This window comes from Faunimonas sp. B44, from assembly GCF_052655945.1.
Genome location: NZ_JBQYEX010000001.1, coordinates 1 through 53117, shown reverse-complemented (window position 1 = coordinate 53117; position 53117 = coordinate 1). Strand labels below are relative to the sequence as shown.

At 69.7% G+C, this 53117-nt stretch carries 56 protein-coding genes, 1 tRNA gene and 1 riboswitch (1 of these 58 running past the window's edge); of the genes, 33 read left to right on the top strand and 24 right to left on the bottom strand.

Going from position 1 to position 53117, the window contains the following annotated elements; all coding sequences use genetic code 11:
• Nucleotides 1-625, top strand: the 3' portion of a protein-coding gene (locus ACUN0C_RS00285) for a glucose 1-dehydrogenase (protein WP_445464314.1). Its footprint begins 152 nt before the window's first position; 625 of the gene's 777 nt are visible here — the last part of the coding sequence; its start codon lies beyond the left edge, outside the window; its stop codon occupies nucleotides 623-625.
• A gap of 61 nt (nucleotides 626-686) precedes the next feature.
• Here ACUN0C_RS00285 and ACUN0C_RS00280 read toward each other — a convergent pair whose 3' ends face one another.
• The gene (locus tag ACUN0C_RS00280; RefSeq protein WP_445464313.1) at nucleotides 687-896 is read right to left on the bottom strand and encodes a hypothetical protein; all 210 of its coding nucleotides are present in this window, start codon (nucleotides 894-896) and stop codon (nucleotides 687-689) included.
• Between the two features lie 195 nt (nucleotides 897-1091).
• Between ACUN0C_RS00280 and ACUN0C_RS00275 the strand changes: the two genes are divergently transcribed.
• The gene (locus tag ACUN0C_RS00275; RefSeq protein ID WP_445464312.1) at nucleotides 1092-2318 is read left to right on the top strand and encodes an acyl-CoA dehydrogenase family protein; all 1227 of its coding nucleotides are present in this window, start codon (nucleotides 1092-1094) and stop codon (nucleotides 2316-2318) included.
• A gap of 51 nt (nucleotides 2319-2369) precedes the next feature.
• Here ACUN0C_RS00275 and ACUN0C_RS00270 read toward each other — a convergent pair whose 3' ends face one another.
• Complete coding sequence (locus tag ACUN0C_RS00270; RefSeq protein WP_445464311.1) at nucleotides 2370-2774, bottom strand: VOC family protein; 405 nt, start codon at nucleotides 2772-2774, stop codon at nucleotides 2370-2372.
• Between the two features lie 191 nt (nucleotides 2775-2965).
• On the opposite strand from ACUN0C_RS00270, the gene ACUN0C_RS00265 reads away from it, so the two are divergent.
• From ACUN0C_RS00265 to ACUN0C_RS00245, 5 genes are all read left to right on the top strand, one after another.
• On the top strand, nucleotides 2966-4795 hold the full coding sequence (locus ACUN0C_RS00265) for an SLC13 family permease (RefSeq protein ID WP_445464310.1): 1830 nt from the start codon (nucleotides 2966-2968) through the stop codon (nucleotides 4793-4795).
• A 146-nt stretch (nucleotides 4796-4941) separates the two neighbouring features.
• Nucleotides 4942-5505 (top strand): ATP-dependent protease subunit HslV, encoded by a 564-nt coding sequence (gene hslV / locus ACUN0C_RS00260; protein WP_445464309.1) that lies wholly within the window; start codon nucleotides 4942-4944, stop codon nucleotides 5503-5505.
• Nucleotides 5506-5527: 22 nt separating this feature from the next.
• The gene (locus ACUN0C_RS00255) at nucleotides 5528-6037 is read left to right on the top strand and encodes a GNAT family N-acetyltransferase (protein WP_445464308.1); all 510 of its coding nucleotides are present in this window, start codon (nucleotides 5528-5530) and stop codon (nucleotides 6035-6037) included.
• Between the two features lie 11 nt (nucleotides 6038-6048).
• The gene (gene hslU, locus ACUN0C_RS00250; protein ID WP_445464307.1) at nucleotides 6049-7410 is read left to right on the top strand and encodes an ATP-dependent protease ATPase subunit HslU; all 1362 of its coding nucleotides are present in this window, start codon (nucleotides 6049-6051) and stop codon (nucleotides 7408-7410) included.
• A gap of 122 nt (nucleotides 7411-7532) precedes the next feature.
• On the top strand, nucleotides 7533-8576 hold the full coding sequence (locus ACUN0C_RS00245) for a phytanoyl-CoA dioxygenase family protein (RefSeq protein WP_445464306.1): 1044 nt from the start codon (nucleotides 7533-7535) through the stop codon (nucleotides 8574-8576).
• Here ACUN0C_RS00245 and ACUN0C_RS00240 read toward each other — a convergent pair.
• Nucleotides 8539-9540, bottom strand: a complete 1002-nt coding sequence (locus ACUN0C_RS00240) for an adenosine kinase (protein WP_445464305.1) — start codon at nucleotides 9538-9540, stop codon at nucleotides 8539-8541. The two genes, ACUN0C_RS00245 and ACUN0C_RS00240, sit on opposite strands and share 38 nt — an antisense overlap.
• Nucleotides 9541-9654: 114 nt before the next feature.
• Here ACUN0C_RS00240 and ACUN0C_RS00235 point away from each other — a divergent pair, with 114 nt between their 5' ends.
• From ACUN0C_RS00235 to ACUN0C_RS00210, 6 genes are all read left to right on the top strand, one after another.
• Entirely contained in the window at nucleotides 9655-10347 is a 693-nt protein-coding gene (locus ACUN0C_RS00235) for a sulfate transporter family protein (RefSeq protein ID WP_445464304.1), read from the top strand.
• A gap of 114 nt (nucleotides 10348-10461) precedes the next feature.
• Nucleotides 10462-11487 (top strand): alcohol dehydrogenase AdhP, encoded by a 1026-nt coding sequence (gene adhP / locus ACUN0C_RS00230; protein WP_445464303.1) that lies wholly within the window; start codon nucleotides 10462-10464, stop codon nucleotides 11485-11487.
• A gap of 14 nt (nucleotides 11488-11501) precedes the next feature.
• Nucleotides 11502-11897 carry a hypothetical protein gene (locus tag ACUN0C_RS00225; protein WP_445464302.1) on the top strand — a complete coding sequence of 132 codons (396 nt, stop codon included), beginning with the start codon at nucleotides 11502-11504 and terminating at the stop codon, nucleotides 11895-11897.
• A 152-nt stretch (nucleotides 11898-12049) separates the two neighbouring features.
• A complete protein-coding gene (locus ACUN0C_RS00220; protein WP_445464301.1) occupies nucleotides 12050-12733 on the top strand; it encodes a L,D-transpeptidase in 684 nt (227 codons plus the stop codon).
• Between the two features lie 204 nt (nucleotides 12734-12937).
• Complete coding sequence (locus ACUN0C_RS00215; RefSeq protein WP_445464300.1) at nucleotides 12938-13996, top strand: alpha/beta fold hydrolase; 1059 nt, start codon at nucleotides 12938-12940, stop codon at nucleotides 13994-13996.
• A 151-nt stretch (nucleotides 13997-14147) separates the two neighbouring features.
• The gene (locus tag ACUN0C_RS00210) at nucleotides 14148-14501 is read left to right on the top strand and encodes a hypothetical protein (protein WP_445464299.1); all 354 of its coding nucleotides are present in this window, start codon (nucleotides 14148-14150) and stop codon (nucleotides 14499-14501) included.
• Nucleotides 14502-14534: 33 nt separating this feature from the next.
• Here the strand turns inward: ACUN0C_RS00210 and polA are convergent, their stop codons facing one another.
• Together polA and ACUN0C_RS00200 are read right to left on the bottom strand one after the other, a co-directional pair.
• On the bottom strand, nucleotides 14535-17609 hold the full coding sequence (polA, locus tag ACUN0C_RS00205; protein ID WP_445464849.1) for a DNA polymerase I: 3075 nt from the start codon (nucleotides 17607-17609) through the stop codon (nucleotides 14535-14537).
• Between the two features lie 114 nt (nucleotides 17610-17723).
• Nucleotides 17724-19379, bottom strand: coding sequence for a lysine--tRNA ligase (locus tag ACUN0C_RS00200; protein ID WP_445464298.1), 1656 nt, complete (start codon nucleotides 19377-19379; stop codon nucleotides 17724-17726).
• A 174-nt stretch (nucleotides 19380-19553) separates the two neighbouring features.
• On the opposite strand from ACUN0C_RS00200, the gene ACUN0C_RS00195 reads away from it, so the two are divergent.
• Together ACUN0C_RS00195 and ACUN0C_RS00190 are read left to right on the top strand one after the other, a co-directional pair.
• On the top strand, nucleotides 19554-20849 hold the full coding sequence (locus tag ACUN0C_RS00195; RefSeq protein WP_445464848.1) for an SDR family oxidoreductase: 1296 nt from the start codon (nucleotides 19554-19556) through the stop codon (nucleotides 20847-20849).
• Complete coding sequence (locus ACUN0C_RS00190) at nucleotides 20846-21334, top strand: DUF2269 family protein (protein ID WP_445464297.1); 489 nt, start codon at nucleotides 20846-20848, stop codon at nucleotides 21332-21334. Before ACUN0C_RS00195 ends, ACUN0C_RS00190 begins: the two co-directional genes overlap by 4 nt.
• Before the next feature lie 70 nt (nucleotides 21335-21404).
• Here the strand turns inward: ACUN0C_RS00190 and ACUN0C_RS00185 are convergent.
• Together ACUN0C_RS00185 and ACUN0C_RS00180 are read right to left on the bottom strand one after the other, a co-directional pair.
• A tRNA-Gly gene (locus tag ACUN0C_RS00185) sits at nucleotides 21405-21479 on the bottom strand.
• Between the two features lie 86 nt (nucleotides 21480-21565).
• Entirely contained in the window at nucleotides 21566-22651 is a 1086-nt protein-coding gene (locus ACUN0C_RS00180; protein WP_445464296.1) for a 2'-deoxycytidine 5'-triphosphate deaminase, read from the bottom strand.
• A 68-nt stretch (nucleotides 22652-22719) separates the two neighbouring features.
• Nucleotides 22720-22800: riboswitch (SAM riboswitch) on the top strand.
• 51 nt (nucleotides 22801-22851) lie between these two features.
• Between ACUN0C_RS00180 and ACUN0C_RS00175 the strand changes: the two genes are divergently transcribed.
• Entirely contained in the window at nucleotides 22852-24066 is a 1215-nt protein-coding gene (locus tag ACUN0C_RS00175) for an O-succinylhomoserine sulfhydrylase (RefSeq protein ID WP_445464295.1), read from the top strand.
• Nucleotides 24067-24069: 3 nt separating this feature from the next.
• On the opposite strand, the gene ACUN0C_RS00170 is transcribed toward ACUN0C_RS00175, so the two are convergent.
• Complete coding sequence (locus ACUN0C_RS00170) at nucleotides 24070-24675, bottom strand: CDP-alcohol phosphatidyltransferase family protein (protein ID WP_445464294.1); 606 nt, start codon at nucleotides 24673-24675, stop codon at nucleotides 24070-24072.
• Nucleotides 24676-24764: 89 nt separating this feature from the next.
• On the opposite strand from ACUN0C_RS00170, the gene ACUN0C_RS00165 reads away from it, so the two are divergent.
• Nucleotides 24765-25634 carry a transporter substrate-binding domain-containing protein gene (locus ACUN0C_RS00165; protein WP_445464293.1) on the top strand — a complete coding sequence of 290 codons (870 nt, stop codon included), beginning with the start codon at nucleotides 24765-24767 and terminating at the stop codon, nucleotides 25632-25634.
• 14 nt (nucleotides 25635-25648) lie between these two features.
• Here ACUN0C_RS00165 and pyrE read toward each other — a convergent pair whose 3' ends face one another.
• The 4 genes from pyrE to hrcA all read right to left on the bottom strand — a co-directional run bounded on the left by pyrE (nucleotide 25649) and on the right by hrcA (nucleotide 28497).
• Nucleotides 25649-26209: an orotate phosphoribosyltransferase gene (gene pyrE, locus ACUN0C_RS00160; RefSeq protein WP_445464292.1), complete on the bottom strand. Its 561-nt coding sequence runs from the start codon at nucleotides 26207-26209 to the stop codon at nucleotides 25649-25651.
• A 59-nt stretch (nucleotides 26210-26268) separates the two neighbouring features.
• Nucleotides 26269-26658: a VOC family protein gene (locus tag ACUN0C_RS00155; RefSeq protein WP_445464291.1), complete on the bottom strand. Its 390-nt coding sequence runs from the start codon at nucleotides 26656-26658 to the stop codon at nucleotides 26269-26271.
• An 83-nt stretch (nucleotides 26659-26741) separates the two neighbouring features.
• Complete coding sequence (gene grpE, locus ACUN0C_RS00150) at nucleotides 26742-27365, bottom strand: nucleotide exchange factor GrpE (RefSeq protein WP_445464290.1); 624 nt, start codon at nucleotides 27363-27365, stop codon at nucleotides 26742-26744.
• Between the two features lie 70 nt (nucleotides 27366-27435).
• Complete coding sequence (hrcA, locus tag ACUN0C_RS00145; RefSeq protein ID WP_445464289.1) at nucleotides 27436-28497, bottom strand: heat-inducible transcriptional repressor HrcA; 1062 nt, start codon at nucleotides 28495-28497, stop codon at nucleotides 27436-27438.
• A gap of 139 nt (nucleotides 28498-28636) precedes the next feature.
• On the opposite strand from hrcA, the gene rph reads away from it, so the two are divergent.
• Genes rph through hemW form a run of 3 tightly spaced genes read left to right on the top strand, consistent with a single transcriptional unit; the run spans nucleotide 28637 to nucleotide 31238 of the window.
• Nucleotides 28637-29350 carry a ribonuclease PH gene (rph, locus tag ACUN0C_RS00140; protein ID WP_445464288.1) on the top strand — a complete coding sequence of 238 codons (714 nt, stop codon included), beginning with the start codon at nucleotides 28637-28639 and terminating at the stop codon, nucleotides 29348-29350.
• A 5-nt stretch (nucleotides 29351-29355) separates the two neighbouring features.
• Entirely contained in the window at nucleotides 29356-29991 is a 636-nt protein-coding gene (gene rdgB / locus ACUN0C_RS00135; protein ID WP_445464287.1) for an RdgB/HAM1 family non-canonical purine NTP pyrophosphatase, read from the top strand.
• Nucleotides 29988-31238 (top strand): radical SAM family heme chaperone HemW, encoded by a 1251-nt coding sequence (gene hemW, locus ACUN0C_RS00130; RefSeq protein ID WP_445464286.1) that lies wholly within the window; start codon nucleotides 29988-29990, stop codon nucleotides 31236-31238. Before rdgB ends, hemW begins: the two co-directional genes overlap by 4 nt.
• Here hemW and ACUN0C_RS00125 read toward each other — a convergent pair.
• Nucleotides 31169-32374, bottom strand: coding sequence for a penicillin-binding protein activator (locus ACUN0C_RS00125; protein ID WP_445464285.1), 1206 nt, complete (start codon nucleotides 32372-32374; stop codon nucleotides 31169-31171). The genes hemW and ACUN0C_RS00125 overlap by 70 nt on opposite strands.
• Nucleotides 32375-32460: 86 nt before the next feature.
• Here ACUN0C_RS00125 and rsmI point away from each other — a divergent pair, with 86 nt between their 5' ends.
• The 4 genes from rsmI (at nucleotide 32461) to ACUN0C_RS00105 (ending at nucleotide 35865) form a co-directional block, all read left to right on the top strand.
• Nucleotides 32461-33387, top strand: a complete 927-nt coding sequence (gene rsmI / locus ACUN0C_RS00120) for a 16S rRNA (cytidine(1402)-2'-O)-methyltransferase (RefSeq protein ID WP_445464284.1) — start codon at nucleotides 32461-32463, stop codon at nucleotides 33385-33387.
• A complete protein-coding gene (locus ACUN0C_RS00115; protein WP_445464283.1) occupies nucleotides 33384-33749 on the top strand; it encodes a YraN family protein in 366 nt (121 codons plus the stop codon). The genes rsmI and ACUN0C_RS00115 overlap by 4 nt, the downstream gene beginning before the upstream one ends.
• A gap of 62 nt (nucleotides 33750-33811) precedes the next feature.
• The gene (gene gshB, locus ACUN0C_RS00110; protein ID WP_445464282.1) at nucleotides 33812-34756 is read left to right on the top strand and encodes a glutathione synthase; all 945 of its coding nucleotides are present in this window, start codon (nucleotides 33812-33814) and stop codon (nucleotides 34754-34756) included.
• A gap of 176 nt (nucleotides 34757-34932) precedes the next feature.
• Complete coding sequence (locus ACUN0C_RS00105) at nucleotides 34933-35865, top strand: IS1595 family transposase (protein WP_445464281.1); 933 nt, start codon at nucleotides 34933-34935, stop codon at nucleotides 35863-35865.
• A 32-nt stretch (nucleotides 35866-35897) separates the two neighbouring features.
• Here the strand turns inward: ACUN0C_RS00105 and ACUN0C_RS00100 are convergent, their stop codons facing one another.
• On the bottom strand, nucleotides 35898-36443 hold the full coding sequence (locus tag ACUN0C_RS00100) for an HTH domain-containing protein (protein ID WP_445464280.1): 546 nt from the start codon (nucleotides 36441-36443) through the stop codon (nucleotides 35898-35900).
• 289 nt (nucleotides 36444-36732) lie between these two features.
• On the opposite strand from ACUN0C_RS00100, the gene ACUN0C_RS00095 reads away from it, so the two are divergent.
• Nucleotides 36733-36903: a hypothetical protein gene (locus ACUN0C_RS00095; protein WP_445464279.1), complete on the top strand. Its 171-nt coding sequence runs from the start codon at nucleotides 36733-36735 to the stop codon at nucleotides 36901-36903.
• On the opposite strand, the gene ACUN0C_RS00090 is transcribed toward ACUN0C_RS00095, so the two are convergent.
• Entirely contained in the window at nucleotides 36895-38493 is a 1599-nt protein-coding gene (locus tag ACUN0C_RS00090) for a site-specific DNA-methyltransferase (RefSeq protein ID WP_445464278.1), read from the bottom strand. The genes ACUN0C_RS00095 and ACUN0C_RS00090 overlap by 9 nt on opposite strands.
• A 115-nt stretch (nucleotides 38494-38608) precedes the next feature.
• Here ACUN0C_RS00090 and ACUN0C_RS00085 point away from each other — a divergent pair, with 115 nt between their 5' ends.
• Nucleotides 38609-38884: a hypothetical protein gene (locus ACUN0C_RS00085; protein ID WP_445464277.1), complete on the top strand. Its 276-nt coding sequence runs from the start codon at nucleotides 38609-38611 to the stop codon at nucleotides 38882-38884.
• A 120-nt stretch (nucleotides 38885-39004) separates the two neighbouring features.
• On the opposite strand, the gene ACUN0C_RS00080 is transcribed toward ACUN0C_RS00085, so the two are convergent.
• The gene (locus ACUN0C_RS00080) at nucleotides 39005-39946 is read right to left on the bottom strand and encodes an IS1595 family transposase (RefSeq protein WP_445464276.1); all 942 of its coding nucleotides are present in this window, start codon (nucleotides 39944-39946) and stop codon (nucleotides 39005-39007) included.
• A gap of 121 nt (nucleotides 39947-40067) precedes the next feature.
• Here ACUN0C_RS00080 and ACUN0C_RS00075 point away from each other — a divergent pair, with 121 nt between their 5' ends.
• Both ACUN0C_RS00075 and ACUN0C_RS00070 read left to right on the top strand, forming a co-directional pair.
• Nucleotides 40068-41600, top strand: a complete 1533-nt coding sequence (locus tag ACUN0C_RS00075; protein ID WP_445464275.1) for a YifB family Mg chelatase-like AAA ATPase — start codon at nucleotides 40068-40070, stop codon at nucleotides 41598-41600.
• Between the two features lie 95 nt (nucleotides 41601-41695).
• Nucleotides 41696-42646 (top strand): GNAT family N-acetyltransferase, encoded by a 951-nt coding sequence (locus tag ACUN0C_RS00070; protein ID WP_445464274.1) that lies wholly within the window; start codon nucleotides 41696-41698, stop codon nucleotides 42644-42646.
• A gap of 3 nt (nucleotides 42647-42649) precedes the next feature.
• Here the strand turns inward: ACUN0C_RS00070 and ACUN0C_RS00065 are convergent, their stop codons facing one another.
• Genes ACUN0C_RS00065 through ACUN0C_RS00055 form a run of 3 tightly spaced genes read right to left on the bottom strand, consistent with a single transcriptional unit; the run spans nucleotide 42650 to nucleotide 45027 of the window.
• Complete coding sequence (locus ACUN0C_RS00065) at nucleotides 42650-43198, bottom strand: Smr/MutS family protein (protein ID WP_445464273.1); 549 nt, start codon at nucleotides 43196-43198, stop codon at nucleotides 42650-42652.
• Nucleotides 43195-44316, bottom strand: coding sequence for a murein transglycosylase A (gene mltA, locus ACUN0C_RS00060; RefSeq protein ID WP_445464272.1), 1122 nt, complete (start codon nucleotides 44314-44316; stop codon nucleotides 43195-43197). Before mltA ends, ACUN0C_RS00065 begins: the two co-directional genes overlap by 4 nt.
• 12 nt (nucleotides 44317-44328) lie before the next feature.
• Nucleotides 44329-45027 carry a Tim44/TimA family putative adaptor protein gene (locus ACUN0C_RS00055; RefSeq protein WP_445464271.1) on the bottom strand — a complete coding sequence of 233 codons (699 nt, stop codon included), beginning with the start codon at nucleotides 45025-45027 and terminating at the stop codon, nucleotides 44329-44331.
• Between the two features lie 132 nt (nucleotides 45028-45159).
• On the opposite strand from ACUN0C_RS00055, the gene ACUN0C_RS00050 reads away from it, so the two are divergent.
• Both ACUN0C_RS00050 and secB read left to right on the top strand, forming a co-directional pair.
• Entirely contained in the window at nucleotides 45160-45639 is a 480-nt protein-coding gene (locus ACUN0C_RS00050; protein WP_445464270.1) for an FxsA family protein, read from the top strand.
• A gap of 87 nt (nucleotides 45640-45726) precedes the next feature.
• Nucleotides 45727-46224 carry a protein-export chaperone SecB gene (secB, locus tag ACUN0C_RS00045; RefSeq protein ID WP_445464269.1) on the top strand — a complete coding sequence of 166 codons (498 nt, stop codon included), beginning with the start codon at nucleotides 45727-45729 and terminating at the stop codon, nucleotides 46222-46224.
• Between the two features lie 9 nt (nucleotides 46225-46233).
• Here secB and dnaQ read toward each other — a convergent pair whose 3' ends face one another.
• The 5 genes from dnaQ to ACUN0C_RS00020 are packed head-to-tail and all read right to left on the bottom strand — an operon-like array spanning nucleotide 46234 to nucleotide 49865.
• Nucleotides 46234-46959 carry a DNA polymerase III subunit epsilon gene (gene dnaQ / locus ACUN0C_RS00040; protein WP_445464268.1) on the bottom strand — a complete coding sequence of 242 codons (726 nt, stop codon included), beginning with the start codon at nucleotides 46957-46959 and terminating at the stop codon, nucleotides 46234-46236.
• 60 nt (nucleotides 46960-47019) lie between these two features.
• Complete coding sequence (gene coaE / locus ACUN0C_RS00035; RefSeq protein WP_445464267.1) at nucleotides 47020-47607, bottom strand: dephospho-CoA kinase; 588 nt, start codon at nucleotides 47605-47607, stop codon at nucleotides 47020-47022.
• 1 nt (nucleotide 47608) lies between these two features.
• Nucleotides 47609-48439, bottom strand: a complete 831-nt coding sequence (locus ACUN0C_RS00030) for a shikimate dehydrogenase (protein ID WP_445464266.1) — start codon at nucleotides 48437-48439, stop codon at nucleotides 47609-47611.
• Complete coding sequence (locus ACUN0C_RS00025) at nucleotides 48436-49029, bottom strand: Maf family protein (RefSeq protein WP_445464265.1); 594 nt, start codon at nucleotides 49027-49029, stop codon at nucleotides 48436-48438. The genes ACUN0C_RS00030 and ACUN0C_RS00025 overlap by 4 nt, the downstream gene beginning before the upstream one ends.
• 8 nt (nucleotides 49030-49037) lie before the next feature.
• Nucleotides 49038-49865, bottom strand: coding sequence for a pyruvate, water dikinase regulatory protein (locus ACUN0C_RS00020; RefSeq protein ID WP_445464264.1), 828 nt, complete (start codon nucleotides 49863-49865; stop codon nucleotides 49038-49040).
• Nucleotides 49866-50237: 372 nt separating this feature from the next.
• Between ACUN0C_RS00020 and hemE the strand changes: the two genes are divergently transcribed.
• From hemE to rho, 3 genes are all read left to right on the top strand, one after another.
• Entirely contained in the window at nucleotides 50238-51263 is a 1026-nt protein-coding gene (gene hemE / locus ACUN0C_RS00015; protein ID WP_445464263.1) for a uroporphyrinogen decarboxylase, read from the top strand.
• A complete protein-coding gene (gene hemJ, locus ACUN0C_RS00010; protein ID WP_445464262.1) occupies nucleotides 51263-51682 on the top strand; it encodes a protoporphyrinogen oxidase HemJ in 420 nt (139 codons plus the stop codon). Before hemE ends, hemJ begins: the two co-directional genes overlap by 1 nt.
• A 166-nt stretch (nucleotides 51683-51848) precedes the next feature.
• The gene (gene rho, locus ACUN0C_RS00005; RefSeq protein WP_445464261.1) at nucleotides 51849-53114 is read left to right on the top strand and encodes a transcription termination factor Rho; all 1266 of its coding nucleotides are present in this window, start codon (nucleotides 51849-51851) and stop codon (nucleotides 53112-53114) included.
• Nucleotides 53115-53117 lie beyond the last annotated feature (3 nt).

Below are 53117 nucleotides of genomic sequence, written 5' to 3'. Positions count from 1 at the left end.
CGACGAGGGCGGCGCCGCGATCTATCTCAGCCACGACGTCGCCGACGAGGCGGCCTGGGAGCGCGTGGTCGCCACCACGCTCGACCGCTTCGGCAAGCTCGACACTCTCGTCAACAATGCCGGCGTCGGCTGGGGCGGGGCGCCGCAGGAGGAGACGCTCGAGCGCTGGCGCAAGCTCATGAGCATCAATCTCGACGGCGTCTTCCTCGGCACCAAGCACGCCATCCTCGCCATGAAGCGGAAGGCGGAGCCCGGCGGCTCCATCATCAACATCTCCTCCATCGAGGGCCTCGTCGGCGACCCCAATCTCGGTTCGTACAACGCGTCGAAGGGCGGCGTGCGGCTCTACACGAAATCGGTGGCGCTCTATTGCGCCAAGGCCGGCCTCAAGATCCGCGTGAACTCCGTCCATCCCGGCTACATCTGGACGCCGATGGTGGAGAACTATCTCCGCGAGAGCGGCGACCTGGAAGAGGGCCGCGCGGCGCTCAACGCGATGCATCCGGTCGGCCATGTCGGCGAGCCGGACGACATCGCCTACGGCATCCTCTACCTCGCCTCGGACGAATCGAAGTTCGTGACCGGCACCGAGCTCGTCATCGACGGCGGTTACACGGCGCAATAGGCGAAGAGCCTTCGCACGCGGACCGGCGGTTCCCCGCCGGCCGCACGCGGGCCCGTTCCGCTCAGATGATGGGAAGCTGCGCCTCGACGCCGCGCCGGATCGACTCGGCCAGAAGCTGGTTGGTCAGGTCGCGGCGCCGGGCGTGGAACGCGTCCTCGCCCACGACGTCGCGCAGGCGTTTCAGCGCTTCGCCGATATCGAGCTGACTGTCGCAGGCCTGCGCCTCCGACACGATGCGCCGGACTTCGGATCTGAATGCCGTGCGGACCATGGCGCTCCTTTCGGCTCGGTCTTCGTCCGGTTCGCTTTCGCGACCCGATCAAGGTCCCATTCTGAAACACGGTCCCTGAACCGGACCTGAACGGGCGGATTCGCGGCGAGGTCGGCCGACGGTCGCCATCGCTCCTTGTTCTCGGCCGGCCCGGCGGGCAGCATCCGGGCCTTGGAAGAACGGGAGGAAGACCGGATGGGCGGGTTGTCCGAGGAACAGGTGCTGATGCGGCAGAGCTGCCGCGCTTTCGTCGACGGCGTCGTGCTGCCGTTCATACGGTCCGACTGGCGGCGCGAATGGGACATGAACCCGGACGGCCGCCTGCCGCCCGAGATCCTCGAGGGCTGCGAGGAGATCGGCATCCGCACGCTGGGGGTGCCGGCCGAGTTCGGCGGCGTCGAGCTCGACCCCGGCACGGAAGCGCAGACCTTCGCCATCATCTCCGAGGAGATCGCCCGCGGCGATTCGGGGCTCGCGGACAAGCTCGTCCAGAACTGGAAGCTCGCCGTCCTGCTCCGGAACGTCGCGCCGCGCCACCTGCAGGAGAAATGGTTCCCGCGGCTCCTCGCCGACCCGCAGTTCCTGCTCGCCCATTGCTCGACCGAGCCGCGCGGCGCCTCCGACCGCTGGCTGCCCTACAACGTCCCGGAGGCCGCCATGCACACCCGCGCCGTCAGAAGGGACGGCGGATGGGCGATCAACGGGCGCAAGCAGTTCATCTCGAACGGCTACGATGCGAGCCTCTACGTCGTGAACGCCAACACCGACCCGACCGTCGGCATGCTGCAGGGAACGTCGAGCTTCCTCGTGCCGCGCGACACGCCGGGGCTCACCATCGTGCGCTGCAACGAGACCCTCGGCTGCCGCTTCATGAACAATGGCGAGCTCGTGTTCGAGGACATGTGGCTGCCCGAGGACCACCTCCTCGTGGAGAACCAGGCGATCGGCCGGCTCGGCGTCTACCATCGCCCGGGCAAGATCATCCAGGCGGCGAAGAATCTCGGCGTCGGCGTGCGCTGCCTCGAGGTCGCCTCGGATTACGTCCAGAACTACGTGCAGGGCGGCCGGATCCTCATCAAGCACCAGGCGGTGGCGCTGCGCATGGCCGACATGGCTACGCGGATCGAGGCGGTGCGCGGCATGGTCGAGCGCGCCGCCCGGGCCGTCGACGAGGGCGCCGGCAATGCCGACGTCCTCTGCAACATGGCCAAGGTGTTCGCCTCGGAGGAGATCATGAAGGTCGCGCAGCACTGCGTCGAGCTGCACGGCGGCAACGGCATGATGCTCGATTTCGGCGTGGAGAAGCTCTTCCGGGACGCCGCGATCTTCCTCCACATGGACGCGACCGCGGACATCTCGAAGTTCAAGATCGTGAAGTCGCTCTTCCCGGAGACGGCCGGCCGCTATGCCGGACCGGAGTGACGGGCGGGGCCGATGGCGGAGGGCGGGCAGGGAGTCCGCGCCCGCCGGCGCTCACCGCCACGGATCGTAGGTGCCGAACGACCAGACCTGCCCCTCGGGGTCGCGGCAGGTGTAGTCGCGGCCGCCATAATCCTGGTCGGTGAGCGGGATCTCTATGGTGGCGCCCGCCGCCTTGGCGCGGTCGTGGTGCGCGTCGACGTCGTTGACCACGACATAGAGCCCCATCGTGGCGCGGCCGCCGGCCTCGATTGGGCCGACGAGGCGGCCGTAGGGCGTGTCCGCCGGCGAACCGATCATGATCATGGCGCCACCGAGCGTCAGCTCCGCGTGCGCCACGGTCCCGTCCGGGCCGTCGTGGACCGCCTTCCGCTCGAACCCGAAGGCGCGGCAGAGGAAGTCGATCATGGCGCGGGCGTCGCGGTAGTGCAGCGCGGGGATGATCGGGCATTGCGGCATCGTCTGCGTCCTCCTTCCAACCTTGAATCCGGCCATCCTGTATCGGGCCATTCCGGCGAAACGGCGCGGCGCCACCCGGTCGGGCCGCGCGGGGCCTCATTCGACATCGGCGGCCTGCCTTGCTAGACGGCCCGGGTGTCCAGTCTGGCCCGCCTCCTTCCCGAAACCAAGCACCCGGTCCGCTCGCCGCGATGACGGCGGAACTCGGGATCGTCCTCGCCCTTCTCGCGGCCGCCGTCGCCATGTTCGCAATCGGCCGCCCGCGCATGGACGCGGTCGCTCTCATCATGATGGCGGCGCTTCCGCTGACCGGCATCATCACCGTCGAGGAGGCGGTGGCCGGCTTCAGCGACCCCAACATCCTCCTGATCGCGGCGCTCTTCGTCATCGGGGAAGGCCTGGTGCGGACCGGAGTGGCACAGCGCCTCGGCGACTGGCTCGTCGCACGCGCCGGGCGGAGCGAGGCCCGGCTGATCGCGCTCCTGATGCTGATCGTCGCCGGCATCGGCTCTTTCATGAGCTCGACCGGCGTCGTCGCCATCTTCATCCCGATCGTGCTCAGGGTCGCCCGAAACGCGGAGATCGCACCCGGCCGGCTCATGATGCCGCTCAGCATGGCCGCGCTCATCAGCGGGATGATGACGCTGGTGGCGACCGCCCCCAACCTCGTCGTCAACGCCGAGCTCGTCCGGCGCGGCTTCGACGGCTTCAACTTCTTCAGCTTCACGCCGTTCGGGATCCCGATCCTCGCGCTCGCGATCCTCTACATGCTGTTCGCCCGCCGCTGGCTCGCCGGCGAGCACGCGGCGCACGGGGCCGGGCGGCCGCGGCCGCGGCTCGCGGACTGGATCGCGGAGTACGCGCTCGCCGAGCGCGAGCACCGTCTCCGCGTACCCGAGCGTTCGCCGCTGGTCGGGCGGACGCTTTCCGACCTCGACCTCCGCGCGACGTCAGGCGTCAACATCATCGCCATCGAGCGCTCGACCCCCTTCGCCAGCCGCTTCGTCCGACCGATGGCGGCTACCGTCCTCCAGGCGGGCGACGTGCTCTTCATCGACCTGGTGGAGCGCACCGTCGACATCGAGGCGGTCGTCCGCCGCTTCGGGCTGGAGCGCCTGCCGATGTCCGGGACCTATTTCTCGGACCGCTCCCAGGATATCGGCATGGCGCAGCTCATGGTGCCGGCCGCGTCGAGGCTGATCGGCAGGACGGTGGTGGAGGCCCGCTTCCGCACCGAGTACGATCTCGCCGTGGTCGGGCTGAAGCGCGGGGCCGCGGCGCAGGCCGGACCGTTGCGGGACGAGAAGCTCGGCGTCGGCGACACGCTCCTGGTGGTCGGCCCGTGGAAGGCGGTCCGGCGGCTGCAGTCCGACTGGAAGGACCTCGTCGTCCTCGACCTGCCCGCCGAACTGGAGGAGGTCGTTCCGGAGCCTTCCCGCGCGCCCCAGGCGGTCCTCTCCCTCGTCGTCGCCGTCGGGCTGATGGCGACCGGCGCGGTGCCGAACTTCCAGGCGGCCCTGATCGGCTGCCTGCTCATGGGCCTGCTCGGCTGCATCGACCTCACCAGCGCCTATCGCTCGATCCACTGGCAGACGATCGTTCTCATCGTCGGCATGCTGCCCTTCTCGATCGCGCTGCAGAAGACGGGCGGGGTCGATCTCGCGGCCGGCGCGCTGCTCGCCTTCGGCGGGGGCGCGAGTCCGCATCTGGTGCTCGCGGCGGTATTCGCGGCGACCGCCGGCCTCAGCCTGTTCATCTCGAACACGGCGACGGCGGTCCTGATGGCGCCCGTTGCGATGGCCACGGCCGGGGCGCTCGGCGCATCGCCCTATCCGTTCGCGATGATCGTCGCGCTCGCGGCGTCGGCCGCCTTCATGACGCCGGTCTCCTCACCCGTGAACGCGCTCGTGGTCGGCCCGGGCAACTACCGGTTCCAGGACTTCGTGCGGATCGGCGTGCCGTTCGCGGCCGTCGCGATGGCCGCGAGCATCCTGCTGGTGCCCGTCCTGCTCCCGTTCTGAGGCTCGGCGCCGTCCGCCTGGCCATCGCCGGGCAGCACCATTGTGCGATTTGCACCGCCCCTCCGCCGACCTAAATAGGGCGTGCACGCGACAGGGGCGCCGCCGGGGCCGACCGGACCGGCGACGGCCCGCTGAAGGAGTTTCCCTTGCCCGAACAATCCCCCTACGCCCCCTGGCACGGGACGACGATCGTCACCGTGCGGAAGGGCGGCAAGGTCGTGGTCGCCGGCGACGGCCAGGTCAGCCTCGGACAGACCGTGATCAAGCACAATGCGCGGAAGGTGCGCAGGCTCGGGAGCGGCGAGGTGATCGCCGGCTTCGCGGGTGCCACGGCGGATGCGTTCACGCTGCTGGAGCGGCTGGAGACGAAGCTCGAGCAGTATCGCGGCCAGCTCATGCGGGCCTGCGTCGAGCTCGCCAAGGACTGGCGCACCGACCGCTATCTCCGCCGTCTCGAGGCGATGATGATCGTCGCCGACCGCTCGACCACGCTGGTGCTGACCGGCACCGGCGACGTGCTGGAGCCGGAGAACGGCATCGCCGCGATCGGCTCGGGCGGGAACTACGCGCTTGCCGCCGCCCGGGCGCTCGCCGACGTGGACGGCATGGATGCGGAGGCGGTCGCGCGCCGCGCCATGCAGATCGCCGGCGAGATCTGCGTCTACACGAATGCCAGCGTCACGATCGAGGCGCTGGACGAAGCCGCATAGACGGGCCGGGGAGGGGACCGCCTTGCCTTCCGACCGGCCCGGAGCGGCCCGCGCCTACCGGTTCCGCGACGTGAACGCCGCGGACCTGGCCCTGCTCGGCCGCTGGCTCTGCGAACCGCACGTGGCCGAATGGTGGGGCGACCCGGCGGCCGGGCTCGCCGAAATCCGGGACGCCATGGCCGCGCCGTCGACGCGGCCGATGGTCGTCGAGCTCGACGGCGTTCCGATCGCTTACCTCCAGCACTACGATCCCCATATGGAGGACGACCATCCCTACCGGGACCAGCCTGCCGGAACGCTCGGCCTCGACCTCTCGATCGGGCAGCCGGACCTTGTCGGGATCGGGCACGGATCGGCCATCCTGCGGCAGATCGCGGACGAACTCGTCGCCGGCGGGGCGCCGCGACTCGTGATCGACCCGGACCCGCAGAACGCGCGCGCCGTCCGCGCCTACGAGAAAGCCGGCTTCGCCGCCTTCGAGCGGCGGACGACCATCTACGGACCTGCGCTGATGATGGCGCGGGACGCTTGAAAGAGAGACAGATGACCCAGACCATCGCCGCCAAAGCCGAGCCCGAGGGGCGCGAGGAGCGCAAGGCGACCTTTTCGCCGCGCGAGACGGTGTCCGAGCTCGACCGCTACATCATCGGCCAGAAGGATGCGAAACGCGCCGTCGCGATCGCGCTCCGGAACCGCTGGCGGCGCCAGCAGCTCGAAGGCGCGATGCGCGAGGAGGTGCTGCCGAAGAACATCCTGATGATCGGCCCGACCGGGGTCGGCAAGACGGAGATCGCGCGCCGGCTGGCGAAGCTCGCCAACGCCCCCTTCATCAAGGTCGAGGCGACGAAGTTCACCGAGGTCGGCTATGTCGGCCGCGACGTCGAGCAGATCGTCCGCGACCTCGTGGAGGCCGGCATTGCGCTGGTGCGCGACCAGAAGCGCAAGGACGTCCAGGCGCGCGCACACCTCCAGGCGGAGGAGCGCGTGCTCGACGCGCTCGTCGGCGAGCATGCGAGCCCGATGACGCGCGAGAGCTTCCGCAAGAAGCTGCGCGCCGGCGAGCTCGACGACAAGGAGATCGAGATCCAGATCCGCGACACCTCGAACCCGATGGGCGGCTTCGAGGTGCCCGGCGTGCCCGGCGCCTCGATCGGCGTCATGAACATCGGCGACATGCTCGGCAAGGCGCTCGGCGGCCAGCGCACCAAGACGCGCAAGGTCTCGGTGAAGGAATCCTACGACATCCTCATCACCGAGGAATCCGACAAGCTCCTCGACGACGAGCAGATCGTGCAGGAGGCGATCCGGGCGGTCGAGAACGACGGCATCGTCTTCCTCGACGAGATCGACAAGATCTGCGCCCGCGACGGCCGGATCGGCGGCGACGTCAGCCGCGAAGGCGTGCAGCGCGACCTGCTGCCGCTCGTGGAAGGCACGACGGTCGCCACCAAGCACGGCCCGGTGAAGACGGATCACGTCCTCTTCGTCGCGTCGGGCGCGTTCCACGTCGCCAAGCCGTCGGACCTCCTGCCCGAGCTGCAGGGCCGGCTGCCGATCCGCGTCGAGCTCCGCCCGCTGACGGAGGAGGACTTCCGCCGCATCCTGACGGAGACGGAGGCGAGCCTCATCAAGCAGTACAAGGCGCTGATGGCGACCGAGGGGCTGACGCTGGAGTTCACCGACGACGGCGTCGATTCGATCGCCCGCTTCGCGGTGGAGATCAACTCCACGGTGGAGAACATCGGCGCGCGCCGGCTGCAGACCGTGATGGAGCGCATCCTCGACGAGATCTCCTTCACCGCACCCGACCGCGACGGCGAGACGGTCACGATCGACGCCGCCTATATCGAGGAGCACATCGGCGACCTCGCGCGGAACGCGGATCTGAGCCGCTTCATCCTCTAGCGGCGCCGCCGCCGGGCGCAGCGTCCGGCGGTGCTCCCGCGCAACCTCTTCACAACGTCCGCGAAATGGCGCTGAAACATGCGCTGCCGTAGACTCGCCCGGTCGAAGCACGGGAGACGCCGATGAACCCCGCCCGCATGCTGCTCGCCCCGGTGTGGGTCGCCCAGCTCGCCACCGGCGCGAAGTCCTTTCGCGACAACCCGCTGATCGGCTCGCCGGAGCTGAACCGCCGGGGCCTGCACGAGAAGCGGGTGCGGCTCGCGCACGACATGGCCTGGCGGCGGCGGGAAAAGCTGGCGAAGCTCGTCTCCGCCGAGGACCGCGCCGCATTCGACCGCGACGGCTACATCATGCGGGAGAATTTCCTCCCGCCGGACGAGTTCAGGCGGCTCAGGGACGAGGTCTTCGCCTATGAGGGCCCGGCGCGCGAGATGATCCAGGGCGACACGATCACGCGCCGCATGGCCGTCGGGCCGGAGGCGCTGCGCGCCTCGCCCGCGCTCCGCCGCTTCGTGGTGAACCCGGAATGGCGCGGGATCAACCGCTATGTCGGCTCCTTCGACCAGGAGCCGCTCACCTACATCCAGACGATCCTCTCCCACATCCGGGACGCTGCGCCCGATCCGCAGACGGACCTTCACGCCGACACGTTCCACCCGACGGTGAAGGCCTGGCTGTTCCTGACCGACGTCGCCGAGGACGAGGGGCCGTTCACCTACGTTCCCGGCTCGCACCGTTTGACGCCCGGGCGCCTCGCCTGGGAGCGCGAGACCAGCATCAGGGCGTCTCAGAGCGAGAACCGCCTGCTCGCGCGCGGCTCATTCCGCGCCAGCCCGGACGAGATCGCGGCGATGGGCTACGGCCCGCCCAAGGCCTTCGCCGTGCCGGCCAACACGCTGGTCGCCGGCGACACGGTCGGCTTCCATGCCCGCGGCTTCAGCGCGCGGCCGACGGTCCGCGTCGAGATCTGGACCTATGGCCGGCGCAACCCGTTCCTGCCCTGGGCCGGCTTCGATCCCGGCAGCGTGCCCGGTATCGCCGAGCGCCGCATCGACTGGATGTGGCGGGCGCGCGATCTCATGCAGCGGACCGGCCTCGGCGGCCAGCCCTGGCACGATGTCGGCCGGCTCAGGCCGGCAGACCCCCCTGCTCTGCGACTTGCCTGAGCGACGTTTCGGGCCGCGCGCCGACATGGGAGATAATCTCGGCGGCGGCCAGCGAGCCGAGCACCCCGCATTCACGGTGCGCAAGGCCTCTGGCGAGGCCGTAGAGGAAGCCGGACGCGTAGAGGTCGCCGGCACCGGTCAGGTCGACCACGCGCTCGACCGGCGCGGCAGGAACCCGCGTCTCCTCGTCGCCGGCCAGCACCAGCGAGCCTTCCGCGCCAAGGGTGACGACCGCGAGCGGCACGTCCTTGCGCAGGATCCCCGCCGCCGTGGCGAAGTCGCTCGTCTGGTAGAGCGCCAGCGCCTCGTGGATGTTGGCGAAGACGATGTCGACCGCGCGCTCGCGCATGAGCTGCAGGAACTCGTCGCGGAAGCGGTCGACGCAGAAGGAATCCGACAGCGTGATGGCGACCTTCCGGCCGGCGCCGTGGGCGATCCGCGACGCTTCGCGGAACGCCTCCTTGGCCTTCGGCGGATCCCAGAGATAGCCCTCCAGATAGGTGATCGCCGCGCCCTCCACGGTGGCGCGGTCGATGTCGGCCGGCGTCAGCTCCTGGCAGGCGCCGAGATAGGTGTTCATCGTGCGCTCGCCGTCGGGGGTGATGAGGATCATCGAGCGCGCAGTCGGCGCGCCGCCGGCGAGATCAGCAGTCGGGAAATGGATGCCGAGCGCCGTCATGTCGTGGCGGTAGAAGCGGCCGAGCTCGTCGTCCGCCACCTTGCCGATGAAGGCGGTGCGGCCGCCGAAGGAGGCGACGCCCGAGGCCGTGTTGCCGGCGCAGCCGCCGGACACCATGTGCGCCGGCCCCATCTGGCCGTAGAGGCGCTCCGCCTCCGCCGTCTCGATCAGCCGCATGGAGCCCTTCACCAGCCCCTCGCGGACGAGGACGTCCTCTTCCGTGCGGGCGAGCACGTCGACGATCGCGTTGCCGATGGTGAGGACGTCGAATTCTGCCTGAGCCATGAGGGATCCCGCTTCTGCCTTTGCGCTCGCTAGAGCCTGGGCGGGGCAAAGGCAATATCGCGGGTTGAGCCGAGCCGCGTCGGCGCCTATCTGCCGCCGGTCTGGAGGGCCGACATGATTGCCGCGGCGACGCTCGCCTTCGGGGAGATCTTCTCCCCGCCGTTCCGCTCGGTGCTTTGGAAGGCGCTTTCGCTGACCATCGCGCTCCTGGTCGTGCTCTGGATCACGCTCCAGGGCCTGCTGCTCCACTTCCTGGTGCTGCCGTTCCCGTGGCTGGAGACCGCCTTCTCCATCGTGTCCGGGATCGGCCTGGTGGTGGGCCTCGCCTTCGTCATCGCGCCGGTCACCTCGCTCTTCGCGGGGCTCTTCCTCGACGAGGTCGCCGAGCTCGTCGAGCGCAGCCACTATCCGGCCGACCCGCCCGGCCGCGCCATGCCGCTCGCACGCTCGCTCGTCACCACGGTGAAGTTCACCGGTGTGGTCGTGCTGGTGAACCTCGTCGCGCTGCCGCTCGTCTTCCTGCTCGGCTTCGGCGTCGTGATCTTCTTCGTCGCCAACGGCTACCTGCTCGGCCGCGAGTACTTCGAGCTCGCGGCGCTGCGCTTCCATCCGCCGGAAACCGTGCGCGCGCTGAGGCTGCGGAACAGCGGGCGCGTGTTCCTGGCCGGGCTGCTGGTCGCCGCCTTCCTGGCCGTGCCGCTCCTCAACCTCTTCACGCCGCTCTTCGCCACCGCCTTCCTCGTCCACGTCCACAAGCGGATCGCGGCCCGCGAGGCCCCTCCGGGCGGCATGCTCGCGCCGGCCTGACCGCGCGATTCCGGGTTCCCGCGCAACCCCGCCTTAACCGCCGCCATTGACCTCCATCAATGTCGCCCTTTTTCGTCGCCTTTACGCGGGGGCGACAGCAACGGAGGTATGACGATGGCAGCGACGATGAAGGCAGCCGTGGTGCGCGCGTTCGGGGCGCCGCTCCGCATCGAGGAGGTGGCGGTGCCGGAGCCGGGCTACGGCGAGGTGCTGGTGAAGGTCGTCGCGAGCGGCGTCTGCCACACCGACCTGCACGCCGCCGACGGCGACTGGCCGGTGAAGCCGAAACTGCCCTTCATACCGGGCCACGAGGGCGTCGGGATCGTCGCCGCGCTCGGCCCGGGCGTGAAGGGCCTCAAGGAGGGCGACCCTGTGGGCGTGCCGTGGCTGCACGACGCCTGCGGCGCCTGCGAGCACTGCACGACCGGCTGGGAGACGCTCTGCGAGAGCCAGCACAACACCGGCTACGGCGTCGATGGCGGCTATGCCGAGTACGTGCTGGCCAATGCCGCCTATGTCGGCCGGCTTCCCGACAATCCCGATTTCGTGGCGATGGCGCCGATCCTCTGCGCCGGCGTCACCACCTACAAGGGCCTGAAGGAGACCGAGGCGAAGCCGGGCGAATGGGTGGCGATCTCCGGCATCGGCGGCCTCGGCCACGTCGCGGTCCAGTACGCCAAGGCGATGGGCCTGCACGTCGCCGCCATCGACGTCTCCGACGACAAGCTGGCGCTCGCGAAGGAACTCGGCGCCGACTTCACGGTGAACTGCACGGCCGAGGACCCGGTCGAGGCGGTGCGTAAGGCGACCGGCGGCGGCGCCCACGGCGTGCTCGTGACGGCCGTCTCCGTCCCCGCCTTCGCGCAGGCGCTCGGCATGACGCGCCGCCGCGGCACGGTCAGCCTCGTCGGCCTGCCTCCGGGCGATTTTCCGACCCCGATCTTCGACGTCGTCCTGAAGCGGATCACGGTCCGCGGCTCCATCGTCGGCACGCGGCGCGACCTCGCGGAATCGATCGCCTTCGCTGCCGAGGGCAAGGTCCGCTCGCATGTGAGCACCGCCCCGCTCGAAGCGATCAACGACGTGTTCGGCCGGCTGAAGAACGGAACGGTCGACGGCCGCGTTGTCCTGACGATCTAGACGAGAGACGGACCATGATCCCCAACGCCGATCTGAACGACCGCGCCACGGTCGAGCGCCTCTATCCCTTCGAGGCGTTCGAGGCGGATGCGGGCGCCAATTCCATGGGCAAGGCGGCCGTCCGCCACGGCCTGCGCATCGAGACGGCGCCCGACGCCGCGGGCACCTTCCGGATCGCCCGCGCAACCCATTCGCCGGCCGATTTCGAGACGCTCAAGGCGCACGGCTTCCTGTGCCCCTACATGGGGCGCGCCTACGGCTTCTTCCGGCTCGCCGGCGGCATGCGCGGCGCCGTGACCGAGGAGCGCGACATCTTCGACCCGCTCCGCGACGAGTATGAGGCCTTCATCGACACCGTCCTGCAGGCCGCGCGCGAAGCCGGCCAGGAGGGGCCGGCCCAGAAGGACTGACGCCCCCCCGCGAGGACATCCGCCGCCGCCCGGCCTGTGGCAGAAATGCCGCATCGCCGCGCGGGCACGCGGGCGGTCGCGGGTCGGCCGGAACGGACCGCAGTTCCGCCGAATTTGCTCCGGAGGCGGTAAACGCCATTCGGAGTAGGACCTTGATCGCGAGACGCGCTTTTCTGCTGGCCGGCGCCGCCGGCCTCATCTCCGCCTGCACCCCGATCGGCCGCGCCGCGCGCCAGCCGGTCGCGCGCAACCAGCTGCTGGTGCCGGCCACCAATGAGCCTCACCGCGTCGCGCCCGTCGACCTCAGCCAGATCCCGCCGCAGTTCCACCGCCAGATCGTCGCCAACGCGACCGGCGAGCCGCCGGGCACGCTGGTCGTCGATCCTGGTGCGCGCTTCCTCTACCTCGTGATGCCGAACGGCGAAGCGATGCGCTACGGCGTCGGCGTCGGCCGCGAGGGCTTCGCCTGGTCGGGCGTCGCCCGGGTCGGCCGCAAGGCGAAGTGGCCGCGCTGGACGCCGCCCGCCGCGATGCAGAGGCGCGATCCCTTCGCGGCGAAGTGGGCCGGCGGGATGCCGGGCGGCCCGCAGAACCCGCTCGGCGCCCGCGCGCTCTATCTCTACCGGAACGGCCGCGACACGCTCTACCGCATCCACGGCACGCCGGAGCCGCACTCGATCGGCCGCGCCGTCTCGTCCGGCTGCATCCGGCTGCTCAACGCCGACATCATCGACCTCTACGACCGCGTGCCGATCGGCGCCCGGGTGGTCGTGCGGCGCGCCGAGGGCGGCTTCGACGGCCTCGTGGCGCGCCTCAAGGAGACCGTGGGGATCTGACGGCCGGGGCCGCGCCGACGCCGCGCCGGCGGGCCGAACGGAAAGGCAGGAAAGCCGAGGAGAAGGAAGACGGCGGGCATCGGGCCGATCGCTGCAAGACGTTGGCGGACTTGGGATTCCGACGACGAAGGTTGCTCGGCCGGCGCATGGGTGTAGACTGCAGCTCGCTCCAACCGGGCAATCGGCGCCATGCCAGTTCAGCACGTGAGATTCTGCGCGAGTTTCGACGGCGCGAAGCTGGCCTACACCGTCGCGGGCAAGGGACCGCGCCTGATCCTGCTGCCGAGCTGGCTGACGCATCTCGACTATCAGTGGCACAGCGTCGCCTGGCGTCCGTGGCTCGAAGCCCTGTCGTCGCGCTACACCCTTGTCCGCTACGATCCCCGCGGCTGCGGGCTCTCGGACTGGAACGTCGACGACCTCTCCTTCGAGACCTGGGTCCGCGATCTCGAGGCGCTCGTCGAATGGCTGGAATTCGACCGCTTCTCCCTCGTCGGCGCCTGCCAGGGCGGGGCGGTCGCAATCGCCTATGCCGCGAACGCCCCGTCTCGGGTCAGCCATCTGGTGCTCTACGGCACCTATGCGCGCGGAAGGAACCGGCGCTCCACCCCGCCTCTGGAGCCTGAAAAGGCCAAGGTGATGCTGCAGATGCTGGAACTCGGCTGGGGGCATGAAGACCATGCCTTCATGCGGTCCTTCGCGACCCAGTTCCAGCCGGAGGGCACACTGGAGCATCTGCGGTCCTGGTGCGAACTGCAGAAGCGAGCCACGTCCGCTGCCAACGCCGTGAAGCTTACGCGCATCATGTTCGACGTGGACGTGCAGGGCGAAGCCGCCCGCATATCCTGCCCGACGCTGGTCGCCCATGTGAACCGCGACGCCGTCGCCCCGATCGAGGAAGGCCGGCTGCTGGCCCGGCTCATTCCCGATGCCCGCTTCCTCGAACTCGACAGCCCGAACCACTTCATGCTGCCCGCCGAGGGGGCCTGGTCGAACTTCGTCGACGCGCTGCACGCCTTCCTGCCCAGGCGCTCGCCCGAGCAATCCCCGTTCGCGGAGCTCACGGCCCGCGAGCAGGAGGTCGTGCACCGGCTCGCCCAGGGCCTCGACAACGGCCAGATCGCCGCCGAACTCTCCATCAGCGAGAAGACCGTGCGCAATCACGTCTCGTCCATCTTCGCCAGGCTGGGCGTCGGGACCAGAGCGCGTGCGATCGTGGCGGCGCGGAACGCCGGCTACGGGAACCCGCCCGTCGCGTCGTGATGCGGGACACGGGTCCCGGGTCCGGGTCGAGAATTCACCGCGGAACGCGGTCGCCCGGGACATCCGGCTCATGTACCGGCGACGCGCGCCTGCGAGACTTCCCGGATCAGGCCAGCCTGTCGCTGGTTCAGTCCGGGAGGCCGAGGTGCAGATGAACGGTTTCAGACCTTGCGCGCGGCGAGCGGCATTCGCCCTCGCCACGCTTGCCGCAGCCATCGGCGCCGTGCCTTCGGCGAGCGCGGCGGAACGCTCCGTGGGCGACCTGAAGTGCGCCTATCTCGCCTGCGAAGCCGGCGCGGCCGAAGCCCGCGGGGGCCGCGGCGATGCGATGCAGTGCTCGATCGTCTACGAGGCGCTGAAGCAGCACGGCTTCGGCGGCGACTTCCGGGCGCTCATGACCTGGTTCCGATCCGCGCGGGCGGGTGCGTCCGGGCCGGGCGGGCGGATCGCGCTCGCGGAGCCGGCCTGCCGGGACACCGTCCGGAGCGGACCCGACCTGCTCTGACCGCCGCCAAGCCGCCGCCTGGGGGCGGGGCGCTCAGTGCGCCTCGTCCCAGTTCGACGCGGCGCGGGCATCGACCTTGAGGGGCACGGCGAGCTTCACGGCCGGCTCGGGCGCGTGCTCCATGACCCGCGTGACGACCGGCAGCGTGGCCTCGACCTCCTCGTCGGGGACCTCGAAGATCAGCTCGTCGTGGACCTGCAGCAGCATGCGCGCGCGCAGCCCCGCGGCCTCGAGCGCGTCGTCCATACGGATCATCGCGCGCCGGATGATGTCGGCGGCCGTCCCCTGGATCGGCGCGTTGATCGCCGCGCGCTCCTGGAAAGCGCGCAGCGAGGGCTGCGAGGCGCGGATGTCGGGATAGTGCGCGCGCCGGCCGAACAGGGTCTCGACGTAGAGGTTCTCCCGGCAGGCGCGCTTCGTCTCCTCCATGTAGTCGCGGATGCCGGGGAAGCGCTCGAAATAGCGCTTGATGTAGTCGCCCGCCTCGCCACGCCCGATGCCGAGCTGCTGGGCGAGGCCGAAGGCCGAGATGCCGTAGATGATGCCGAAATTGATCGCCTTGGCGCGGCGTCTCACCATCGGGTCCATGCCCGCGATCGGCACGCCGAACATCTCCGACGCGGTCATGGCGTGGATGTCGAGCCCGTCGGCGAAGGCGCGGCGGAGCTGCGGGATGTCGGCGATGTGGGCGAGCACGCGCAGCTCGATCTGGCTGTAGTCGGCCGAGACGAGCTTCCAGCCCTCCTCGGCGATGAAGGCGGTGCGGATGGCGCGGCCTTCCTCCGTGCGGATCGGGATGTTCTGCAGGTTCGGCTCCGACGAGGAGAGCCGGCCGGTCGTGGTCGAGGCGAGCGAGAAGCTCGTGTGGATGCGGCCCTGCGCGTCCATGTGCTGCGGCAGCGTGTCGGTGTAGGTCGACTTCAGCTTGGTGAGCTGCCGCCATTCCACGATCCTGCGCGCGATCGGGATGCCTTCGGCGGCGAGGTCGTCGAGCACCTTCACGTCGGTCGACCAGGCGCCGGTCTTCGTCTTGCGGCCGCCGGGCAGGCCCATCTTGCCGAACAGGATGTCGGAGAGCTGCTTGGTGGAGCCGATGTTGAAGGTCTCGCCGGCCAGCTCGTGGATCTCGGCCTCCACCGCCGCAGCCTTCTGCGCGAAGGTGCCGGAGAGGCGCGACAGGATCTGCCGGTCGACCTTGATGCCGCGCCGCTCCATGCGGGCGAGCACCGGCACCATCGGCCGCTCCAGCCGCTCGTAGACGCGGGTCATGCCCTCCGCGACGAGGCGCGGCTTCAGCACGCGCCAGAGGCGCAGCGTGACGTCGGCGTCCTCGGCGGCGTAGCAGGTGGCGCGGTCGATCGCGACGCGGTCGAAGGTGACGCCCGCCTTGCCGGTTCCCGCCACCGACTTGTAGGTGATCGGGTCGTGCTCCAGCAGCTCCTTGCAGAGCCCGTCCATGCCGTGGCCCGGCCGGCGCCCCGAATCGAGCGCGTAGGAGATCAGCATCGTGTCGTCGAACGGCGCGACCTCGATGCCGCGCTCGCGGAAGACCAGCCAGTCGAACTTCATGTTCTGGCCGATCTTGAGGACCGCCGGGTCCTCCAGGAGCGGCTTGAGGAGCGCGAGCGCCTCCGCCTCCGGGATCTGCGTGTAGTCCGGCGGCTCGGCCGCGACCGTCTCCGCGCCGGCCCCGCCGGTAGCCGGCTCCTCCGCGCCGTCGCCCTTGCCCCTGGCGGCGGCTTTCCGAGCCTTCGCCGGCGGATCGCCGAAAAGGTCGGCGGAGGAGCTTGCGTCCTCCGCCTGCCGGTGCCCGAGCGGGATGTAGCAGGCGAGGCCCGGCTCGAGCGCGAGGCTCACGCCGCACAGTTCGCAATCGAGCGGGTCGAGGCTGGTCGTCTCGGTGTCGATCGCGACGATCCCGTGCTCGCGCGCCGCCGCCACCCATTTCTCCAGCGCCTCGATCGTGCGCACGCAATGGTAAGACTGCACGTCGATCTTCGGCTCGCAGGCGCTCGCCTTCCGCGCCTCGACGAGGTCCCACGGCGTGCCGATCGGCTCCAGATGGCTCGGCAGGGCCGGCTTCGTCCGCGCCGCGGCCTCGGCCGCGCCATCCGCGGCGGCCGGTTCCGCCATGTCCGGCCCGTGCGCCGGGGCCGAGGCGCCGCCCGGCGGCCAGCCCTGGACGGCGAGCGCCATCGGCTCGATTGCGTCCGCCGCGGTGCCGGTCTTCTCGGCGACCCGCCGCGTCAGCGCGTTGAACTCCATCGCCTTGCAGAAGGCGACGGCGCGCGCGCCGTCGACCGGCTCGACCGCGAGGTCGTCGATCGGAACCTCGAGCGGCACCGCATTGCAGAGTTCCACGAGCTTTCGCGAGACGCGCGCCTGCTCGGCGAAGGCGATCAGGTTCTCGCGCCGCTTCGGCTGCCTGATCTCGGCGGCGCGGGCGAGCAGGGTCTCCAGGTCGCCGTACTCGTCGAGGAGCTGCGCCGCCGTCTTGGCGCCGATGCCGGGTACGCCCGGGACGTTGTCGGTGGAATCGCCGCAGAGCGCCTGCAGGTCGATCATCTTGTCCGGGAAGACCCCGAACTTCTCCTTCACGAAGGCCGGGTCGATGACCTGGTCGCGCATCGTATCGACCATCGTCACGCTCGGCCCGAGGAGCTGCATCAGGTCCTTGTCGGAGGAGACGATGGTTGTGCGCGCGCCTCGCTCGCAGGCGAGGCGGGCATAGGTCGCGATGATGTCGTCGGCCTCCCAGCCCTTCTGCTCGATGCAGGCGAGGCTGAAGGCGCGCGTCGCCTCCCGGATGAGCCCGAACTGCGGGATGAGGTCCGGCGGCGGCTCGGGCCGGTGCGCCTTGTAGTCGGAATAGATCTCGTTGCGGAAGGTCTTCGCCGAATAGTCGAAGATCACGGCGAAATGGGTCGGCTCGTCGCCCTTCTCCGGGGTCGGCCCCTCCTGCAGCATCTTCCAGATCATGTTGCAGAAGCCGGCGACCGCGCCGGACGGCAGCCCGTCCGACTTGCGCGTGAGCGGCGGCAGCGCGTGGAAGGCGCGGAAGATGAAGGCCGAGCCGTCGACCAGGATGAGGTGGTCGCCCGCCTTCATCGGGGCGGCCGCGCGGGGCTGCGGGGAGACTTTCGGCATCGCAGACATTTCGCGCGCGCGGGGCGCGAATGCAAGCGACGGCCGGCTGCCATGCGCGGGCCGACGCCGCGCGCCTCAGCCCGAAGCGGGCGAAAGCTCGCCGGCGAGCGCGCGGGCGATGAGCGCCCGCGTCTCGGGCACGCCGTAGACCGCCACGAACGAGCCGAAGCGGGGCCCGCGCTCCTGGCCGAGCAGGATCTCGTAGAGCGTGGAGAACCAGGTGAGCGCCACGCCCGGCCGCCCGTCGGGACCCGGCTTCTCCGGATTGTGATAGCGCTCGAAGCTGCGGCCGACATCGTAGACCGCCGCCTGGATCGCCTCGGCGTCGGCATCCTCGGGCAGCGCTGCGAGCGCCGAGTCGAGCGCCTCGAGCGCCTCGCGCTCGACCGCGTCCGGCACCCGGAAGCGCTTGTTCGGCTTCACGAAGTCGTGGAAGTAGCGCACCGCATAGCCGATCAGCCGGTCGAGCGCCGGATAGCGCTCCCGCGTGACCTCCGGCAGGTGGCGGGTGACGTAGCCCCACAGGATCTCGGGCTCCTCCGTGTTGCCCGCGCTCGCGATGTTGAGGAGCATCGAGAACGGCACCGGCAGGCGCTCGTCCGGCGGACCGCCCTCGTGAATGTGCCAGACCGGGTTCGACAGCCGGTTGCCCCAGTCCTGCCGGCGGTAGCCGTCGAGGAACTGGTAGTATTCGTCGGCCGCGCGCGGGATGACGTCGAAATAGAGCCGCTTCGCCGCCTTCGGCTTCTGGAACATGAAGAGCGACAGGCTTTCCGGCGAGGCGTAGCGCAGCCATTCCTCGATGGTGAGGCCGTTGCCCTTCGACTTGGAGATCTTCTGCCCCTCTTCGTCGAGGAAGAGCTCGTAGTTGAAGCCCTCCGGCGGCGTCCCGCCGAGCGCCTTCGAGATCCGCGAGGAGAGCAGCACGGAATCGATCAGGTCCTTGCCGGCCATCTCGTAATCGACGCCGAGCGCGGTCCAGCGCAGCGCCCAGTCCGCCTTCCACTGGCACTTCACGCGCCCGCCGGTGACCGGCGTCGTGACCTCGTCGACGGTGTCGGGGTCGCGGTAGGTCACGGTGCCGGCGGCGGGATCGCGAGCGATCATCGGCACCTGCAGCACGGTGCCGGTGCGCTCCGAGATCGGCAGGAACGGCGCGTAGGTCTCGCGACGCTCCGGGCCGAGGGTCGGCAGGATGATCGCCATCACCTCATCATAGGCGGCGAGCATGCGCAGCAGCGTCTCGTCGAAGCGGCCGGACCGGTAGTACCCGGTCGCGCTTGCGAACTCGTAGTCGAAGCCGAAGCGGTCGAGGAAGATGCGCAGCCGCGCATTGTTGCCGGCGCCGAAGCTCTCGTATTCGCCGAACGGATCGGGCACCGCGGTGAGCGGCTTGCCGAGATGGGCCGCGAGCGCCTCCCTGTTCGGCACGTTGTCCGGCACCTTGCGCAGGCCGTCCATGTCGTCGGAGAAGCACAGGAGGCGCGTCGGAACGCTGTCGGCGGTCAGCACGCGGAAGGCGTGGCGAACCATCGTGGTGCGGGCGACCTCGCCGAACGTGCCGATATGGGGAAGGCCGGAGGGGCCGTAGCCGGTCTCGAACAGGACCTCGCCGTCGAAGCCGGCACGCTCCACCCGCGCCACGAGCTTGCGCGCCTCCTCGAAGGGCCACGCTTTCGAGACCCGCGCCGCGGCAAGGAGCTCGGGCGGGAACGGCGCGCTATCGGTCATGATCGGAAATCCAGCAGGTCGCGCCGGCACTTGGCCCGGCCGGCGGAGGCGGGCGGACCCTACTGGGACGCCGGCGAAGCGTCAACGCGCGGAACTGCGGGGAACAAGCGTCCTGCGGGCGCCGTTCCGCAACCTGCGCGGGCTGACGAGAACCGCGACTGACCAGGCGGAGGCATCGTGCGGGTACTGCTGACGGGCGCGAACGGCTTCATCGGCTCCGCGCTCCTCGCAGCGCTCCACCGGGCCGGGCACGAGGTCGTCGCCGTCACGCGCTCGCGCGCCCTCCTTTCGCACCGGCCGGGGGTGGCGGGGCATGTCCGCCTCGACATCGCCGAGGCGCGCTCCGCCGGGGACTGGCTGCCGCACCTGGCCGGCATCGACGCGGTCGTGAACACGGCCGGGGTCCTCCAGGACAGCCCGAAAGATTCCACCGCCGGCGTGCACGCGACGGGGATCGGCGCCCTGTTCGAGGCGTGCGAGCAGGCCGGGATCCGCCGCGTCATCCACTTCTCCGCGATCGGGGTCGACCGCGAGACGCCGACCGATTTCTCCCGCACCAAGCTCGCGGGCGACCGCGCCCTGATGGCGCGCGACCTAGACTGGGTGATCCTCAGGCCCTCGGTCGTGGTCGGGCGGAGCGCCTTCGGCGGCAGCGCGCTCTTCCGCGGGCTGGCGGCGCTGCCGCTCCTGCCGCTCGCGCCGGACACCGGCGCACTGCAGGTCGTGCAGCTTGCGGACGTGACCGAGACGGTCCTCTTCTTCCTGCGGCCGGACGCCCCCGCCCGGCTCGCGCTCGACCTCGCAGGGCCGGAGCCGCTTCCGATGCGCGAGGTCGTGGCCACCTACCGCGCCTGGCTCGGCTGGCGCCCGGCGCGCGAATTCGTGCTCCCCTCCTGGCTCGCGGGACTGCCCTACAGGCTCGGCGATTTCGTCGCCCTCCTCGGCTGGCGGCCGCCGATGCGCACCACCGCCATGCGCGAGATCGTGCGCGGCGCCGTCGGCGATTCGCGCCCGTGGAGCGCGACGACCGGCATCCGCCCCGCGCCGCTCGCCGCCGCGCTCGCCGCGGAGCCCGCCTCCGTCCAGGAGCGCTGGTTCGCGCGCCTCTATTTCGTGAAGCCGTTCGTCTTCGCGGTCCTGGCGCTGTTCTGGATCGGCACCGGCGTGATCTCGCTGGGGCCGGGCTTCGCGATCGGCCGCGAGATCATGCAGGCGGGCGGGGCCGGGATCTTCGAGATCCCGGGCATCGTCGCCGGCGCGCTCGCCGACATCGCGATCGGCGTCGGGATCGCCTGGCGGCGCACGACCCGGATCGCCCTCTATGCCGGGATCGCGCTCTCGCTCGCCTACATGGTCATCGGCACGCTGATGCTGCCCGTCCTCTGGATCGAGCCGCTCGGGCCGATGCTGAAGATCTGGCCGATCATGGCGCTGCATCTCGCCGCGCTCGCCATCCGCGAGGACCGATGACGACCTATCTCGTCCTCAAGTACCTCCACGTGATCGGCGCGACCGTCCTCCTCGGCACCGGCGCCGGCATCGCCTTCTTCATGGTGGTCGCCCATTTCACCAGAAACCCGGAGGTGGTCGCCGGCGTCGCCCGCATCGTCGTCATCGCGGATTTCGTCTTCACCACGACCGCCGTCGTCGCACAGCCCGTCACCGGCGTGCTGCTCGCCTGGAACGTCGGCTACGCGCTGACCGAGGGCTGGATCGTGCTGTCCATCGTCCTCTACCTCGTCACCGGCGCGTTCTGGCTCCCGGTCGTCTGGATGCAGATGCGCATGCGCGACCTCGCCGCCGCGGCGGTCCACGACGTGCGGCCGCTGCCGCGCGCCTATCACCGCCTGTTCTGGACCTGGTTCGCCTTCGGCTTCCCGGCCTTCGCGGCCGTGCTCGGCATCTTCTGGCTGATGATCGCGCGGCCGCAATTCGCCGTTCCGGGGCTCGGCTGACCGGGCGGTCGGGTCCGGCGCAGCGCTTGCCGTGCGGCACCTGGGCGAGTCTTGGGAAACGGCGAGGCTTTGGAGCGGGCGATCGGGATCGAACCGACGACATTCAGCTTGGGAAGCTGACGTTCTACCACTGAACTACGCCCGCCTTGCGCCAAGAGGTAGCCGATCGGCGCGGCCTTTTCCAGAGGGTCGAGAAGGCGACCGGGCGTGCGGGCCAAGCGGCGCCCGACCTCAGCCCGCAGGCGCCCGGAAGTGCTTGGAGAGCTTCAGGCCCTGCGCCTGGTAATGCGAGCCGAGGCCGGCGCCGTAGAGGCGCGACGGCGGGGCGGCGAGGCGCTCGTAGACGAGGCGGGCGATCGTCTGCCCGTGCTCCAGGATGAACGGCACCTCGTGGCTCCGGACCTCGAGCACGGCCCGGCTGCCGCGCCCCCCGGCCGGATCGTGGCCGAAGCCGGGGTCGAAGAAGCCGGCATAATGGACGCGGAACTCGCCCATCAGCGGGTCGAACGGCACCATCTCCGCGGCATGGCCCGGCGGCACGTGGACGGCCTCGGCGGAGACGAGGATGTAGAACTGGTCGGGGTCGAGCACGAGCTCGGCCGGGCCGCGGCGCCGCAGCGGCTCCCAGAATTCCTCGGCGTCGTAGCCGCCGGTGCGGTCGAGGTCGATGACGCCGGTGTGGCGCTTGGCGCGGTAGCCGACGAGGCCCGTCGCGTCGCCCTGGAGGTCGATCGAGACGGCGAGCCCGTTCGAGAAGCCGGGCGTGCCGGAGGCGAGCGTCGCCTCGGCGTGGAGCGCCAGCAGCGCCGCGTCGTCGAGCACGGCGGCGCCGCGCCTGAACCGGATCTGCGAGAGCCGCGTGCCGGGCCGGACGAGGACCGGGAAGGTGCGCGGGCTGATCTCCAGGTAGAGCGGGCCGGAATAGCCGGCCGGCACCTGGTCGAAGGCGCGGGCGCGGTCGACGATGAGCCTGGTGAAGACGTCGAGCCGCCCGGTCGAGCTCTTCGGGTTGGCCGACGCCGTGAGGTCCGCCGGCAGCGCCAGCGCCTCCATCAGCGGCACGATGTAGACGCAGCCCGTTTCGAGCACCGCCCCTTCGCGGAGGTCGAAGCGATGCAGCGCCAGCCGCTCGAGCTTCTCCGCGACGTCGTGGTCCGGGCCCGGCAGGAAGCTCGCGCGCACCCGGTAGGCGACCCTGCCGAGGCGCAGGTCGAGGCTCGCGGGCTGCACCTGGCCGGGCGCCGCAGGCGCGTCGAGCCGGATCGCGCCCGTCGCGATCAGCCCCTCGATCTCGCTGTCCGGCAGGATTCCCGTCACGCCGCCCCCCTCGCCCGCGCCACCGTTAGCCGAGGTTCCGGTTGACGCCAAGGGCGGCAGGGTCTAAGCGCCGGTCCCGTGGTGATTTGTGCCGGCCGGCTTGCGACCACGTTAAACCATGACGCTAAAAGGGCCGGAGGTTGGAAGACCCCGGTCCCGCGCGCGCGGCGGCCGGGTTTTTTCGTTTCCGGAGAGAGTGCATGACCGCCCCGAAGAGACGCTTCCGCCCCGCCACCGAGCTTGTCCACGGTGGCACCATGCGCTCGCAGTTCGCCGAAACCTCGGAGGCTATGTTCCTGACCCAGGGCTTCGTCTATCCGGACGCGGAGGCGGCCGAGGCGCGCTTCAAGGGCGAGGATCCGGGCTTCGTCTATTCGCGCTACGCCAACCCCACCGTCGCCATGTTCGAGGAGCGGATGTGCCTGCTGGAGGGCGCCGAGGCCGCGCGCGGCCTGGCGAGCGGCATGGCGGCGGTGAACGCGGCGCTGATGAGCGACCTCAAGGCCGGCGACCATGTCGTCGCCTCGCGCGCCCTCTTCGGCTCCTGCCAGTACATCGTCGCGGACCTGCTGCCGCGCTTCGGCGTTGCCTCGACGCTCGTCGACGGCACCGATCTCGACGCATGGCGAAGCGCGGTGCGGCCGGAGACACGCGCCTTCTTCCTGGAGAGCCCGTCCAACCCGACGCTGGAGCTGATCAACATCGCCGCGGTGGCGGAGATCGCGCGCGCCGCCGGCGCCCGCCTCGTCGTCGACAACGTCTTCGCCACGCCGCTCTTCCAGAAGCCGCTCGAGCTCGGCGCGCACACCGTCGTCTATTCGGCGACCAAGCACATCGACGGCCAGGGCCGCTGCCTCGGCGGCGTCGTGCTCTCCGACGAGGACTGGATCGAGGGCAAGCTCGCGCCGTTCCTGAAGCACACCGGCCCGTCCATGAGCCCGTTCAACGCCTGGGTGCTCCTGAAGTCGTTGGAGACCCTTCAGGTCCGGGTCGAGCGCCAGGCCGCCTCGGCGGCGCGCATCGCCGATGCGATCGCCAGCCATCCCGCGGTCCTGCGGCTCTACTACCCCGGACGGGACGACCACCCGCAGGCCGAGCTCGCCCGCCGCCAGATGACCGGCGGCAGCACCATGCTCGCGGTCGAGGTCGCGGGCGGCAAGGCGGGCGCCTTCGCCGTCTCCGCGGCGCTGGAGGTCGTGCGCATCTCCAACAATCTCGGCGATGCCAAGAGCCTCGTCACACATCCCGCGACGACGACGCACCAGCGCCTCAGCGACGAGGAGCGCGCCGCGCTCGGCATCGGCGACGGGCTGCTGCGCCTGTCGGTCGGCCTCGAGGATCCCGAGGATCTCGTCGAGGATCTCGTCGCCGCGCTCGACCGGGCGCGGCCGGCGGAGATGCGCGCGGCGTCCTGAGCCTCAGCGGAACGTGCGGAGCGCGGCGACGAGGCGCGCGCCGGCGGTCACCAGCGTCATCGCCGCGAACACGAGCGCGATCGCCGGGAACCAGGCCGGGAACAGGCAGAAGAGCAGGAAGGCGGCGAGCGTCTCCGTCGCCTCGGCCAGCCCGGCGGTGAAATAGAGCGACTTCTGCCCCCGGATCGCGGTCGAGAGGCCCCGCTTCTCCGCCATCACCGCGTAGGCGAGGAAGCTTGAGCCGTTCACGTAGAAGCTGAACAGGAGGACGGCGCCGGCGACCCCGTTGGCCTGCGGGTCGGCAAGCACGAAGCCGAGCGGCACCAGGCCGTAGAAGGCGAAATCGAGCACGATGTCGAGGAAGCCGCCGCGGTCGGTCCTGGCGCTGTGCCGCGCGACCGCGCCGTCGAGGCCGTCGCAAAGCCGGCTGAGGAGGATGAGCCCGCCCGCGACCAGGAAGCCGTCGGCCCAGATCGCCGCGAAGGCCGCAAGCCCCAGCGCGAAGCCCACCCAGGTGACGCCGTCGGCGCAAACGCCGAGCGCCGCGAGCCTGGCGCCCGCCCGCTCCAGCGCCGGGGCGATCAGCGCGCGCGCCGGCCCGTCGAGCATGCCGCCTCGCGCTTCCGGCGCGCGCCTCTTGCCGCTATGACGAAACCGATGCCGCCCCGCGCCCGTTTGATGAGGCCGCCGGAGACCTGATGCGCCTTCCCTTCCCAGCCGCCCTCGTCGCGATCCTCGCCTTGCTCTGCGCGCCGGCCGTCGCGCAGGACACGCCCGTCCAGGATCCTGCCACGGCGGCGGCCGCGGAGGTGGTGGTGCCGAACTTCTGGGATCCCCGCGCGCGCCTGGAGCGCCCGGCCCCGGCGACGATCGGCCCGATCCGGTTCCTGACGACCGACGACTTCCCGCCCTTCAATTTCCGCGACCGGCGCGGCGTCCTGATCGGCTTCAACGTCGACCTGGTGCGCGCCATCTGCGAGGAGCTGAAGGTCGGCTGCGCGATCCAGTCGCGCCCGTTCGACACGCTCCATGCGGCGCTCCTCGACGGCACCGGCGACGCCGTCATCGCCGGCCTGAGGGTGGACGAGATCCCCGACGGCGACGACCTGCTGCCTACCAACCCGTACCTGAAGATTCCCGGCCGCTTCGTGGCGCGCAAGGACAGCCCCTTCGATCCGGCGGCGCGCAACCTCGATTCCTTCGTCGGCACCGTGTGCGGGACGGCGCACGAGGCCTTCGTGCAGCGCTTCTTTCCGAGCGCGAAGCCGGTCTGCTACCTCTCGCTCGCGACTGCGCTCGAGGAGGTAAAGGCGGGCAGCATCCCGGCCATCTTCGCCGACGCGCTCGGCCTTTCCTTCTGGCTCCACGGGGTGGAATCGGAGGATTGCTGCCGGTTCGCGGGCGGTCCCTACCTCGACGACCGCTATTTCGGCGAGGGCTTCACGATCGTGGTGCGGCCGGACGACCGCAAGCTCCGCGCCGCGCTCGACTACGCGCTCCGCGAGGTGCACCGGTCCGGACGCTACGAGGAGATCTACCTGCGCTACTTCCCGGTCGGGCTGTTCTGAGCGCGGATGCGGGGTCAAGTCTCGCTCGCGAACTCGCTCTTCCGGTAGAGCGCGTGGAGCGACAGCCCCGCCTGCACGAAGGCCTCGTCCGCGCCCTCCTCGCGGTCGACCAGCGTCAGCACGTCGTCGATCTCCGCCCCGGCGTGGCGCAGGCTCGAGACCGCCTTGAGGGCCGAGCCGCCGGTGGTCGTGACGTCCTCCACGACGAGCACCTTCCGCCCTTCGAGGGTCTCGCCCTCGGCGAGGCCCTCGATCAGGCTGCGCGTGCCGTGCGCCTTGACGTCCTTGCGCACGAACACGGCGCCGACAGGGCGGCCGGCGACCGCGCTCATCGCCGCCGCCGCGCAAACGATCGGGACCGCGCCCATTTCCAGCCCGCCGACATAATCGGCGCCGAGCGCCGCCGCGCGCTCGGCGACCGCCGCGCCGATCAGCCGCGCGCCGTCCGGATGCAGCATGGTCGGTTTCAGGTTGAAGTAGATCGTGCTCGTCCGCCCGGACACGAGCGTGAACGTGCCGCCCTTCCGGAACGAGCGGGATCGGATCAGGTCGTAGAGCTCTGCGCGCGCGTCCATGCCGCCTCCTTGGCCGCCTCCTGGCGTTGGCGCGGTGATGGCGGGAGGGGCGCCGCGGGTCAAGCGGGCGCGGAGGCCGCCGGCGTCATCCACCCGATCGCCGCGCCGTCCGGCTGCTCCAGGATCGCGATCCGGCCGACGCCCGGCACGTCGAACGGCCGGCGGTGGACGGTCGCCCCGTGCCGCTCCGCCTCCGCGAGCCGCGCGTCGACGTCGTCGACGGCGAGGTAGGCGAACCAGTTCGCCGGAACACCCGACCAGCGCAGGTCGGAAATGTCCATCATGCCGGCGACCGGCACGTCGCCCTGCCAGGCGACCCAGTACGGGCCACCCTCCGGCATCGGCATCGCCTCGAAGCGCCAGCCGATCACGGCCTCGTAGAAGGCCTTGGCGCGCTCGAAGTCGCGCGTCAGCAGCTCGTTCCAGTGGAAATGCCCGTGCGCGGCCATGACCGTCCCCTCGAGAGGGGGCCATCTTCGGGCCGGCACGGACGGGAGTAAAGAGCGCCTCGCCCGTGAAACTTCGGGCGCCCTCAGCGCCCTTCGGCGGTCTCGGTCTCGGTGGCCGGCGCGGTCGCCTTGGGGCCGCCCTTGGAAACGCCGACCATCGCCGCCCGCAGCACGCGGTCGCCGATCATGTAGCCCGGCTGCATGACCTGGACGACGGTGCCCGCCGGCACGCTCGCATCGGGGACCTCGAACACCGCCTGGTGCCTGTGCGGATCGAAACGCTCGCCCATGGCGGCGATCACCTCGACGCCGTGCCGGCCGAGCAGGCGCTCCATCTCGCGGGCGGTCATCTCGACGCCCTCGACCAGGCTCGCGACGGCGGGTTCGGCCTTGGCCTCCTCCGTCACGTTCTCGAGCGCGCGCGCCAGATTGTCGGCAACCGTCAGCATGTCGGCGGCGAACTTCGTCACCGCGTATTTGCGCGCGTCGCCGATCTCGCGCTCGGAGCGCTTGCGGAAGTTGTCGAGGTCTGCCGCCACGCGGACGAGGCGATCGGTGAGGTCGGCCTTCTCGCCTTCGAGCCTCGCCACCGTCTCGGCGGAAATCCCGGTTTCGGCCCCGCTCGCCTGCATTTCGGCATCCGCGCCGGTTTCGGATGCGGCAGCGGGGTTCCGAGACTCGGTCGTGGTCTGGTCCGTGTCGTTCATATCCGTCACCCTGTTCGTGAGTTGGGCCGGATATCGAGCCTCCAGCGCCCGAAATCAAGGCGGCGGCCGTTCAGCGGCCGAGGAGCTGGGTCATCAGCTGCGCGGTGTAGTTCACGGCCGGGACGACCCGCGCATAATTGAGCCGCGTCGGCCCGATCACGCCGAGCACGCCGACCACGCGGTCGCTCGTGTCGCGGAAGGGCGCCACCACCAGCGAGGAGCCGGACAGCGAGAACAGCTTGTTCTCCGAGCCGATGAAGATGCGCACGCCCTCGCCGTGTTCGGCCAGCCCGAGGAGCTGGATGATGTCGGTCTTGGTCTCGAGGTCGTTGAAGAGCAGCCGCAGCCGCTCGATGTCCTCGGCGGCGGTGATGTCCTCCAGAAGGTTCGACACGCCGCGGACGATCAGCGTCCCGGCGCGGTCGTCGCCGCCCGACCATGTGGCGAAGCCCGCCGCGATCACCTTGTCGGTCAGCGCGTCGATCTCGCGCCGCCGCTCGTCGCTCAGCCGCTCCAGCTCGACCCGCGCCTCTGCGAGCGTCCGGCCGACGATGTGCGCATTGAGATAGTTGCTCGCGGTCGTGAGCGCCGAGGTCGGAAGGTCGCGCGGCACTTCGATGACCCGGTTCTCCACCGTCCCGCTCTCCGAGACGAGCACCACAAGGGCGCGGGTCCGCTCGATGCGCAGGAACTCGATGTGCTTCAGCCGGCCCTCGGTCTTCGCCGCAAGCACGACGCCGGCGCCGCGCGACATCGCGGAGAGCATCTGGCTCGCCTCGGTGAGGAGGCCCTCCATGGAGCGGCTTTCCCCGGCCGCCTTCACCTCCGCGTCCATGCGGCGGCGCTCCTCCTCGGCGAGGTCGCTCACCTCCATCACCGAATCGATGAAGAAGCGGAGCCCCAGCTCGGTCGGCAGCCGGCCGGCGCTGGTGTGCGGGGCGTAGATCAGGCCGAGCTCCTCGAGGTCGGCCATCACGTTGCGCACCGAAGCGGGCGACAGGGCGGCCGCGAGGATCCGGCTGACGTTGCGCGAGCCGACCGGCGTGCCGGTCTCGAGATAGGTTTCGACGATCCGCCGGAAGATCTCCCGCGAGCGGTCGTCGAGAGCGTAGAGCGAATCGGAGAACGACATTCCTGCCGGTCAACCTCCGTGCGATCGGGACGTCAGATCTGGATCCACTCATATCGATCGCACTGCCGCCGCCAGCAAGTCCAGCGCTTTACCTCGGCGCGGGACCGTCCTAACACGTCGCCAGTTCCACGGAGTGACGATGAGACCTTCCAAGAGGGAGCCGGACGAGCTCCGGCCCGTATCGCTCGAGCGCGGCGTCTCCCGCCATGCGGAGGGCTCGTGCCTCGTCCGCTTCGGCGACACGCACGTGCTCTGCACGGCGACGGTGGCGGAGCAGATTCCGGGCTGGCTGCGCGGCGCCGGCCGCGGCTGGGTGACGGCCGAGTACGGCATGCTGCCGCGCTCCACCAACGAGCGGATGCGGCGCGAGGCGGCGCAGGGCAGGCAGGGCGGCCGCACGCTCGAGATTCAGCGCCTGATCGGCCGCTCGCTGAGGGCGGTGGTCGATCTCAAGGCCATGGGCGAGAAGCAGATCACGGTCGATTGCGACGTCATCCAGGCCGACGGCGGCACGCGCACCGCCTCGATCACCGGCGCCTGGGTCGCGCTCCACGACGCTCTCGCCTGGATGCGCATGCGCAACATGATCGGCGACGGCGTGCTCGTCGATCACGTCGCGGCCGTGTCCTGCGGGGTTCATGGCGGCGTGCCCGTGCTCGACCTCGACTATGCCGAGGATTCCGAGGCCGGCACGGACGCGAATTTCGTGATGACCGGCAAGGGTGGACTCGTCGAGGTGCAGGCGACCGCCGAGGGCGCGCCCTTCAGCGATGAGGACCTCCACCGCCTGATGGAGCTCGCCAAGCAGGGCATCCGGCGCCTGGTCGATCTCCAGAAGATGGCGGTCGGTTGATCGCCATGCGGCTAGAGCCCGGCCCGATCGTCGTTGCCAGCCACAATCCCGGCAAGGTGCGCGAGATCCGCGAGCTCCTCGCGCCGTTCGGCTTCGAGGTCCGCGCGGCCGGCGAACTCGACCTCGACGAACCGGAGGAAACCGGCACGACCTTCGAAGAGAACGCGATCCTGAAGGCGCGGGCGGCGGCGGAGGCGTCGGGACTGCCCGCGCTCGCCGACGATTCCGGCCTTGCCGTCGATGCGCTGGGCGGCGAGCCCGGCATCTATTCCGCGCGCTGGGCGGGCGAGGACAAGGATTTCGCGCGCGCCATGCGCAACGTCGAGGAGAAGCTGCAGGCGGCCGGCGCGACCGCGCCCGAGCGTCGCTCCGGCCAGTTCGTCTGCGTGCTCGCGCTCGCCTTTCCCGGCGGCGAGGTCCGCACCTTTCCCGGCATCGTGCCGGGCACGCTCGTCTGGCCGCCGCGGGGCCACCAGGGCTTCGGCTACGACCCGATGTTCCTTCCCGACGGCGAGAGCCGCACCTTCGGCGAGATGAGCGCCGAGGAGAAGCACGGCTGGAAGCCCGGCGAAACGCATGCGCTCTCGCACCGCGCCCGCGCCTTCATGCGCTTCGCCGGAGAATGCCTCGGTCCGCGATGACCGGGCCGGCGCGCCTGCCGGAGGCGGCGACCGCCTTCGGCGTCTACCTGCACTGGCCGTTCTGCGCGGCGAAGTGCCCCTATTGCGACTTCAACTCGCATGTCAGGCACGCGCCGCCGGACCAGATGCGCTTCACCGCGGCCTTCGCGCGCGAGATCCGCCACTTCGCTGCGCTCACGCCCGGCCGCACCGTGACCTCCGTCTTCCTCGGCGGCGGAACGCCCTCGCTGATGGAGCCGGCGACCGTCGCGGCGCTTCTCGATGCGGTGGCCGGCGCCTGGGTGGTCGCGCCCGACGCCGAGATCACGCTCGAGGCCAATCCGTCGAGCGTCGAGGCCGGGCGCTTCCGCTCCTATCGCGCCGCTGGCGTGAACCGCGTCTCGCTCGGCGTACAGTCGCTGCGGGATCCGGCGCTGAAGGCGCTCGGGCGGCTGCACGATGCCGCCGACGCGCGCCGTGCGATCGCGCTCGCGCGCGGCACCTTCCCGCGCCTCTCCTTCGACCTGATCTATGCCCGGCCTGGCCAGGAGCCGGCTGACTGGGCGGACGAGCTCGAGACGGCCATCGGCCTCGCCGCCGACCACCTCTCGCTCTACCAGCTCACCATCGAGCCCGGCACCGCCTTCGGCGCGCTCCACGCCGCCGGCCGGCTCTCCGTCCCCGATCCGGACGCTGCGGCCGATCTCTACACGCTCACCCAGGAGATCACCGCCCGCCACGGCCTGCCGGCCTACGAGATCTCGAACCACGCCGCGCCGGGGGCGGAGAGCCGGCACAATCTCACCTATTGGCGGTATCAGGACTATGTCGGGATCGGCCCCGGGGCGCACGGCCGCTTCACGCTCGAAGGCGCGAAGCGCGCCAGCGCCGCGGAGAGATTGCCGGAACGCTGGCTGGCGCTCGTCGAGGCGGCCGGCTGCGGCGCGGCGGTCTCCGATCCTCTGAGCGCGGAGGAGACGGCCGACGAGATGCTGCTGATGGGCCTTCGCCTCGCCGAGGGCATCGAGCCCGCCCGCTACGCGGCGCTGCGGGGGCGCGCGCTCTCGTCGAACCGGGTGGACGGCCTCGCCGCGCTCGGCCTCGTCGAGACGACCGCCGAGGGGCGGCTGCGCGCCACCCCGTCCGGGGCGCTCGTGCTCAACCGGCTGGTCGCAGAGCTCTCCGTTCCCGAGCGAGCTCAGGCACCGCCGGTGAAGCTCCGCGCCGCCGGCTCCGCGACGCGCGGCGCCGACCCGGTCACCTCGTAGACGGCGAGCCGCCGCTCCGTCGCGCCGTTCGCGGTGAAGCGGAACACGCCGTCGAGCCCGGCGAAGCCGTTCGGGTTGGTCAGCACCCCAGCCGTGAAGGGATCGTCCCCGAACTGGCGCACGAGCCCGGCCGCAAGCACCGTGGCGTCGTAGGCGAGGGTCGTGTTGCGCGGCGGCGCGGCGCCGTAGGCCGCCTGGTAGCGCTGCGAGAAGCCCTCGAAGCCCTGCCGCGTCGGCGCCGGGAAGACCGCGCCCGTCAAAGCCGGGCTGGCGAGGATCTGCGGCGAGTCCCACTGGCCGGAGCCGAGGAAGAGCTTGCTGGAGGGCGTGACGCCGCCGGCGGCGAGCATCGGCGCGAGCGCGAGCAGCGCGTCGCCGCTGTCCGGCACGAGCAGCGCATCGAACTGGCTCGCGGCCGCCGTCACCGCGCCCGCCTTGGCCTGCATGTCGGCCGTGTCGCGCTTGTAGCGTTCGACGAGCGCGACCCGGCCGCCGACCCGGCTCACCGTCTCGCGGAAGGTCGCCTCCACCACGGAGCCGTAGGCGTCGTCGGGCAGGAGCGCGGCGAAGGAGCGCCGGCCCTTCTGGGCGGCGTAGGTCACGATCCGGCGGACGTCGTCGGCCGGCGGGAAGCTCAGCAGGTAGACGCCCGGGCCTGCCAGCGAGCTGTCGGAGGAGAACGCCACCATCGGCACGCCGGCCTGTCGCGCGCCGGGCGAGACCGCCGCCACTTCCGTGGCGAAGACGGGGCCGAGCATGATCTCCGCGCCTTCGCCGAGCGCGCGCCCCGCCGCGGCCTGCGCCCCGGAGGGGGTGCCCTGCGTGTCGTAGATGACGAGCTCGATGCCGGTGTTCGGGAAGTCCCGCATGGCGAGCTCCGCCGCGTTGCGGAACGCCTGGCCGGTATTGCCGGCATTGCCCGTCGCGGTCGTCGGTAGCAGCATCGCAACCCGCACCTCGCCGGCGCCGATCACCTGACCCGAGGCGGCCGAGCCGGCATCGGCGACCGGCCCGCTCGGCGCGGCCGGCTGCGAGCCGCGGCCGGAGAAGGACATGCAGCCGGCGAGGAAGACGGTCGCGGCGATGGCGGCGAGGGTCGAGCCCTTGCGCAGCGCCTGCGGGAATGCGCGGGACACGGGCGCTCTCCTTTCGAAACTCTGGACAGTGGCGGCGACCCTAGGAAGAATTGCGCAGTGCGGCAAGAGAAGGGCGCGGGCGGCCGATGGCAGACGCCGATGGCGAGACGGACGGCGAAACGCCCGCAGGGGCGGGGCGCGGCTGGATGCTGCGCGGCGCGGCGGTCCGCATGCCGACGCTCGAGCCCGCCCTCTATCTGGTCGCGACCCCGATCGGGAATCTCAGCGACATCACGATCCGCGCACTCGACACGCTCGCCGCCGCCGCCCTGATCGCCTGCGAGGACACCCGCGTCACCCGCAAGCTCCTGACCCGCTACGGCATCGCCGCCGCGGTCACGGCCTATCACGAGCACAGCGGCCCGGAAGCCGGGCGCCGCATCCTCGCCGCGCTGGAGGAGGGCCGGGCCGTCGCCCTCGTCTCCGACGCCGGCACGCCGCTCGTCTCCGACCCGGGCTACCGCCTCGTGCGCGAGGTCGTCGAGGCCGGCCACCGCGTCGTGCCGATCCCCGGTCCGTCCTCCCTGCTCGCCGCACTCGCCGCCGCGGGGCTCCCGACCGACACCTTCCTCTTCGCCGGCTTCCTGCCGAACAAGGCCGGCGCCCGGCGCAGCCGGCTGGAGACGCTCGGGGCGATCCCCGCCACCCTCGTCCTGCTGGAATCGCCCAACCGCGTCGGCGCGCTCCTCGCCGACGCCGCCGAACTGCTGGGCGGCGCGCGCGAGGCGGTGGTCTGCCGCGAGATGACGAAGCTGCACGAGACCTTCGCCCGCGGCACGCTCGCTGCGCTCTCTGCCGAGTTCGGCGACGGCCCCGCGCGCGGCGAGATCGTCGTCGTGATCGCCCCGCCGACGGAGCCCGCGCCGCCTGCGGAGGCGGACATCGACGATCAGCTCCGCGCCGCGCTGACCCGCCTTGGCGTCCGCGACGCGGCCGATGCGGTCGCCGCCGCCACGGGGGCGAAGCGCCGCGACGTCTACCAGCGCGCGCTGGCGCTGAAATCCGGGCGATGAGGCCGGAGCGCCGCCGCGCCTACGATCGCGGCCATGCGGCCGAGTTCGCCGCGCTCCTGTTCCTCGCCGCCAAGGGCTACCGCACGCTCGCCCGCCGCTACCGAACGCCGCTCGGCGAGATCGACCTCGTGCTGAAGCGCGGCGGCACCATCGTCTTCGCCGAGGTGAAGGCACGACCGAGCCTGATGGAGGGGATGGAGGCGGTCGGGCCGGCGGCCGAGCACCGGATCGCCGGCGCGGCCGACGTCTGGCTGTCGCGCCACCCGCGCGCCGCCGGCATGACGCACCGCTTCGACCTCGTGCTCGTCCGGCCCTGGCGGCTGCCCCGGCACGTCCCGAACGCCTTCCAGCGCGGCTGGTGATTGAACCCGGGCCTTCGCAGGGCTATCGCAGGGGCAACGCGGAACAAGCGAAAGCGGCACGGATGACCCTCACCGTCGCGGTCCAGATGGACCACATCGCCGGCATCACGATCGCCGGCGACACCACCTTCGCGCTGATGCTCGAGGCGCAGCGCCGCGGGCACGCAATGCTGCACTACACGCCGGAGCGCCTGTCGCTGCGCGCCGGCCGCGTGACCGCCCCGATGGAGCCGGTCGAGGTCGCCGACGAGGCCGGGCGGCACGCGCGCCTCGGCGCGCTGCGCACGATCGACCTCGCCGAATGCGACGTCGTGCTGATGCGCCAGGACCCGCCCTTCGACATGGCCTACATCACCGCGACCCACGTCCTCGAGGCGGTCCACCCGCGGACTCTCGTGGTGAATGACCCGAAGGAGGTCCGCAACGCCCCGGAGAAGCTCTACGTCATGCGCTATCCGGACCTGATGCCGGATACGCTCATCACCCGCGACCCCGAGGCGGTGCGCGACTTCCGCAAGGAATTCGGCGACATCATCGTCAAGCCGCTCTACGGCAATGGCGGCGCCGCCGTGTTCAGGCTGCGCGAGGACGACGAGAACCTCTCGGCGCTGCTGGAGCTCTTCGTCGACCGCTTCCGCGAGCCGTTCGTGGTGCAGCGCTACCTGCCGGCGGTGCGCCAGGGCGACAAGCGCATCCTGCTCGTCGACGGCGAGCCCGCCGGCGCGATCAACCGGGTGCCGGCGCAGGGCGACGCGCGCTCCAACATGCATGTCGGCGGCAAGGCGATGCCGGCCGAGCTCACCGACCGCGACCGCGAGATCTGCGCGCGCATCGGCCCCGACCTCAAGGCGCGCGGGCTGATCCTCGTCGGCATCGACGTGATCGGCGACCACATGACCGAGATCAACGTCACCTCGCCGACCGGCGTGCGCGAGGTCAAGCGCTTCGGCGGCGCCGACATAGCGGCGCTGGTGTGGGACGCCATCGAGGCGCGGAGGGGAGGCTGAGGGCGCTCCTGCCGCTGCGATGTTCCAGCTTCGTTCTTGTCATCAGGAGGGTATTATGGAGTTGACAAACCCACCCTCTAGGTTGAGCCATGGGTAGATTTACAATTTATTAGGCGATTATGTAGCTTGCAAACACGGGGCGATTAGGCTAGGAATGAGGGCAAGGAGATTGATCCATGTCCGTGTTCAGCAAGCCCTATTTTCACGACGAGGAAGCGGCATTCGCGTTCCTTGAGGACGTGATCTGGAACGGCAAGCCGGTGTGTCCGCACTGCGGCGGAATGGACCGCATTACGAAGATCAAGGCGAACCCGGAGAAGCGCATCCGCATCGGCCTGCACCGTTGCGGCGACTGCAAGGGCCAGTTCACCGTCAAGGTCGGCACCGTGTTCGAGCACGCCCGCATCCCGCTCGCGAAGATGCTCCAGGCGGCATACCTGCTGACGTGCTCCAAGAAGGGCATTTCGGCTCACCAGCTGCACCGCATCCTTGAGGTTCAGTACAAGACGGCATGGTTCCTCGCGCACCGCATTCGCGAGGCCATGCGGACGGGCGAGTTCGTGCCGTTCGGTTCGGCTGGCGGCTTCGTCGAGGTTGACGAGACGTTCATCGGCAATGACCGGACCATCAAGCCGAAGGGCGAGAAGAAGGGCCGGGGCTACCATCACAAGCACAAGGTGATGACGCTGGTTGACCGCGAGCTCGGCCAAGCCCGGAGCATCGTGGTTGATGACCTAAAGGCCGCAACGTTGGCGCCGATCGTTCGTGAGAACCTTGCCCGCGAGGCTCGGCTGATGACCGACGAGGCGGCCTACTACACGATGGTCGGCCGGGAGTTCGCGGATCACAAGATCGTCGAGCACGGCAAGGGCGAGTACGGCCGCGGCGAGTTCCACACGAACACGGTCGAAGGCTACTACAGCATCTTCAAGCGCGGCATGAAGGGCGTGTACCAGCATTGCGCCAAGCGGCACCTGCACCGGTATCTGGCGGAGTTCGATTTCCGCTACAACAACCGGAGCGCCTTGGGCGTTGAGGATCAGGAACGTGCCAGCCGTGCCCTCGAAGGGATCAAAGGCAAGAGGCTGACGTATCGAAAAGCCTGCTGACGCGAAAGCCGGGAGGTAAGTAGCCTCCCGGCCTACGGCAGATGGTCCTCCGTCGAATGGACCGGGCTCTCGTAGAGTTCATCAAGAGCGTCTGCGGCAGCGTCGATATCTAGACTAGATGCAATCTCGCTTTGGACAATTCCTGGCGTCTTGGTTCGAAAACTCCGGTTCGGGTACCATTCCTTCAACCCCCATGTACCACGATCCACCTTTACAATATCGCCAATGTCGTGTGCGCGTCTCGTTAGCACCGATCCAACTGTATTAACCGGATCCTTCGAGTTCAGGACGAGCCCGCCGCGCTTGAATGCGGCCGCAATATCCGGGTTCCGGAGCGGCTGACGGCGGGCCGCGAGAAGCTTCTTAGCTGCGTCGGCAATTGACATCCCAAGAAACGCCCCCGGCGAGTCAAGGTCCGAAACTGGAGCGCTTGTGATTTCGTCTTGACGACGTTGAGACGGTGCTACGCCCCGCAGAGCCTCGATAGCTCTGATGGCTTGCTCTATCTGATCCTTCTTCGATCGAAGGTCCGCAAGCACGACCTCATACGGGTCAGAGCCCGTTGATTCGGCTGACATTTTGGTTGCTCCGAAAGCGCGGATGTGCTAGACGGAGGACAGTCGGTTCCGACCGCGAAGCGGCCGACATAACGGTCTTCCGGCGGGATATCAGGGGTCGTGGACCCCCTCTCGCTTTTTTGACCGTCATCTTCTTCGCGACCTCCTCTGCTCTTGCCGGGTTGAGGAACATGGGCTGCGTGGGGCCACGATCCCCACGCAGCCTTTATTGCACGAGTCGGTCTTCGGCACAAGCGCCGTGAGTGGGTCGGCGTTGTGAAATCCACACACCGATCCGACGGAGAATTTGATGGCACCGAAACCGGACAGTGAAAAGTTGCAAATTGAGCGCTTCCGCGATGCCGCCCGCGAGCTGGGCTGCGACGACAACGAGAATCGGTTCATGGACGCGCTGCGCCAGATCTCGAAGGCACCGCCCGTAAAGCAGGAGCCGCGCCCCAAATCGAAGAAGTCAGAGTAGCCGATCCTGACGTTCGGGTCCTTGCTCCCGAGCCGCTCGCTTGAACCCCTCCGAGTGTCCGAATGGCAGGCGGGGCCGCACGCCTTTCAGGATTTGCTCCGCAGTTAGGATTTGCAGCCGGGGCACCTTCATGCCGCCGGTCTCATAGAGGCCGGCTGATGCGGCTTCCTTGTCCATCTCGCGGGTTGGGTTCATCAGTGTGAGGAACAGCCCCAGCGCGGCTTTCTCGCGCTCCATTGTGCCTTTCAGGTCGCGGATGTCGCCGGACTTTATGCCGCCACCCTTTACGGAGATCACAGCGAACTGGGGCTTCTTGTCCGCATCGCGGAAATGAAGGTAGCCGTCTATGCCGCGATCCATACCCTTGCGGCCGCCTTTGTAGGGCTGCGCTCCGATGGTCGCGGTGATCCATTTCTGGAACTCGTGCTTATCACGCTCGGCTAGATCGCGAGCGCCTGGAAGGTCGGTCGGGACTCCTCGCACCTCGTATGAAATGCCGGGGAACGCCTCTTTCAGCCGGCGCTCCACAAGGGCAATTGCGAGGTGCGTTACATCAATCCCAATCCACGGGCGCCCGAGCTTCTGAGCGGCATGGATGGTCGTTCCACAACCGCAGAACGGGTCAAGTACGAGATCACCGGGGGCGGATGAAGCCGAGATGATGCGCTCTAGCAGGGCCACAGGCTTCTGTGTCGGGTATCCTAGGCGCTCCTGCGCCATCGAGTTGATCGGCCAAATATCCGTCCAGACATTCGAGACCGGCATTCCGGAGCGCTCATCAAGAAACCGACGTAGCTGGATGCGACCTCCTGGTTTGCGCGGAAATTCGAGCCTGCCTTGTGCATCAAGCTCCTCCATTCTCTCTCGGCTTACTGCCCAACCGTTCGGGTGTGGCTCATGGCCCTTGTAGGAATACATGAGGTTTGGCCGAGGGTTGGGACTTCTTAGATCCGAAAGTCGGTAAATCCGACCATCGTCAGTCTTGTGACGGTATTTTGATTCTAAATAGCTCTCATCGTATGCACCGAAGAGGCGGCGGAAGGGTGCATCAGCTGTCTTGCCGTAGAACAGAATGATATCAGATACATCAGCAAACCGGTTCTTTGCGTCGTTATGAGCGGTTGTCCGCTTCCAGACGATCTCGTTCCGGAAGTTCCTCGCGTCGAATACGGCGTCCAGCAGCACTTTAAGATAATGGCTCGCGGTCGGATCACAGTGCAGGTACAGCGAGCCCGTCGGCTTTAGGACGCGGTGCAACTCGATTAGCCGCACCGCCATCATGGCGAGGTACGCCATCATGTCGTTCTCGCCGAGCGCCGATCGCATGGCGCGAAGCATGATAGACGCGTCGGAATGGGGGCCGGTCACGACCTCGTCGAAGGCGCGTTCGGCCGACTCGTTCCAGTGCCAGGTGTCCTCAAAGGCTTCGATCTGTGCGGCTGATTGCTCTCCGGACGGCGCTTTGAAGAGGACGTTGTAGGACGCGTTCGAATTGAACGGCGGGTCCAGATAAATCAGGTCAACGCTTTCGTCCGCGATGCTCTCCCGGAGCACCGCGAGGTTGTCCCCATAGAACAGACGATTCGGCACTGCCCGCCTCCGACGATTGGTGGGCGAAGCCTAGCGCGCGATGGCCGCGTTTGCAAACTACACAATCGCCCATTTTAAGCACGTTGGCCCATTCCTTTTGGCCCAACACCAAAAGATGCTGGTCACAACGGCAGCGCTTGGCACAAAAAAGACCAGGGCGGCGTTCAAACAGGCAGTGAATAATACAATCCAGCAGGTAGCCAAACGCGATCGATGGGAGGCCTGCTTCCACGATTCAGCAAAGGACCCATACCTGTGGGTTTCCGATTACTGCGCCTGGGCCATCCAAAGGAAATGGGAGATGGATGACCCGCGCGCTTACAACCTGATCGCGGACAAGGTGCGAACGGAATACGATCTGTGGGCCGTTGGCACCCGACACTTCTACTAAAAAGCGTGACCCGCAATCTCAGCTACCCGTGAGGGGGTGCCCGAGGGCACATTCGCTAAGCAAGGGTCACGCTACGAATATATAGGACTCTAGACAGATTCCGTCAAGAGTCTCAGCTACTTACGTTGCCTGCGCTTGACGATTTCCCCCATACATCAAGCGCTTACCGACGATACCTCGTAACGCAGCCCCAGCCCGCCGCTGGTCGTCAATGCCAAGCGAAGCCCGGTTGCTGAACCGGAAATCGAACTCCGCCAGATAGCGGTGCAGATGGTGCTCGGCACAATGCTGGTACGTGCCGCGCATGCCACGCTTGAAGACCGAGAAATAGCCTTCGATGCGGTTCGTCGTGACGGCGCCGCGGGCGTACTCCTCCCGGCCGTGGTTCACGGCAGCATGGGCCGCGAACAACTCGCCAAGGCCACGATACTGACTGGCCTCGTCGGTGTGGACCTCCGCTTCCGCGCTGATGTTCGCCCGCACGATGGGGATCACGTCGGCGATGCTCGTGCTTTCGACGTGGAAAGTGCGGCACTCGCCCGTGGTGCGATCCACGAGGCCGAGCACCACGTTCTTGTGCGCCCAGCCGCGCTTCTGCTTCGGGACGCCGGCCTTCCGGCCGATGAACGTCTCGTCGACCTCGACGACCGAACCGGGGCCGCCCATCGGGCCGAGCGTGCCAGTCCGCATGGCCTCGCGGATGCGGTGCGCCATGAACCACGCCGTCTTGTAGGTGACCTCCAGAATGCGGTGAAGCTGATGCGAGGACACGCCCTTCTTGGAGGCGGTCATGAGGTACACAGCCTGGAGCCACTTGTGCAGCTCGACATGGCTGGACTCGAAGACCGTGCCGACGCGGACGGTGAACTGCTTCCGGCAATGGCCGCACTTTTTCAGGCCAGGACGGACGCGGCCCTTCTTATCCTTCACGCCCTTCAGGACGTAGATGCGCTCGGCGCCGCCGCAGTGCGGGCACTTGGGACCGTTCGGCCAGACGATGCTTTCGAGGTGGGCGAACGCCGCCTCTTCGTCATGAAAGTATGCTTTGGACAGAACGGACATCGCTAGGTGCTCCCTATGCGATGCAACCTACCCTTTTCCCGTTGGGTTTGTCAAGTGCATAATACCCCATCAGGATGTCTTAACGCTAAGGTAGTCCCGCACTCGCTTGGGGAGGACCGGGATGGTCGCGCGGGTTACGACGGTCGCCTTCCAGGGGATCGAGGCGATTCCCGTCGACGTGCAGGTGCTGATCGCGCCGGGCAAGGCCGGCTTCAACATCGTCGGCCTGCCGGACAAGGCGGTCGCGGAGAGCCGCGAGCGCGTGCATGCCGCGCTCCACGCATCCGGTCTGGCGCTGCCGCCGAAACGCATCACGGTCAACCTCGCGCCGGCCGACCTGCCCAAGGAAGGCAGCCATTACGACCTGCCGATCGCGCTCGGCGTGATGGCGGCGATGGGCGCCGTCTCCGGCGACGCCGTCGCGGGCCAGGTCGTGCTCGGCGAGCTCGCGCTCGACGGGCGCATCACGGCGGTGGCCGGCGTGCTGCCCGCCGCGATCGGCGCCAACGCGCTCGGCCGCGGCCTGATCTGCCCGGGCGCGAGCGGCGCCGAAGCCGCCTGGGCGGGGGAGGGGCTCGACGTCGTCGCCCCCGACAGCTTGATCGCGCTCGCCAACCATTTCCGCGGCACCCAGGTTCTGTCGCGGCCGGCGCCGGCACTGAAGGCCAATCCCGGCGCGCTGCCCGACCTCAAGGACATCAAGGGCCAGGAGAGCGCCAAGCGCGCGCTCGAGATCGCGGCGGCCGGCGGCCACAACATGCTGATGGTCGGCCCGCCCGGCGCCGGCAAGTCGATGCTGGCGAGCCGCCTGCCCTCCATCCTGCCGCCGCTCGCACCGCGCGAGCTCCTCGAGGTCTCGATGATCGCCTCGATCGCCGGCGAGCTCGCCGACGGCCGCCTCTCCGATCGGCGGCCGTTCCGCGCGCCGCATCATTCCGCCTCGATGGCGGCGATGGTCGGCGGCGGCACACGGGCGCGGCCGGGCGAGGTCTCGCTTGCCCATCAGGGCGTCCTCTTCCTCGACGAGCTGCCCGAGTTCCACCCCGCCGTGCTCGATTCGCTGCGCCAGCCGCTCGAGACGGGCGAGACCGTGATCGCCCGCGCCAACCACCGGGTCTCATATCCCTCCCGCATCCAGCTGATCGCCGCCATGAACCCCTGCCGGTGCGGGATGGCGGGCGAGCCCGGCCATGTCTGCCGGCGCGGCCCGCGCTGCGCGTCCGACTACCAGGCCCGCATCTCCGGCCCGTTCCTCGACCGCATCGACATCCGGATCGAGGTCCCCGCCGTCACGGCCGCCGACCTGATCCGTCCCGCGCCGTCGGAAACGAGCGCCGAGGTCGCCGCCCGCGTGGCGCTCGCGCGCGAGGCCCAGCTGGCGCGCTACCGCGCCCTCGGCCAGCCGCAAATCCGCTGCAACGCCCAGGCGGGCGCCGACCTCATCGAGACCGTCGCCGCGCCCGACGCCGGAGGCACCCGCCTCATGCACGAGGCGGCCGAGGCGATGAACCTCTCGGCGCGCGGCTTCCACCGCGTCCTGAAGCTCGCGCGGACGCTCGCCGATCTCGACGGCGCAGAGACGGTGGCGCGCATCCACGTCGCCGAGGCGCTGAGCTACCGCGCCTCGGCCGGCACCCTCGCGCTTGCGGCATGAGGCGCGCCTTGCGGCGGCTCGTCGAATCTAGGCGGGCGGAGTCCGATGTTGTATCAGTCGGGGCGGGAGAACCGGCCTGGCCGGGAGGATTGAGGATGCGGGGGCGTCAGAGGCGGTTTTCGACGCCGTTTTCCCTGCGCATGGCGCCGGGCGGCGTGGACCATGCGTCGATCGAGGCTGGCGTTCGCCCCTTCGGGCGCGCCTGGCGCGCGCCCTGGCGCGCGGCCAAGGATGTCGGCGTCCTCGGCCGGATCGGGACGCTCGAGGCGCGGCTCGCGCGCGCGGCCGCCGAAGTGCGCCGCGCCCAGGCGCTGCGCTACCACGTCTTCTACGAGGAGATGTCGGCGATCGCCGACATGCGCACGCAGCTCCTGCGGCGCGACGTCGATGCCTTCGACCTGATCTGCGACCATCTGCTCGTCATCGACCATACGGCGCCGAAGCGTCCGCTATTCCGCCAGAAGCCTGAGATCGTGGGCACGTACCGCCTGCTCCGGCAGGACGTCGCCGAGGCGAACGGCGGCTTCTATTCGGCGAGCGAGTACAATGTCGCGCCGCTCCTCGAGGCCAGGCCCGACCTCCGTTTCCTGGAGCTCGGCCGCTCCTGCGTGCTGAAGCCCTACCGCAACAAGCGGACGGTGGAGCTGCTCTGGCACGGCGTCTGGTCCTACGTGCTGATGCACGGCGTCGACGTCATGATCGGCTGCGCGAGCCTCGAGGGCACCGATCCGGACCGGCTGGCGCTACCGCTGAGCTTCCTCCACCACACCGCCAAGGCGCCGCCCGAATGGAACGTGCGCGCGCTCGACCATCTCTACGTCGACATGAACCGGATACCGGCCGCCTCCGTCGACGCCAAGGAGGCGCTTCGCACCCTGCCGCCACTCATCAAGGGTTATCTGAGGATTGGCGCCTTCATCGGCGACGGCGCCGTCGTCGACCACCAGTTCGGCACAACCGACGTGATGATCGTGCTCCCGGTCTCCGCCATCAGCGAGCGCTACATCAACCATTACGGCGCCGATGCGGGGCGGTACGCGAGCTGAGCCTCAGCGCGGCCGGCGCAGCCAGACATAGAGCGCGCCGGCGCCGCCGTGCCGCCGCGCCGCCTGCTCGAAGCCGACGATCAGCGTGCGGAGCTCGTGCCGCGCGAGCCAGTGCGGCACCGTCCGCCGGAGGACGCCCCGATCCGCATCCTCGCCGTCGCCCTTGCCCGTGATGACGAGGACGAGGCGCTTGCCGTCCGCCTGCGCCACCTTGAGGAAGCCCGCGAGCCGGTCGAAGGCGGCCGCCTGGGTCAGCCCGTGCAGGTCGAGACGCGCATCGACGGGGGTGCGCCCGCTCGCCAGCCTGCGCCGGGTGCGCGCTTCGAGCGGAGCGAGAATGGGGGCGCTCGGTTTCGGCGGCGGGGTGGCGGGTCCTCTCGGCGCGCGCGCGTCCGGCACGTTGGCCCGCTCCGGGGCCGCTTCGGCGGGCTGAAGGTCGGGGACCTGCTCGGCCTCCCGTGTCCCCTTCCGCGGCTCCGCGCGGAGCGGGCGCACCGAGTGCCGCACCTGCGCCCAGAGCGCCTTCTCTTCGTCCGAAAGGCGCCGGATCATCGGCCCGGGATCCGCCGCGGGACGAGGACCACCATCTCGGCCGGATGCCGGACCCGCGCCGCCCAGTGCCCGGCCGCCGCGCCCGATCCGGCGAAGAGATCGCCGCGCGCCGCCCCCAGGATCGCCGAACCGGTGTCCTGCGCGACCATCAGGCGGCGGAACGGCCTTGCCGGCGCATCCGGGTCGGCGGGCCCCTCCGCCGCCACCCAGACCGGCGTGTGGAAGGTGCGGAGCGCCCGGTCGACGGCAAGGCTCCGCCCGGGCGTCAGCGGCACGCCGGCCGCGCCGACCGGGCCGTCCCCGTCATTGAGGCCGCGTGTCTCGCGGAAGAAGATGTAGGATCGGTTCTCCCGCATCAGCGCCCGCCCGGCGGCGCGGTTCGCCTTCAGCCAGGCCTCCAGCCCGTCCTTGTGCGCCCCGGCGGCCGGAAGCAGCCCGCGCTCGACGGCAAGCCGCCCGACCGAAATGTAGGGGTGCCCCGACTTGCCGTCGAAGCCGATTCGGACCACCTCGCCGTCGGCCATGCGGAGCCGCGCCGAACCCTGGACGTGGATGAAGAAGGCGTCGACCGGATCGGCGAGCCAGGCGAGCTCCAGGCCGCGTCTCGCCAGGCACCCCGCCTCGATCGCGGCCCGGTCGGGGAACGGCTCGACCGCGCCGTCGGGGCGAAGCCGCGCCCATTCCACAGCCGGATCCCATCCCGCCATGCCGGGCCCGACGCGCACGAGCTCGGGCGGGCGGCGGTAGAGCGGCACCGCGAACGCCGCCGTCCGCGTCCGGCTGGCCGCGACCTCCGGCTCGTAATAGGCGGTCACGAATCCCGGCTCGCCAACCGGGACCGCGTCGAAATGCGCTTCGAAGAAGGCGCGCGCCTCGTCCGGCGAAACATCGGCCGGCAGCGCGGCGGTGCGCCGCGCGACCGAGAGGAGCCCGGCCGCGTCCGGCCCGAGGGCGCGCGTCTTCGTGCCCTCCCGCAGCAGGATCTCGGCGGAGCGGCGAAAGGCGGAGAGCGCCGCGTCGTGGGCGTCCTCGCACCAGCCCGGCAGGCTGCGGAAAGGGATCGGGTCGCCGGCAGGGGCGCCGGCGTCAATCGCGGCGGCGCCGGCCCTCTCCGACACCGCGCACCCGCCTCAGACGGGTTCGGTCGCGACGAGCTTCCAGTTCGGATCCCGCGCCGTGACGTCGCGCGCGAAGGTCCAGACGTCCCGGATCGTCTGCACGTCGTTCGGGTCGCCGTCGACCACCTCGCCGGCCTTGTTGCGGGTGACAGAGATCAGGCTGCTCACGAACCGGATCGAGACGCGCGCCGAGCGCCCGTCGGCGAGCTCGGCGCCCGTGATCTTCGCCTCCTCGATGCCCACGAACGTGGTCTCCGTCTTCTCCTGCCGTGCCTCGCGCTCGGCGATCGCCGAGACGAAGCCGTCGAAGACGTCGGGGGCAAGCAGGTTCTTGAGCGTCGCCCGGTCGCCCTCGGCGAAGGCGGTTACGATCATCTCGTAGGCGGCCTTCGCGCCCGTGAGGAAATGGTCCGGATCGAAGTCGGAGACCCGCGCGAGCTCGACGAGCCCGTCGTGAACGGCAGTTCCCTCGGGCGCATGCCTGGCGATCCGGGCGATGTCGGCGCTCTTCACGGCGCCCTGCGGCCGCTCCCGGCTCGGCATGGTCACGACGTTGTCGTTGCGCGAAGGGGCGGGCGTGCGCCTCACCGCCGGGTCGAATGAAGTCGGCTCGTTGCCGGTGCGGCGGCCGAGCACGCTGCCCAGGCGCATGAAGATGACGACTGCGATGACCAGGAAAATGATGGAGTAGATGTCGAAAAATCCGCTCATCGGGCTCGCCGGTCGTCCTCGCAGGGGGCGCCCCTGCGCCCGTTCCCCGGAATGTAAGCACTAAACGCGTCAAGTCCAGCAAGACCCGAGCGCGCCTTTCGAAAGCGCCGCCGGCTTCCCATATGATGCCCCATGCCGTTCCTGTTCCTGCTTCTTGCCGTTCCGTTCGCCGAGATCGCGATGTTCATCTTGGTGGGCAGCGAGATCGGCGTCGCCGCCACGCTGCTGCTGACCCTCGGGACCGCCGTCGCGGGCACGGCGCTCCTGAGGCACCAGGGCCTTTCGACCATCGGGCGCATCCGCGCGGACGTCGATTCCGGCCGCCTGCCGGCGCGCCCGCTCGCCGAGGGCGCCATGATCGCGGCCGCGGGGCTCTTTCTCCTCACCCCGGGCTTCATCACCGACGCGCTCGGCCTCGCGCTCTTCGTGCCGCAGGTCCGCGCCGCGCTCTGGCGCCAGCTCGAGGGCCGCGTCGCCGTGCGCAGCTTCGGCGCGCCGATGGAGCCGCGGCGTCCCGGCAAGGTCGTCGACCTCGACGAAACCGAGTTCGCGGCACGGCCGAACCGGAGCAGCCCCTGGCGGGATTCCATCCCCGACGGACGCGGCGACTGACATCGCACTCTCGGCCGCCGGCGACGGGCGGTTGTCCGCTCAGGGTCGCCGTGCTAGTCCGGCGCATCCTTGCAGGGGTCTGAGATCATGGCGGAAGCGACGGTGAACAACGGCGGGGAGCAGGCTGCCGCGAGCCAGCCCGGAATCCACGTCCTCGGTCAGTATGTGAAGGACCTCTCCTTCGAGAACCCGCGGGCGCCGGGATCGCTCCGCCCGAGCGACAAGGCGCCGGCGCTCGACGTCAACGTGAACGTGAACGCGCGACCGCTCTCGGAGAACGAGTTCGAGATCGAGCTCAAGCTCGACGCCAATGCCAAGCGCGGCGACGAGACGCTGTTCATCGCCGAGGTCACCTATGCGGGCATCTTCCAGGTCCGCAACGTCCCGCAGGAGCACCTCCACCCGGTCGTGCTGATCGAGTGCCCGCGCCTGCTCTTCCCCTTCGCCCGCCAGGTGCTCGCCGACGCGACGCGGCAGGGCGGCTTCCCCCCGCTCCTCATCGATCCGGTCGATTTTGCCGCGCTCTATCGGCAGCGCGTCAGCGAATTGAGCGTGCAGCAGGCCGCCGGCAACCCGGCGAGCTGAGGGGCAGGCTCAGGCGATATCGGCCGTGCGCTCCGGCTCGGCCGGGGCGCGGTAGCGCGCCCATATGGCCTTCGCGCCGAGCGCATCGACATAGGCGGCATGGGCCGCGAAATCCTCCGCGGTGAGCCGCGGCGCGAGCGCGCGCGGGCGCGCCGGAATCGGGTGCAACGCCGCGGCGGCGCCGGCCGCGGCCTCTTCCATCGCGCCGAGCGCGAAGGCCGCCTGCCGCCCGCCGAGGAGCTCGATATAGAGCTCCGCTAGGATCTCGGCGTCGAGCAGCGCCCCGTGCTTGGTCCGGCTGCTGTTGTCGATGCCGAACCGGGCGCAGAGCGCGTCGAGGCTGTTCGACGCGTTCGGGTGGCGCCGCCGCGCGAGCTGCAGCGTGTCCACGAACCGGTGCGGCGCGAACACCGGCTTGCCGCACAGCCCGAGCTCCATGTTGATGAAGCCGCGGTCGAATTCGGCGTTGTGCGCGACCAGCGGGCAATCTCCCACGAAGTCGAGGAAGGCATCAACCAGCGCGTCGAAGCAGGGCTTGTCGGCCAGGAATGCGTCGGTCAGCCCGTGCACCCGCACGGCATCGGGGTCGACCGGGCGCTTCGGGTTCAGATAGGCGTGGAACGTCCGCCCGGTTGGGATCTGGTTCAGGATTTCGACGCAGCCGATCTCGATCAGCCGGTCTCCGCCGAGCGCGTTGAGCCCGGTCGTCTCGGTGTCGAACACGATCTCGCGCATGTGCCCTTTCGACCGCATCGCGCGCCGGCTGGCAAGTGCCGGGCCGACACAGTTCCGGCTTCACACAAGAAAGCGGAGCGCGCGCAGGATCGCGTCGACCTGGCGTTCCGCCGCCGCGAAGCCGCGCCCCGTATCGACGACGAAATGGGCGCGGCGCCGCTTCTCGGCGTCCGGCACCTGGCGCGCGAGCATCGCCTCGAACCGCTCGGCCGACATGCCGGCGCGGCGCAACACGCGGTCGCGCTGGGTGGCGGGGTCGGCGGTCACCACGATGACGGCCGCCATCCGGTCGGCGGCTCCGGTCTCGAACAGCAGCGGGATGTCGAGCACGGCGAGGGCCGCGCCGCGCCGCGCCGCGCTTGCGGCGAATCGGATCTCCGCTTCGCGCACGAGCGGGTGCACGATGGCCTCCAGCCTGCGGAGCGCCTCCGGCTTGCCGACGACCTGAGCGGCAAGGCGCTCGCGGTCGATCCGGCCGTCGACGGCGACGCCCGGGAAGGCCGACTCGACCGACGCGACCGCGTCTCCGGCATAGAGCTCGTGCACGGCCCGGTCGGCGTCGTGGACGGGAACGCCGCGCGCGCGGAACATCGCCGCAGTCGTCGTCTTGCCCATCCCGATCGAGCCGGTGAGGCCGACGATCAGCACGTCACGTCCCCAGATCCGCCAGGACGAGCGCGCGCAACGCGTCGTCGACCTCCGGCCTGACGCCGAACCAGCGCTCGAAGCCGGGCCGGGCCTGGTGAAGGAGCATGCCGAGGCCGTCGACCGTCCTCAGGCCCCGCTCTGCCGCGCCGCGCAGGAACGCAGTCTCCAGCGGAACGTAGACGATGTCGGCCGCCACCGCCGACGACCTGGCGCGCGCCCAGTCGATCGCGAGCGGAACCGCCCCCGCCATTTCCGCGGCCGTCGTGTTGACGATCACGTCCGCCTCGCCGATCAGGTCCGCGACACGGTCGAGCGAGCCCGCGCGGATCGGACCGCCCAGATCCTCGGCCAGCTGGGCGGCGCGGCTTTCGGTCCGGTTGAGCACCCGGACCGGATCGAACCCGGCCTGCGCGAGTCCGTACGCGACGGCGCGCGCGGAGCCGCCCGCGCCGAGGACGAGCGCGGTCCCGCCCGTGCGCCAGCCCGGCGCCCGTTCGTCGAGATTGGCGAGGAAACCGTGGACGTCCGTATTGTCGCCGATGATCCGGCCGTCCTCGAGCCAGAGCGTGTTGACCGCCCCGAGCCGCGCCGCCGTCTCCGTGCGTCCCACTGCGACCTGGAACGCGGTCTCCTTGTGCGGAATGGTGACGTTGCCGCCGACATAGCCGCGCTCTGAAAAGTGCGCGAGGAAGCCGGCCGCCTCGTCCGGATGGACCGGCTCGGCCACGTAGTCGCCGTCGATCCCGTACCGGGCGAGCCAGTGGCGATGGATGAGCGGCGACCGGGAATGGCCGACCGGCCAGCCGGCGACGAACGCCCTTCGCAGGCTCATGTCTCGACGAGGCCCTCGTGCCGCAGGAACTCGAGGAGCGGTAGCAGCGGAAGGCCCAGCACCGCGAAGAAGTCGCCGTCTATCCGGGAGAAGAGCTGGATCCCCCGGCCCTCGATCTGGTACGCGCCGACGCTACCGAGCGCCCGCTCGCCGACGGCCGCCAGGTAGCGGCCGACAAAGACCGGCCCGAACGGCCGCATTGTCAGCTCAGCCGTCTCGCTGTGGCTCCACACGATCTCGCCGTTGCGGGCGCAGGCGGCGGCGGCATGGAGGTGATGGGTGCGGCCGGACAGCCGCAGCAGCTGGCGCCGCGCCGCCTCCATGTCGTGCGGCTTCGAAAAGGCTTCGCCGTCGAGGTCGAGCGTCTGGTCGGCGCCGATCACGAGATCGCCCGGAAAGCGCTCGCTCACCATCTGCGCCTTGGCGAGCGCCAGCGCCATGGCAAGGTCCTCGGGCGGGGCGCCCGCCTGCCTGAGCGGCTCCTCGGCGGCGCGCTCGTCGAGCTCGGCCGGCCGCACGTCGAACATCAGCCCGGCCTCGGAAAGGAGCCGCGCCCGCGTCGGGCTGGATGAGGCGAGGATCAGCAGCATGCCTTGGCCTAGCGCCGCGCGCCGACGAGCGCAAGAACGGCCGCCGCCGTCTCCTCGATCGAACGGCGCGTCACGTCGATCACGGGCCAGCCCTGCCGCGCGCAGAGCTTCCGGCTCCACGCGATCTCGTCCGTTACCGTCGAGCGGTCGACGTAGGAATCCGTCTGCTCCTCCGATTTCAGCGTGAGGACGCGGTGCTGGCGCACCTGCACGATCCGCTCCGGGCTGGCGATGAGCCCGACCACGAGCGGGCGCTTGGCCTGGAGCAGCGAGACGGGCACGGCCGTGCCGAGCACGAGGGGCACGTTCGCCGTCTTCACGCCCCTGTTGGCGAGATAGATCGAGGTCGGCGTCTTCGACGTCCGGCTGATGCCGACGAGGACCACGTCGGCGTCCTCGATGTCGTCCACCAGCTGCCCGTCGTCATGGGCCATCGAGTAATTGAGGGCGTCGATCCGGCGGAAATAGTCCGCGTTGAGCGCATGCTGTGCGCCGACGCGGCCGGCCGAGCGGGTGCCGAGATAGGATTGGAAGATGGTGAGCACAGGCTCGAGGACCGAAACATAGGGCACGCCGAGATTGCGGCAGCCGGTCTCGAGCTGCTCGGTCAGTTCCGGATCGACCAGGGTGTAGAGGACGATCCCGGGCGCCTGCTCGATATCCCGCACGATCCGCTCGACCTGCGCGGAGCTGCGGACCAGGGAATGGATGTGCTCGATCGAATGCGTGTGCTTGTACTGTGCCGCGGCGGCCCGGGCGACGTTGATGAGCGTCTCCCCCGTGGCGTCGGAGACGAGGTGGAGGTGGAAGTAGCGGGGGGTCGCCACGGTTAACATCCTGTTAATGGATACGGACGAATCCGGCCCGTCCGGGTTTCTCGGCTCCGTCCATACCGCTTGCCCGGATTCGATCAACAGCCGCTTCTGCTGTGGGCAACACGAAAGGTGCATGTGAGGCATGTGGGGAACGGCGCGCAATCCCCAGGCTGCGGGGACAGGGAGGACCTGCAGAGGGAGAGCGGACTCCCGGCAGACAAAGCGGCATGTTGCCGATGCGGCTTCGCCTTCATCCGCAATGCGGTCCACAGCCCGGTGGAACGGTGTGGAAACGGGGGCCGATTGTGGAGAGGCGAGAATCCTTCTAATCCACCGCCCAACAAAAGAAGCAAAAGGTAAGTTAATGATTTGTTTAGAAAGGGTGGGAACGGCGTGAAACCGAAGCTGCTCCGCGTCCTCTCGGGGGAGGCGATCGAACCGCCCCCGATCTGGATCATGCGACAGGCCGGCCGCTATCTGCCGGAATACCGCGAAACGCGGAAGCAGGCGGGTTCGTTCCTGGACCTCTGCTACAATCCCGAACTGGCTGCGGAAGTGACGCTGCAGCCGATCCGCCGGTTCGACCTCGACGCGGCGATCCTCTTCTCCGACATCCTCGTCGTTCCCGATGCGCTCGGGCAGAAGGTCCGCTTCGAGGAAGGCGTGGGTCCCCTGCTCGAGCCGCTCGAGGAGACTGGTCTGGAGCGGCTCGACGCGGCGAGGGCCGTGGATGCGCTGAAGCCCGTGCTCGGCACGGTCTCCCGCGTACGGAGCGGCCTCGACGCGTCCAAGGCCCTTATCGGGTTCTGCGGGGCGCCCTGGACGGTCGCGACCTACATGGTGGCCGGTCGCGGCACGCCGGACCAGGGTCCCGCCCGGATGAAGGCGCTCAGGGAGCCCGACTGGTTCGGCCAGCTGATCGACCTGCTCGTCGTCGCCTCGGCCGACTATCTCGTGGCGCAGCTGCGGGCCGGCGCCGACGCGGTCATGGTCTTCGACAGCTGGGCAGGCGTCCTCGACGACGAGGGCTTCGAGCGCTGGGCGATCGATCCGGTCCGGCGGATCGTCGCTGCGGTGAAGGCGCAGGTCCCCGGTGCGCCGGTGATCGCCTTCGCGAAGGGCGCCGGAGCGAGGCTCGGCACCTATGCGGCGCGGACCGGCGCGGACGGCTTCGGGCTCGACTGGACGTTGCCGATCTCCGCCGCGCGGCGGATGGTGCCGGAGCGGGCCGCGCTGCAGGGCAATCTCGATCCGCTCCGCCTGATCGCCGGCGGCAGGGCCCTCGACGAGGGCATCGACCGCGTGCTCGGTGCGGCGGCCGGGCATCCGCACATCTTCAACCTCGGGCACGGCATCACGCCGGAGACGCCGATCGCCCATGTCGAGCAGCTCGTCGCCCGGGTCAGGCAGGCGCGCTGATGCTGTGGGTGAAGGCGGCGCATGTCGTCTCGATCATCGCCTGGATGGCGGCGCTCCTCTATCTGCCGCGCCTCCTGGTCTATCACTGCGACGCGCCGCCCGGCTCTGACCGCTCCGAAACCTTCAAGGTCATGGAGCGGCGCCTCCTGAAGGCGATCGCGATCCCGGCAATGATTTCGAGCTACCTCTTCGGGATCTGGATGGCGGTCCTGCTGCAGCCGTGGTCGGAAGCCTGGTTCTGGGCGAAAATCGCACTTGTCGTGGCGCTCACGGTGTTCCACGAGCAGCTCGCCGCCTGGGTGCGGGCCTTCGCCCACGACGCCAACACCCGCCCCGCCCGGTTCTACCGGATCGCCAACGAGGTGCCGACGCTCATCATGATCGCGATCGTGATCCTCGTCGTCGTGAAGCCGTTCTGAATCGCGACGCTTGTGCGATCGGCATGAGCCCGCTATTTATGTGATGCGGTCGCCAGTTGGTCACGCTTTTGGCGCACCTGCCTCACGGCAGGATCACGAGCATCCCCGCGCCGCGTAAAATCCTGCCCGCCCTTCCCTGCCTTGCCGCCCCCAGTGGGATCATTCCATGCGCGAAATGAAGCTTCAGGACTTGAAGAAGAAGTCCCCGACCGAACTCCTGTCGTTTGCCGAGGAGGTCGAGGTCGAGAACGCCAGCACCATGCGCAAGCAGGAGCTGATGTTCGCCATCCTGAAGCGGCTCGCGGAGCGCGAGGTCGACATCATCGGCGAGGGCGTCGTCGAGGTGCTGCAGGACGGGTTCGGCTTCCTGCGCTCGCCTGACGCCAACTACCTGCCGGGGCCGGACGACATCTACGTCTCGCCCTCCCAGATCCGCCGCTTCTCGCTGCGCACGGGCGACACGGTCGAGGGCGAGATCCGCAGCCCCAAGGAAGGCGAGCGCTATTTCGCGCTGCTCAAGGTCAACACGATCAATTTCGAGGATCCGGACAAGGCGCGGCACAAGGTCCATTTCGACAACCTGACGCCGCTCTACCCGGACGAGCGGTTCCAGATGGAACTGCACGACCCGACCATCAAGGACCACTCGGCGCGCGTCATCGACCTCATCGCACCGCTCGGCAAGGGCCAGCGCGCGCTGATCGTCGCGCCGCCCAGGACCGGCAAGACTGTCCTCCTCCAGAACATCGCGCGCTCGATCACCACCAACCACCCGGATTGCTACCTGATCGTGCTGCTCATCGACGAGCGGCCCGAGGAGGTGACGGACATGCAGCGCACGGTGCGCGGCGAGGTGATCTCCTCGACCTTCGACGAGCCGGCGGTGCGCCACGTCCAGGTTGCCGAGATGGTCATCGAGAAGGCGAAGCGGCTCGTCGAGCACGGCCGCGACGTGGTCATCCTGCTCGATTCGATCACCCGCCTCGGCCGCGCCTACAACACGGTCGTCCCGTCCTCCGGCAAGGTGCTGACCGGCGGCGTCGACGCCAACGCGCTGCAGCGGCCGAAGCGCTTCTTCGGCGCCGCGCGCAACATCGAGTTCGGCGGCTCGCTGACGATCATCGCCACCGCGCTGATCGACACCGGCAGCCGCATGGACGAGGTGATCTTCGAGGAGTTCAAGGGCACCGGCAATTCGGAGATCGTGCTCGACCGCAAGGTCGCCGACAAGCGCGTGTTCCCGTCCATGGACATCCTGAAGTCCGGCACCCGCAAGGAAGAGCTCCTGGTGCCGCGCGCCGAGCTGCAGAAGGTCTTCGTCCTGCGCCGCATCCTGTCCTCGATGGGCGTCGTGGACGCCATCGAGTTCCTGCTCGACAAGCTGAAGCAGACGAAATCGAACTCCGACTTCTTCGACTCCATGAACGTCTAGGTC

What these genes read in the sequence shown, in the direction of transcription:
- ACUN0C_RS00280 (WP_445464313.1), bottom strand. Translation starts at nt 896, where the DNA reads ATGGTCCGCACGGCATTCAGATCCGAAGTCCGGCGCATCGTGTCGGAG.
- ACUN0C_RS00275 (WP_445464312.1), top strand. Translation starts at nt 1,092, where the DNA reads ATGGGCGGGTTGTCCGAGGAACAGGTGCTGATGCGGCAGAGCTGCCGC.
- ACUN0C_RS00270 (WP_445464311.1), bottom strand. Translation starts at nt 2,774, where the DNA reads ATGCCGCAATGCCCGATCATCCCCGCGCTGCACTACCGCGACGCCCGC.
- ACUN0C_RS00265 (WP_445464310.1), top strand. Translation starts at nt 2,966, where the DNA reads ATGACGGCGGAACTCGGGATCGTCCTCGCCCTTCTCGCGGCCGCCGTC.
- hslU (WP_445464307.1), top strand. Translation starts at nt 6,049, where the DNA reads ATGACCCAGACCATCGCCGCCAAAGCCGAGCCCGAGGGGCGCGAGGAG.
- ACUN0C_RS00245 (WP_445464306.1), top strand. Translation starts at nt 7,533, where the DNA reads ATGAACCCCGCCCGCATGCTGCTCGCCCCGGTGTGGGTCGCCCAGCTC.
- ACUN0C_RS00240 (WP_445464305.1), bottom strand. Translation starts at nt 9,540, where the DNA reads ATGGCTCAGGCAGAATTCGACGTCCTCACCATCGGCAACGCGATCGTC.
- ACUN0C_RS00235 (WP_445464304.1), top strand. Translation starts at nt 9,655, where the DNA reads ATGATTGCCGCGGCGACGCTCGCCTTCGGGGAGATCTTCTCCCCGCCG.
- adhP (WP_445464303.1), top strand. Translation starts at nt 10,462, where the DNA reads ATGGCAGCGACGATGAAGGCAGCCGTGGTGCGCGCGTTCGGGGCGCCG.
- ACUN0C_RS00225 (WP_445464302.1), top strand. Translation starts at nt 11,502, where the DNA reads ATGATCCCCAACGCCGATCTGAACGACCGCGCCACGGTCGAGCGCCTC.
- ACUN0C_RS00210 (WP_445464299.1), top strand. Translation starts at nt 14,148, where the DNA reads ATGAACGGTTTCAGACCTTGCGCGCGGCGAGCGGCATTCGCCCTCGCC.
- polA (WP_445464849.1), bottom strand. Translation starts at nt 17,609, where the DNA reads ATGAAGGCGGGCGACCACCTCATCCTGGTCGACGGCTCGGCCTTCATC.
- ACUN0C_RS00200 (WP_445464298.1), bottom strand. Translation starts at nt 19,379, where the DNA reads ATGACCGATAGCGCGCCGTTCCCGCCCGAGCTCCTTGCCGCGGCGCGG.
- ACUN0C_RS00190 (WP_445464297.1), top strand. Translation starts at nt 20,846, where the DNA reads ATGACGACCTATCTCGTCCTCAAGTACCTCCACGTGATCGGCGCGACC.
- ACUN0C_RS00175 (WP_445464295.1), top strand. Translation starts at nt 22,852, where the DNA reads ATGACCGCCCCGAAGAGACGCTTCCGCCCCGCCACCGAGCTTGTCCAC.
- ACUN0C_RS00170 (WP_445464294.1), bottom strand. Translation starts at nt 24,675, where the DNA reads ATGCTCGACGGGCCGGCGCGCGCGCTGATCGCCCCGGCGCTGGAGCGG.
- ACUN0C_RS00165 (WP_445464293.1), top strand. Translation starts at nt 24,765, where the DNA reads ATGCGCCTTCCCTTCCCAGCCGCCCTCGTCGCGATCCTCGCCTTGCTC.
- pyrE (WP_445464292.1), bottom strand. Translation starts at nt 26,209, where the DNA reads ATGGACGCGCGCGCAGAGCTCTACGACCTGATCCGATCCCGCTCGTTC.
- ACUN0C_RS00155 (WP_445464291.1), bottom strand. Translation starts at nt 26,658, where the DNA reads ATGGCCGCGCACGGGCATTTCCACTGGAACGAGCTGCTGACGCGCGAC.
- grpE (WP_445464290.1), bottom strand. Translation starts at nt 27,365, where the DNA reads ATGAACGACACGGACCAGACCACGACCGAGTCTCGGAACCCCGCTGCC.
- hrcA (WP_445464289.1), bottom strand. Translation starts at nt 28,497, where the DNA reads ATGTCGTTCTCCGATTCGCTCTACGCTCTCGACGACCGCTCGCGGGAG.
- rph (WP_445464288.1), top strand. Translation starts at nt 28,637, where the DNA reads ATGAGACCTTCCAAGAGGGAGCCGGACGAGCTCCGGCCCGTATCGCTC.
- rdgB (WP_445464287.1), top strand. Translation starts at nt 29,356, where the DNA reads ATGCGGCTAGAGCCCGGCCCGATCGTCGTTGCCAGCCACAATCCCGGC.
- hemW (WP_445464286.1), top strand. Translation starts at nt 29,988, where the DNA reads ATGACCGGGCCGGCGCGCCTGCCGGAGGCGGCGACCGCCTTCGGCGTC.
- rsmI (WP_445464284.1), top strand. Translation starts at nt 32,461, where the DNA reads ATGGCAGACGCCGATGGCGAGACGGACGGCGAAACGCCCGCAGGGGCG.
- ACUN0C_RS00115 (WP_445464283.1), top strand. Translation starts at nt 33,384, where the DNA reads ATGAGGCCGGAGCGCCGCCGCGCCTACGATCGCGGCCATGCGGCCGAG.
- gshB (WP_445464282.1), top strand. Translation starts at nt 33,812, where the DNA reads ATGACCCTCACCGTCGCGGTCCAGATGGACCACATCGCCGGCATCACG.
- ACUN0C_RS00105 (WP_445464281.1), top strand. Translation starts at nt 34,933, where the DNA reads ATGTCCGTGTTCAGCAAGCCCTATTTTCACGACGAGGAAGCGGCATTC.
- ACUN0C_RS00100 (WP_445464280.1), bottom strand. Translation starts at nt 36,443, where the DNA reads ATGTCAGCCGAATCAACGGGCTCTGACCCGTATGAGGTCGTGCTTGCG.
- ACUN0C_RS00095 (WP_445464279.1), top strand. Translation starts at nt 36,733, where the DNA reads ATGGCACCGAAACCGGACAGTGAAAAGTTGCAAATTGAGCGCTTCCGC.
- ACUN0C_RS00085 (WP_445464277.1), top strand. Translation starts at nt 38,609, where the DNA reads ATGCTGGTCACAACGGCAGCGCTTGGCACAAAAAAGACCAGGGCGGCG.
- ACUN0C_RS00080 (WP_445464276.1), bottom strand. Translation starts at nt 39,946, where the DNA reads ATGTCCGTTCTGTCCAAAGCATACTTTCATGACGAAGAGGCGGCGTTC.
- ACUN0C_RS00075 (WP_445464275.1), top strand. Translation starts at nt 40,068, where the DNA reads ATGGTCGCGCGGGTTACGACGGTCGCCTTCCAGGGGATCGAGGCGATT.
- ACUN0C_RS00070 (WP_445464274.1), top strand. Translation starts at nt 41,696, where the DNA reads ATGCGGGGGCGTCAGAGGCGGTTTTCGACGCCGTTTTCCCTGCGCATG.
- ACUN0C_RS00065 (WP_445464273.1), bottom strand. Translation starts at nt 43,198, where the DNA reads ATGATCCGGCGCCTTTCGGACGAAGAGAAGGCGCTCTGGGCGCAGGTG.
- ACUN0C_RS00055 (WP_445464271.1), bottom strand. Translation starts at nt 45,027, where the DNA reads ATGAGCGGATTTTTCGACATCTACTCCATCATTTTCCTGGTCATCGCA.
- ACUN0C_RS00050 (WP_445464270.1), top strand. Translation starts at nt 45,160, where the DNA reads ATGCCGTTCCTGTTCCTGCTTCTTGCCGTTCCGTTCGCCGAGATCGCG.
- secB (WP_445464269.1), top strand. Translation starts at nt 45,727, where the DNA reads ATGGCGGAAGCGACGGTGAACAACGGCGGGGAGCAGGCTGCCGCGAGC.
- dnaQ (WP_445464268.1), bottom strand. Translation starts at nt 46,959, where the DNA reads ATGCGCGAGATCGTGTTCGACACCGAGACGACCGGGCTCAACGCGCTC.
- ACUN0C_RS00030 (WP_445464266.1), bottom strand. Translation starts at nt 48,439, where the DNA reads ATGAGCCTGCGAAGGGCGTTCGTCGCCGGCTGGCCGGTCGGCCATTCC.
- ACUN0C_RS00025 (WP_445464265.1), bottom strand. Translation starts at nt 49,029, where the DNA reads ATGCTGCTGATCCTCGCCTCATCCAGCCCGACGCGGGCGCGGCTCCTT.
- ACUN0C_RS00020 (WP_445464264.1), bottom strand. Translation starts at nt 49,865, where the DNA reads ATGTTAACCGTGGCGACCCCCCGCTACTTCCACCTCCACCTCGTCTCC.
- hemJ (WP_445464262.1), top strand. Translation starts at nt 51,263, where the DNA reads ATGCTGTGGGTGAAGGCGGCGCATGTCGTCTCGATCATCGCCTGGATG.
- rho (WP_445464261.1), top strand. Translation starts at nt 51,849, where the DNA reads ATGCGCGAAATGAAGCTTCAGGACTTGAAGAAGAAGTCCCCGACCGAA.